The sequence below is a fragment of the Halorientalis persicus genome (assembly GCF_900110215.1).
GTDB lineage: Archaea > Halobacteriota > Halobacteria > Halobacteriales > Haloarculaceae > Halorientalis > Halorientalis persica.
In genome coordinates this window covers 1-57,671 of sequence record NZ_FOCX01000009.1, presented here as the reverse complement: position 1 = coordinate 57,671, position 57,671 = coordinate 1, and the positions used below count along the sequence as shown (strand labels likewise).

The 57,671-nt window shown below is 56.4% G+C and carries 48 protein-coding genes; 17 read left to right on the top strand and 31 right to left on the bottom strand.

All coding sequences use genetic code 11. The annotated features are described in order from the left end of the window. Positions 1 to 21: 21 nt before the first annotated feature. Positions 22 to 906: an IS1595 family transposase gene (locus BMX17_RS11210; protein WP_092660027.1), complete on the top strand. Its 885-nt coding sequence runs from the start codon at positions 22 to 24 to the stop codon at positions 904 to 906. Between the two features lie 34 nt (positions 907 to 940). On the opposite strand, the gene BMX17_RS11205 is transcribed toward BMX17_RS11210, so the two are convergent. Further along, positions 941 to 1,192 (bottom strand): winged helix-turn-helix domain-containing protein, encoded by a 252-nt coding sequence (locus BMX17_RS11205; RefSeq protein WP_092660200.1) that lies wholly within the window; start codon positions 1,190 to 1,192, stop codon positions 941 to 943. 147 nt (positions 1,193 to 1,339) lie between these two features. Between BMX17_RS11205 and BMX17_RS11200 the strand changes: the two genes are divergently transcribed. From BMX17_RS11200 to BMX17_RS26660, 3 genes are all read left to right on the top strand, one after another. Further along, positions 1,340 to 2,236, top strand: a complete 897-nt coding sequence (locus tag BMX17_RS11200; protein WP_092660025.1) for a hypothetical protein — start codon at positions 1,340 to 1,342, stop codon at positions 2,234 to 2,236. A gap of 248 nt (positions 2,237 to 2,484) precedes the next feature. After that, positions 2,485 to 3,006, top strand: coding sequence for a macro domain-containing protein (locus tag BMX17_RS11195; RefSeq protein WP_092660023.1), 522 nt, complete (start codon positions 2,485 to 2,487; stop codon positions 3,004 to 3,006). A 213-nt stretch (positions 3,007 to 3,219) separates the two neighbouring features. After that, entirely contained in the window at positions 3,220 to 3,852 is a 633-nt protein-coding gene (locus tag BMX17_RS26660) for a hypothetical protein (protein WP_211611326.1), read from the top strand. Positions 3,853 to 4,618: 766 nt separating this feature from the next. On the opposite strand, the gene BMX17_RS11190 is transcribed toward BMX17_RS26660, so the two are convergent. From BMX17_RS11190 to BMX17_RS11175, 4 genes are all read right to left on the bottom strand, one after another. Then, a complete protein-coding gene (locus BMX17_RS11190) occupies positions 4,619 to 5,032 on the bottom strand; it encodes a hypothetical protein (RefSeq protein ID WP_092660020.1) in 414 nt (137 codons plus the stop codon). Between the two features lie 85 nt (positions 5,033 to 5,117). Beyond that, a complete protein-coding gene (locus tag BMX17_RS11185) occupies positions 5,118 to 5,885 on the bottom strand; it encodes a hypothetical protein (protein WP_092660018.1) in 768 nt (255 codons plus the stop codon). Positions 5,886 to 5,965: 80 nt separating this feature from the next. Then, positions 5,966 to 6,964 (bottom strand): hypothetical protein, encoded by a 999-nt coding sequence (locus tag BMX17_RS11180; RefSeq protein ID WP_092660016.1) that lies wholly within the window; start codon positions 6,962 to 6,964, stop codon positions 5,966 to 5,968. A 439-nt stretch (positions 6,965 to 7,403) separates the two neighbouring features. Then, complete coding sequence (locus BMX17_RS11175) at positions 7,404 to 7,952, bottom strand: hypothetical protein (protein WP_139203484.1); 549 nt, start codon at positions 7,950 to 7,952, stop codon at positions 7,404 to 7,406. A gap of 480 nt (positions 7,953 to 8,432) precedes the next feature. Between BMX17_RS11175 and BMX17_RS11170 the strand changes: the two genes are divergently transcribed. The 6 genes from BMX17_RS11170 (at position 8,433) to BMX17_RS11150 (ending at position 12,960) form a co-directional block, all read left to right on the top strand. After that, positions 8,433 to 9,431, top strand: coding sequence for an IS110 family RNA-guided transposase (locus BMX17_RS11170; protein ID WP_092660012.1), 999 nt, complete (start codon positions 8,433 to 8,435; stop codon positions 9,429 to 9,431). Between the two features lie 610 nt (positions 9,432 to 10,041). Continuing rightward, positions 10,042 to 10,689 carry a hypothetical protein gene (locus tag BMX17_RS11165; protein WP_092660010.1) on the top strand — a complete coding sequence of 216 codons (648 nt, stop codon included), beginning with the start codon at positions 10,042 to 10,044 and terminating at the stop codon, positions 10,687 to 10,689. 664 nt (positions 10,690 to 11,353) lie between these two features. Further along, a complete protein-coding gene (locus BMX17_RS26075) occupies positions 11,354 to 11,500 on the top strand; it encodes a hypothetical protein (RefSeq protein ID WP_170845392.1) in 147 nt (48 codons plus the stop codon). Positions 11,501 to 11,514: 14 nt separating this feature from the next. Further along, complete coding sequence (locus BMX17_RS11160) at positions 11,515 to 12,207, top strand: hypothetical protein (RefSeq protein WP_092660008.1); 693 nt, start codon at positions 11,515 to 11,517, stop codon at positions 12,205 to 12,207. A gap of 53 nt (positions 12,208 to 12,260) precedes the next feature. After that, positions 12,261 to 12,509: a hypothetical protein gene (locus BMX17_RS11155; protein WP_092660006.1), complete on the top strand. Its 249-nt coding sequence runs from the start codon at positions 12,261 to 12,263 to the stop codon at positions 12,507 to 12,509. Beyond that, positions 12,499 to 12,960 carry a DUF6884 domain-containing protein gene (locus tag BMX17_RS11150; RefSeq protein WP_244514986.1) on the top strand — a complete coding sequence of 154 codons (462 nt, stop codon included), beginning with the start codon at positions 12,499 to 12,501 and terminating at the stop codon, positions 12,958 to 12,960. The genes BMX17_RS11155 and BMX17_RS11150 overlap by 11 nt, the downstream gene beginning before the upstream one ends. A gap of 337 nt (positions 12,961 to 13,297) precedes the next feature. On the opposite strand, the gene BMX17_RS25100 is transcribed toward BMX17_RS11150, so the two are convergent. The 3 genes from BMX17_RS25100 to BMX17_RS25090 form a co-directional block, all read right to left on the bottom strand. Continuing rightward, positions 13,298 to 14,002, bottom strand: a complete 705-nt coding sequence (locus tag BMX17_RS25100; RefSeq protein ID WP_139203483.1) for a hypothetical protein — start codon at positions 14,000 to 14,002, stop codon at positions 13,298 to 13,300. After that, on the bottom strand, positions 13,999 to 14,805 hold the full coding sequence (locus tag BMX17_RS25095) for a hypothetical protein (protein WP_139203482.1): 807 nt from the start codon (positions 14,803 to 14,805) through the stop codon (positions 13,999 to 14,001). Before BMX17_RS25095 ends, BMX17_RS25100 begins: the two co-directional genes overlap by 4 nt. 157 nt (positions 14,806 to 14,962) lie before the next feature. Further along, positions 14,963 to 15,454 (bottom strand): hypothetical protein, encoded by a 492-nt coding sequence (locus tag BMX17_RS25090; protein WP_139203481.1) that lies wholly within the window; start codon positions 15,452 to 15,454, stop codon positions 14,963 to 14,965. Between the two features lie 1,076 nt (positions 15,455 to 16,530). Here BMX17_RS25090 and BMX17_RS11140 point away from each other — a divergent pair. Genes BMX17_RS11140 through BMX17_RS25085 form a run of 3 tightly spaced genes read left to right on the top strand, consistent with a single transcriptional unit; the run spans position 16,531 to position 18,316 of the window. Continuing rightward, entirely contained in the window at positions 16,531 to 17,226 is a 696-nt protein-coding gene (locus tag BMX17_RS11140; RefSeq protein ID WP_394327904.1) for a hypothetical protein, read from the top strand. Beyond that, on the top strand, positions 17,223 to 17,840 hold the full coding sequence (locus tag BMX17_RS11135; RefSeq protein WP_092660002.1) for a hypothetical protein: 618 nt from the start codon (positions 17,223 to 17,225) through the stop codon (positions 17,838 to 17,840). Before BMX17_RS11140 ends, BMX17_RS11135 begins: the two co-directional genes overlap by 4 nt. A gap of 59 nt (positions 17,841 to 17,899) precedes the next feature. Further along, entirely contained in the window at positions 17,900 to 18,316 is a 417-nt protein-coding gene (locus tag BMX17_RS25085; protein WP_139203480.1) for a hypothetical protein, read from the top strand. 838 nt (positions 18,317 to 19,154) lie between these two features. Here the strand turns inward: BMX17_RS25085 and BMX17_RS11130 are convergent. The 3 genes from BMX17_RS11130 to BMX17_RS27290 form a co-directional block, all read right to left on the bottom strand. Beyond that, on the bottom strand, positions 19,155 to 19,496 hold the full coding sequence (locus tag BMX17_RS11130) for a hypothetical protein (RefSeq protein ID WP_092660000.1): 342 nt from the start codon (positions 19,494 to 19,496) through the stop codon (positions 19,155 to 19,157). Beyond that, entirely contained in the window at positions 19,493 to 19,816 is a 324-nt protein-coding gene (locus tag BMX17_RS11125; protein ID WP_092659998.1) for a helix-turn-helix transcriptional regulator, read from the bottom strand. The genes BMX17_RS11130 and BMX17_RS11125 overlap by 4 nt, the downstream gene beginning before the upstream one ends. 975 nt (positions 19,817 to 20,791) lie before the next feature. Next, positions 20,792 to 20,920, bottom strand: a complete 129-nt coding sequence (locus BMX17_RS27290) for a hypothetical protein (protein ID WP_280141383.1) — start codon at positions 20,918 to 20,920, stop codon at positions 20,792 to 20,794. A gap of 179 nt (positions 20,921 to 21,099) precedes the next feature. Between BMX17_RS27290 and BMX17_RS11120 the strand changes: the two genes are divergently transcribed. After that, the gene (locus tag BMX17_RS11120) at positions 21,100 to 22,344 is read left to right on the top strand and encodes an RNA-guided endonuclease InsQ/TnpB family protein (RefSeq protein ID WP_092659996.1); all 1,245 of its coding nucleotides are present in this window, start codon (positions 21,100 to 21,102) and stop codon (positions 22,342 to 22,344) included. A gap of 133 nt (positions 22,345 to 22,477) precedes the next feature. Here BMX17_RS11120 and BMX17_RS11115 read toward each other — a convergent pair whose 3' ends face one another. From BMX17_RS11115 to BMX17_RS25080, 16 genes are all read right to left on the bottom strand, one after another. Then, positions 22,478 to 22,666: a hypothetical protein gene (locus BMX17_RS11115; protein WP_092659994.1), complete on the bottom strand. Its 189-nt coding sequence runs from the start codon at positions 22,664 to 22,666 to the stop codon at positions 22,478 to 22,480. Beyond that, positions 22,663 to 23,319, bottom strand: a complete 657-nt coding sequence (locus BMX17_RS11110; protein WP_092659992.1) for a hypothetical protein — start codon at positions 23,317 to 23,319, stop codon at positions 22,663 to 22,665. The genes BMX17_RS11115 and BMX17_RS11110 overlap by 4 nt, the downstream gene beginning before the upstream one ends. Before the next feature lie 239 nt (positions 23,320 to 23,558). Beyond that, complete coding sequence (locus BMX17_RS11105) at positions 23,559 to 24,068, bottom strand: hypothetical protein (protein WP_092659989.1); 510 nt, start codon at positions 24,066 to 24,068, stop codon at positions 23,559 to 23,561. Between the two features lie 202 nt (positions 24,069 to 24,270). Then, entirely contained in the window at positions 24,271 to 24,426 is a 156-nt protein-coding gene (locus BMX17_RS26070; RefSeq protein ID WP_170845391.1) for a hypothetical protein, read from the bottom strand. A gap of 973 nt (positions 24,427 to 25,399) precedes the next feature. After that, entirely contained in the window at positions 25,400 to 26,839 is a 1,440-nt protein-coding gene (locus BMX17_RS11100) for a single stranded DNA-binding domain-containing protein (protein WP_092659987.1), read from the bottom strand. Between the two features lie 740 nt (positions 26,840 to 27,579). Further along, complete coding sequence (locus BMX17_RS11095) at positions 27,580 to 28,017, bottom strand: hypothetical protein (RefSeq protein ID WP_092659985.1); 438 nt, start codon at positions 28,015 to 28,017, stop codon at positions 27,580 to 27,582. Positions 28,018 to 31,800: 3,783 nt separating this feature from the next. Continuing rightward, a complete protein-coding gene (locus BMX17_RS11085) occupies positions 31,801 to 33,375 on the bottom strand; it encodes a primase-associated protein (protein WP_139203479.1) in 1,575 nt (524 codons plus the stop codon). 41 nt (positions 33,376 to 33,416) lie between these two features. Further along, positions 33,417 to 34,505, bottom strand: coding sequence for a DNA primase (locus tag BMX17_RS11080; protein ID WP_211611325.1), 1,089 nt, complete (start codon positions 34,503 to 34,505; stop codon positions 33,417 to 33,419). Continuing rightward, positions 34,502 to 40,687, bottom strand: a complete 6,186-nt coding sequence (locus tag BMX17_RS11075; protein ID WP_092659979.1) for a hypothetical protein — start codon at positions 40,685 to 40,687, stop codon at positions 34,502 to 34,504. The genes BMX17_RS11080 and BMX17_RS11075 overlap by 4 nt, the downstream gene beginning before the upstream one ends. Before the next feature lie 51 nt (positions 40,688 to 40,738). After that, positions 40,739 to 43,324 (bottom strand): VirB4 family type IV secretion system protein, encoded by a 2,586-nt coding sequence (locus BMX17_RS11070; RefSeq protein ID WP_092659977.1) that lies wholly within the window; start codon positions 43,322 to 43,324, stop codon positions 40,739 to 40,741. Further along, entirely contained in the window at positions 43,321 to 44,433 is a 1,113-nt protein-coding gene (locus BMX17_RS11065) for a TraC-like domain-containing protein (RefSeq protein ID WP_092659975.1), read from the bottom strand. Before BMX17_RS11065 ends, BMX17_RS11070 begins: the two co-directional genes overlap by 4 nt. Positions 44,434 to 44,552: 119 nt before the next feature. After that, on the bottom strand, positions 44,553 to 46,337 hold the full coding sequence (locus BMX17_RS11060; protein WP_092659973.1) for a TrbL/VirB6 family protein: 1,785 nt from the start codon (positions 46,335 to 46,337) through the stop codon (positions 44,553 to 44,555). Positions 46,338 to 46,342: 5 nt separating this feature from the next. Next, positions 46,343 to 47,254, bottom strand: coding sequence for a hypothetical protein (locus BMX17_RS11055; RefSeq protein ID WP_139203478.1), 912 nt, complete (start codon positions 47,252 to 47,254; stop codon positions 46,343 to 46,345). A gap of 107 nt (positions 47,255 to 47,361) precedes the next feature. Beyond that, positions 47,362 to 48,918: a DUF8186 domain-containing protein gene (locus BMX17_RS11050; protein WP_139203477.1), complete on the bottom strand. Its 1,557-nt coding sequence runs from the start codon at positions 48,916 to 48,918 to the stop codon at positions 47,362 to 47,364. A 403-nt stretch (positions 48,919 to 49,321) separates the two neighbouring features. Continuing rightward, positions 49,322 to 49,804, bottom strand: a complete 483-nt coding sequence (locus BMX17_RS11045; protein ID WP_139203476.1) for a DUF7985 family protein — start codon at positions 49,802 to 49,804, stop codon at positions 49,322 to 49,324. Next, the gene (locus BMX17_RS25080; protein ID WP_139203475.1) at positions 49,779 to 50,072 is read right to left on the bottom strand and encodes a hypothetical protein; all 294 of its coding nucleotides are present in this window, start codon (positions 50,070 to 50,072) and stop codon (positions 49,779 to 49,781) included. Before BMX17_RS25080 ends, BMX17_RS11045 begins: the two co-directional genes overlap by 26 nt. A 382-nt stretch (positions 50,073 to 50,454) precedes the next feature. Here BMX17_RS25080 and BMX17_RS11035 point away from each other — a divergent pair, with 382 nt between their 5' ends. The 3 genes from BMX17_RS11035 (at position 50,455) to BMX17_RS26945 (ending at position 53,581) form a co-directional block, all read left to right on the top strand. Further along, positions 50,455 to 52,149, top strand: a complete 1,695-nt coding sequence (locus BMX17_RS11035) for an ATP-binding protein (RefSeq protein ID WP_170845390.1) — start codon at positions 50,455 to 50,457, stop codon at positions 52,147 to 52,149. A 120-nt stretch (positions 52,150 to 52,269) separates the two neighbouring features. Next, complete coding sequence (locus BMX17_RS25075) at positions 52,270 to 53,142, top strand: hypothetical protein (protein WP_139203474.1); 873 nt, start codon at positions 52,270 to 52,272, stop codon at positions 53,140 to 53,142. Positions 53,143 to 53,296: 154 nt separating this feature from the next. Continuing rightward, positions 53,297 to 53,581 carry a winged helix-turn-helix domain-containing protein gene (locus tag BMX17_RS26945; protein ID WP_092660198.1) on the top strand — a complete coding sequence of 95 codons (285 nt, stop codon included), beginning with the start codon at positions 53,297 to 53,299 and terminating at the stop codon, positions 53,579 to 53,581. A 320-nt stretch (positions 53,582 to 53,901) separates the two neighbouring features. Here the strand turns inward: BMX17_RS26945 and BMX17_RS11015 are convergent, their stop codons facing one another. The 4 genes from BMX17_RS11015 to BMX17_RS11000 all read right to left on the bottom strand — a co-directional run bounded on the left by BMX17_RS11015 (position 53,902) and on the right by BMX17_RS11000 (position 57,533). After that, a complete protein-coding gene (locus tag BMX17_RS11015) occupies positions 53,902 to 54,693 on the bottom strand; it encodes a hypothetical protein (protein WP_139203473.1) in 792 nt (263 codons plus the stop codon). A gap of 78 nt (positions 54,694 to 54,771) precedes the next feature. Beyond that, positions 54,772 to 55,158, bottom strand: coding sequence for a hypothetical protein (locus tag BMX17_RS11010; protein WP_092659954.1), 387 nt, complete (start codon positions 55,156 to 55,158; stop codon positions 54,772 to 54,774). Positions 55,159 to 55,224: 66 nt separating this feature from the next. After that, positions 55,225 to 56,040, bottom strand: a complete 816-nt coding sequence (locus BMX17_RS11005) for a phosphoadenosine phosphosulfate reductase domain-containing protein (protein WP_092659952.1) — start codon at positions 56,038 to 56,040, stop codon at positions 55,225 to 55,227. A 152-nt stretch (positions 56,041 to 56,192) separates the two neighbouring features. Further along, on the bottom strand, positions 56,193 to 57,533 hold the full coding sequence (locus tag BMX17_RS11000) for a Cdc6/Cdc18 family protein (RefSeq protein ID WP_092660196.1): 1,341 nt from the start codon (positions 57,531 to 57,533) through the stop codon (positions 56,193 to 56,195). Positions 57,534 to 57,671: the final 138 nt, after the last annotated feature.

Here is a 57,671-nt window from a genome sequence, read left to right as displayed (position 1 = left end):
GACCGCGTCACCCGACGAACGATGTTCCCAATCAAGACGTTCGTCTCGGAGCGTCGAGCCGCGAACCTGTTACAGCAGGTTCGCTGGCGTAACGGCGTCTATTGCCCACGCTGCCGTGCCGAATCTGTGATTCGGTACGGCAGCTATCGCGTGTTTCAGCGGTATCTGTGTAAGGATTGCGACCGCACGTTCAATGATCAGACCGGCACCGTCTTCGAACACTCAGCGGTGGCACTCAGAAAATGGTTCCTCGCGGTCTACACCTATATCCGCTTCAACACGAGTCTTCGGCAGTTAGACGTAGAACTCGATGTTTCGTACAAGACGATCTACCGGCGCGTCCAGCGCTTCCTGCGAGCGCTGGACGCGCCTCAGTTCGATCTCGAAGGGCCGGTTGAGATCGACGAGTTCTACGTGAAGGCAGGACACAAAGGCCGCGAGCGCGACGGCCCGTCGCGCTCGCGTGCGCTGTCCACGCGTGGATGTGGAACGTACACCGAGGACAAGCCACCCGTGTTCATTCTCGCGGATCGTGGCAGCGGTGATCGGTACGTGATCCCGGCGAAAGCCGCTACCGAATCGACGATTCGACTCCTGCTGGCCGACCGCCAGCAGGAGTCGCTCACCGTCTATACCGACGGCTTTCGGGCGTATGAACCGCTAGACGAGGACGACGCATTCACTCGTGAATACGTCGTCCACGGCGACGGCGAGTACGCCGATGGAGACGTTCATGTGAACACCTGCGAGAGCCACGCGTCGCTGGCGCGACGGTGGCTCTCGCCGCATCGAGGCGTCTCCAAAGACAGACTCACACCGTATCTCCGAGCGTTTCAGCTTCACCGTGAAGTGCTTCGAAAACCGGGTGAAGAAGCGCTCAAAACCATCCTCGAAACTGCACTGTGACTCACCAACAATCTATGTCACAAGAGCGAGGAATCTATTCCGACCCAGTAGCATCCGACTCGGTGAGCCGATAGAGCCGCTGTCGCGCGTCTGCGAAGTAAATATCGTCCTCGACGACGCCGGCGGATTCGAGTTCGTTTAATGCATAGCGTACCGTCCGTGGAGACAAGAGGGATTTTTCTGCGATCTGTTTCTGGGTCAGTTCGCCGTTGTACTCGAGGACCTTGTAGACGAGCTTGGCACTCGGCGCCAGATCGGACACGCCCTCAGTATCGCATGTCGACATATCGAGCAGGTCCATTTGGCGTAGGATGCCTGTTTGAAAATAGTCTGCGATACGTGACCTCCCCTACGTGAGTTCGTTTTATTGGGAGGAGAGACTGATGGCTAAGAGAAGATTTTATCGCCTCCCCCAACGAGGGCTAATTGGATTGTGAGGGATTTAGACGAAGAGGAACTCTTCGCGCACATCGACTCGGGACAATTCATCGATCACTATGTCGACCGGTTCGTTCAGGATGTCGAGACGGACCGTATCTCTATATATGAGTTCGACAGGATGCTTCTCGCGGAGGGCGGCGAAGGGAACATTCCTGGAGAAGTGATCTGGGGAGCTATTCGTGATTTTTCGAAGCACATCGGGATGCTCTCTGATATCCCAGACGACGCCGAGGCAATACGAGACATTCAGCGATATCTCCAGCACCTCAATGCGAATCCGAATGAACAGGCGGTTAGTGCCTTCTTCACATATCTTCAGGAGAACTACAAGTCTATCACGACTATTTCCGAGAACGCGCTCATCGAAATCCCCGATCCGACCGCTCCGAAGATCGGTGACTACCCGGTTGTCGACGTGATTCTCTACGCGCATCCCGATGGAACAGTAATGAAAACGGTCGAAGCGACACTCTACAGCGCGAGTTTCTCCGTCGACGATCCGGACGCGGTGTTCGACCACGTCAGCCAAAAAACCCCGTCGAGAGACGTCGAGCAATACGCCGATGACGTCTATCAGGCGACCGTTGAGGAGTTCCGAACCCGACTGACGGCAAATCTGATCGATGATCTGGATGGAGAAACGCTCACCGAAGCAGGCTATACAGAACTAAAGGAAGAACCGATCCCCGAAGACGTGAATCGACTCCACGCGGGAAAGACTGCCAGCTACTGGCAGAAAGAGATTTGGAACGTCGGCGGAGTCGACGCTACAACGGGCTTTGCCCGAATATGGTTCCTCCCAGACGAAGAGGTCGGCGTCGTTGGCCCATCCGCGGGTGATTTCGACACAGACACTGCGATCTCTCGAATAAAAGCTGAATTGCAGTAGTGACATTCCTCAACCGACGGTCTATCAAGCGTAGAGAAACCAGATAATTTATAATGTATTTTATTTGCCTGGAGAAGCGAGGAAGAGTATGTCCGCCTCAGAGCTAATCGAGCGAATGAGCGAACACACCCCAGAGGGCGTGACTACCCACGATCAGCGGCAATTAGATGTCTTCGAGACGGACTCTTCGTGACGGAGAATCGAACGGAGCAGTCGCTAGCTCTCCGATCGATACACCCTGATCCAGAATGGACTTCTGCGTCCTCCAAGGCGACATTGCCCAACAAGAGGCGGACACACTGGTGAACGCTGCCGGGACCTCACTCAAGATGGGAAGTGGCGTTGCCGGCACGTTACTCGACGCAGCAAACGGGCCACTCGAGCGCGACGCAGTCGCTTGTGGACCAGTCGAACTGGGGACGGTTGTCACAGATGCGTACGATCTCGATGCCGACTACGTGATCCACGCAGCTGCGATGTCCCATTCAGGCCCGCACCCAATCGCAACTGCCAAGAGTCTCCGTGAGGCCACGCAAAATTCCCTCGAAACGGCCGATGAACTCGGCTGCGAATCGCTGGTACTGCCATTGCTTGGCTGTGGCTCCGGCGGGTTCCACACGAACGAAGGCGCATCCCTCATCTGCGACGAGATCTGGGCGTACGAACCGACGACACTCGAACACGTTCGTGTTATCGCCTACTCGAACCGAGAGCGAGACATAATACGGCAACTCGTGAGCGACCAGCAGCACCCCGAGACGGTCGACTGAGTGGAGTTCCAAACTCGTTCTTGTGGGTCCGCTACTCTAACGGAGGGAAGGTAGTATCAACAACTGACAGAAGGGGCATGACCGATATAGAGTGTATATGTTTTATTGTGAATGGCTTATTCATATTTTTGTGAATGAGCGTCAACCGTCGTGAACTTTTTATTAGCACTGTCAACTAGTGGAATGGTTGGGGTTGCTGGTTGTAGCGGAGATGTGTCTCAAGAAGATGATATTCAGGACTCGGATGGTGACGGGGTGATCGATAGTGAAGACTATGCTCCAAGCGACCCAGAAGTACAAAAAAAGTCTGATGTTCAATCCGGTGGAGGATCTTCGTCTCAAGAAGTGAACACACCTACGGAAGCAGATACACCTACGGAAGTAGATACACCTACAGAAAAGCCAAACAACACGCAACTTGCTGAACAAGCTGCTGCGGCTTATGAAAAGGGACTAAATGACAGTAATTCGGCAGATGAAACAGGTGATAGAGCAGTCAATTTCTTCGAGAGCGATGACTATATCGCGGCAGCAGAACAATATGAGGAAGCTGCTGACGTTGCTATGAACGCCAAAAATCATTTTTCTTCTGCAGCAGATTTCGCTGACGAAACATCAAATAAACAAGGCGCAGTGAATTTAGCAGAAGAGGCAAGCAGAAGGTCAGAGTTAGCAAGCCAAATTGCTTCTGAGTCTGCTAAATGGTCAAGAGATGCAAAAAAATATGGGGAAAATAGTGACGAGGTTGACGAGCATCGACAGAGAGTAGAAGATCTGCAAACAAGAGCGGAAAATTATGATATTGGAACGCTGAATGAATTTAAAATTGCATTAGGAATTACTTAGACGCGGGATTCCCTCTATACAAGATACGCGCGTTGTATCCATCACTTCGGTTCTGACAGATAGCAGTTCGTTCGAGTTCCATGAACTGGGCGAACAGCCTATCGAACTCATCAATCCACGATTGACGGACCACTCAACTATCGGGGAAGTTGTCTAGCTAGCTCTAGTGGTGTGGAGTGGGTAGCGGCAAAGTGGGTAGCGGCAAGGTGGGTAGCGGCAAAATGGGTAGCGGCAAAATGGGTCGCTGCGGAGTGGGTCGCTGTACGGTGGCTGGGGGACGGAGGACACACCACCGTGTCTGGAATTGGCAGCTGTCGGCTACACCCGTCCCCAGTGGCTACTCCCAACTTTCCACACTCACTATTCGGGCTCCATTCATTGGTACTGTCGTGGGGCCGTGCAGTGCGGTGTGGTCGCGGTGCTGTTGCGGTTGCGGTGCGGCCCCGGATCCCCCCGAACCTTGCTGTGCGGTTGGTTCGGGGGGATGGACCGCTCCCGGCGCGCGCCAGCGCGCCGTAGCGTACTTTTGCGGTGCGGGCCCTGTGCGGTCCAAACTCGGGGGGAAACGAAAACGGAGGTGCGTTTCCCCGAGTGGGTGATATCCGCGTGTGAGAGCGCCAGCGAACGCGCGTGCTGGTTGTTGGCGGCTGTTGCCGGATGCTGTGGCGGAGGCGCGCGCGAGGGGGCGAACTACCGCGCGCGCCGGCTGTTGCTGTCGCTGTGCGGGTGCCGTACTGCGGTCCTGTCCCCCTGCTGGGCTGGCTGCTCACTCGCCGCTCACCCGCGAGAAGCCGTATTTAGTCGGGTCCAGATCGGCTGGTTCATCGACGCCGGCGACGGCTGCCGCGACTCGATGGCGAACCAAGAGTGGCAGCTCGTCCCAGTCGCACATCCCGACTCGATCCCAGGTGCGGCTGGGGGCGAGTCGGTGGTCGTGCGTCGCGTGGGAGACGACAGGCGACCACTCGGCATCGCTGTGGACGACGCGAACGCGATAGCGGTCTTCGCGATCGTCACTACTGTCAGTGACGACGACGATCTGCTTGTCCAGCGTGATTGGGATGTCGCCGTCGGGTTCGCTTTCGTCGGTCTCGCTGTTCGCTGTAGTACTCTCTTCAGGGTGGTTGTCTGGCGATTCGACCAGGTGTCCCCACTTCGTCCTGCCTCGGTCTGCGCCCATGGTTCTGGTTCCTTCGCCACTCCACAATGTGTGGGCGGCCCGGCGAACCAGTCAGCAAAAAAAGACCGCGGGGGCGAGACCCAGATCAGGCTTCGGCAGCCTGTCCGGAGTCGTTGAAGGTGCCGCGAGCCTTCTGTTCGAGTTCGTGGTAGTCGCCCGACGCCTTGTACTCGGTCTCTTTGGAGACGTACATCCGGAGTTCGTTGATGTCCATCTCGGCGATCTCGTCCTGCTCCTCGTCGGCACTGTCTTCGACACTGGCTTCTTCGGTTTCGGCCTCACCGAAGACGCTCTCGACGGCCTGCTCGACGCCGTTGCGGATCTGCTCGTGGAGCTGTTCGATGTCCTCGTAGGTGGCCATGGCTTCCTCGCCGGCCTCACCGTCGTGAGGATCGAACGCTTCGAGACGATCGAGGCTTGCGTTGGCTGCTTCGAGGACCCACTGCTCACGCTCGGCTTTGGAGACTTCCTGAACGGTCTCGGGCTTGATGGAGACGTTCATCCCTCCGTTGTCGAGTTCGTACGCACTGGGCTTGCCGACCATCGCGACGTAGGCCGGAGCGTCGAGATCCTGCAGGGCCGACTGCGCCTCTTCCTGGTACTGCCCCGCGTAGGCGTAGAGGCTGTCGTCGCCCGTGTGGACTTTAGCCTGCAGGTAGCCGTCGTCGTTGATCTCTTGAACGTCAGTGAGCGTGCCGACGACGACGACGCGACCTGCGTACTTGCCTGAGACGAGCGTCTGCAGGCGGGGATCGTAGTCACCGTCACCGCGCTTTTCGACGAGGAACGATTCGTTCAGTTCGCTGGCGAACACGCGCTTGGAAACCTGCCGCTGCTGCTGGTTGTTCGTCATTGTTGGAATTGAATGTTGGAACCGCGACCGCACCGCGACTGCTTTGCGAACGATACCGTGGATGCCAGAACGCTCTCTGTTTAGGCGCTCAGTCTCTCTCGCGTCTCCGCAACGGCGCTGGCGTCGACCGATTCGATGGACATCCAGCTCTCGACGAGTTCGTAGTCTCCGAGCGAGGACGTCTCCACTTCGAGGTAGCGACCGACGACCTGGTCTTTGGCGTAGTCCTCGACAGCGCCGATGTCGAATGCGTCCGAAGCCATTTCGATGGCCTCATCGAGCGAGAGCCCGATGAGTTCGGCCGTCTGCTCGTCGTTGAACAGCAGTTCGACGGCTTCGTCGCCGTTGAGCGAGAGGATGGCCTTGAGTCGGAGCTCGAACTCACCGTTCACTTCGCCGTGTTCATTGCACCGGCCGTTCCGGACCTTGTGCGAGCAGTCCTCGCGGGGACAGCGCTTGATCAGGCCTTCCTGGACCCGCGTGACGATGCCCGACTGGACGGTCGTGTCGTCCACGTCGATGTTGGTGTCGGGCTGATGCGTGACCTCGGTGTAGGAGTTGAGCTTGACGCTGAACCGGTCAGCGGGCTCGTAGTAGTCAGCGGCGACGTTCTGGATCTCGTACACCTCACCTTTCTCCAGTTCCGGGACAGAGTCAGCGGCCTTCGCCCAGGTGGAGAACTTGATGACACCGCTTTCGTCCCCGATGAGCCCGGTCTGGGCGATGGCATCGGAGTTGGCGTCCCAGAGCTGGAGAACGACGCCTTCGATGTCGTGCCACTCGCCATTTTCGACATCGCGCCACTCGCCGGTGTTGATCTCGGCGATGGTATCGATCTCGACTTCGTCGGAACTACTACCGTCGCTTTCGCTGCCGGCGCTGGGACTGGGTGCCGAATCGTCCTGCTCGATGCCGAACTTGTCTTCGAGCGCTCCCACGACGCCGCGGATAACCTCGTCGGCGGGGAGTTTGAAGCCGTTGAACTCGTCGATCTTGTCCTGAATCGCCTCGTCGGTGAGGGCGTCCTGGTCGTTGTCACTGAACTGTTCGCGAACGTCGTCGATGGTAACTTCACTCATGGGTAGTTGAATCGATGGAACCGCGTGACTGCTGGTTTGCGAGCGATGCGACTTTCCGAGCCTGCCTACCGAATCCGACTGTATCTCTCGCTTCCATGGCAACCTCACAATCCGTGCGGTCGCGGGGAGTGCGACCGACGGCGCTGCGAGGACTGCCCGACATGATCGTCTGCTCCGTTCGCATCCCCACAACGGGGCTGCGGGCGCGGCCATGCTGACCGCTCGCGGAAGCGACGATTCCCGACATAGTCGTCTGGTTCTCCCGCATACCCCCAATGGGGCTGTGGCGCGGTCCTGCTGACCGCTCGCGGAAGCGACGATTCCCGACATGATCGTCTGGTTCCCTCGCATCCCCTCAACGGGGCTGCGGGCGCGGCCCTGCTGACCGCTCACGGAAGCGACGATTCCCGACATGATCGTCTGGTTCCCTCGCATCTCCTCAACGGGGCTGTGCGCTCCCACTAGACGATGGAGAAGACGGCCGACTGCTCGTTACCACGACGGCGATCCGATCGCCGTCGGCGAACCGATCCTGGGCCTCGTTGACGATAGCGAGTCCGCGCTCGTCGGGATTCTCTGGGACGACAAAGCCAGAACTGTTGGTGCAAAGACGCTTCGTAGTTGCGACCAACGCCAGTAGTTTGTCCGCCCGCTGCATCACCGCCCGTTGGCGTAGCCAGTGGGGCATCTCTCCACCGTGTTCTGTCGTGACCGAGACGTCGACGTTGTGGATGTCGCCCCAGTGGTGGGCGGCATTCTCCGGGCCAGAGCCACCGGGCACGAGGATCTCGTCGGGATTGAGCCGTACCAAGTGGCTGTCGACGGTCGCGAACAGCTTGTCGTAGTTCTTGCAGTCGGTCTCGGGACAGTCTCGAACCCCGAGCGTCGGCGGCTCGACCGACGCCAGCATCGTGTTGTTGATGTACTGCGAGCCGACGACGCCGACAGTGCAGCCAGTACTCCTAGATCGTGGGATGTGCGTTGTCATTCTGAATACCTCGGCCAGAACGGGAGCCTCAATCGGGCGAGAGACCGCGACAGTACCGCTACTAGATCACTAGCACTAGTCGAGTGTCTAAGTGTAGATTCAAGCGCAAAGCTATGGCCTCAAACCGATAGACGGACCCACTTCAGTACTCGCACGGTGAGGGTTGAACCACTACTAAGCAGTACTACAGGGTGTTATAGAACGGTTGCCACACTCATCTTCTGACTTCCCGAATCGTTCAGTACAGAGGCTGTACTGACTCGATGGAAATTCTGCTATCCCATGAGAGCGTGAAACAAGTATGGGGCGCAAGAGACCGACATTCGCTCCGTGCCTCAGAGCACGTTGTACTGACTGGTCCACGTGCGTAAGAAGCCGAGAACTGGGCGTGACAGCCCGGGTGCCGCGCGTCGCGGCACCCGGGAAAGCCCGTATAGGTGAGTCTCTGTTTCACGCACTGGCGTCCCGGAGCGACAATCCATGTTCCTTGGAATTGACGTTCACAAGCGGTACGCACAGGTGGCAGTAATGGATGAAGCTGGTGAGATCGTCGAAGAGGTTCGCGTCGAAAACGCGAACCTCGACGACCTCGCCCAGCGCTATGCTGGAGCCGAAGCTGCGATCGAGGCGACCAGCAATTACTACCACATCCACGATACGCTGTCGGAGCATTTGGATGTGACTGTTGCCAGTCCTGGCAAACTGAAGCTGATCGCTAATGCAGACACGAAGACTGATCGCGTTGACGCAAAAGAGTTAGCGCGGATGGTGCGGCTGAATTCAGTGCCGGAAAGCTACGTTCCGACTGATGAAATCAGGGAAGCCCGCGCACTCGTGCGCGGGCGACAAAAGCTGGTTCAGAGCCGCACCGAGTACGCGAACAAGATCCACGGGTTGCTGGCCGATCAGGGCCTCACGCGAAAGGTGAAGCCGCTGAGTGTTGAGGGACGAGAGTTCCTGCGGGAACTCTCGCTCCCGGCACCATGGGACGAATTGTTGGCTTCGTATCTCACGATGATCGAGACGCTGACCGAAGAGATTGACCGACTTGAAGCCGCGATCGAAGACCGCGCTGGGTCTCTGCCAGAGACCCAGCGCTTGATGACGATTCCCGGCGTGAGCTACTACTCAGCACTGATGATATACGCCGAATTAGGCGATATCAGCCGGTTTGATGGGGACAAAGCAGTGGTGAGTTACGCTGGGCTGAACCCGGTGATCCGCAAGTCTGGCGACTCGCGGTTCGAGGGTGGTATCTCGAAACAAGGGTCAGGACGGTTACGGTGGATTCTCGTTCAGTGTGCAAGAACAGCTGTCCATACCTGTGATGATGAGTACCTACGTCGGTTCTACGACCGGTTAGCAGGAAGGAAAAGTTCGAACGAGGCGATTGTCGCAACCGCGCGGAAGTTGCTGGTGTCAATCTACCATATGCTTGACCGAAAGGAGGTGTATGATCCCCCAGGTGTGAGCGCCTGAGCGCCGCCGAGCAGGCGGCGCTCATGGCTGGTTCGCGGACCGCACCAGCCACAGCTACCGCACACGATGTCTCCGCCTGTCAGCTGTTGAAAGTGGTGCCCGGTTACCGTCTGTCGGTTTTCTCGTTCAATAGGTCGGACGTCTATGAAGTCCAAAACACTATGCGACCAACGGTGGTTAGATCAGGTAGCAGAATTTCCATAGGTGAGCGATCCAACCACCCATGATCGGAAGGCAACTCCATGCGAGATCTGTTCCCTGTATTCAGCAGCATAATTTGAAAATCAATGTAGACTAGTACGACCTCTAGTAACAGACTGCTAGGCGAACGGTACACCGATAAACCCTGAGGCGAGGACTCAGCAGTCGTATTCTCGCACCCTCTCGGCAGACCCAGACGCCCGCAAAAAGGACACACGGCCAACTCTTGCGTGACTTCAGTGTCGAGTTCCACCAGTGCCAGGTTGATGTGTGCGCAGGCGGCTGACTCCAGCGCCAGCATGTATAACTGGGCCAGCTATGTCTCAATGATGTCGAGGTCGGTCCCGTCAGCCATCGGATGGTACCTAGGTGGAAGACTTGATGTGAATTCAATCATTAGTCAGGGGGTATGACCGACACTAACCAGCCCTCCCCTCGGATATACACTGCGGGGGCGATGCGTGAAGATGGTGAACATGCGGAATGGCGGCGTAGCGTACAGGGACAGTTCGACGACATTACATTCTACCATCCGGAAGGGTTCAGTCACGAGCATAGCGGGTTCCGAGTCGGTGGTGCGGTATCAGAAGATATAGCAGCAATTCGCGCCGCTGATGGCCTTGTGGCCTACATTACAGAGACACCGCAAGTCGGAACAACAACCGAAGTTCTCCACGCCGTCCATACTGGCACACCAACACTGGTCCTCTTCAATTACGATACGGACGAGTCGGGGTTAATTGATGGGAAAATCTCCTCAGACGATGACGATTACGAGTTTCAGGAGCTCAGATATCCGACTGAAGTGGACCCGATTCAGGTGAGAGGGCACGCCACTGACCACTGGTTCCTCGTGAACTACCTCGTGGGCGATAGCAAGCCCCAGAGTACACAACCAGGCGAAGTGGAGGGACATCTACCCGGCGAGATTCAGCGATGGCCTGGCGTTCGCGAAGCGACGGTGATGGCGATTCCCGATGAAGAGGACCTTCAGAGAGCGGTGTATAACTGGATCGAATCGGAATTTGGCGTTGACGCTGCCTCCTCACTAAATTAAATCCGGAGTGACATAACATCTCTGTGTATCGAATCTCAACGCCAGACCGGTAGTAAAAGATCTGTATCGACCGATTCTAGCAGCACGGATTCCACCCCTACGTGCCGGAATCGTGCCCTGTATTCACCTATGGAAACGCTGCTACCTACACAAACCACCGTTTGAAATAAAATAGTTCTGCCGTCCCGGGATCTGCTTCTTTCCCAGCCGATAGGCGGCCCAAATCGTCATGCGGTGCGGTTGCTGTCTGGCAATAGCAGCTGCTAACGGTGGGCCTCGGCCGGCCACTGAGGGTCGCCCGGTCGGCGACCCTCAGTTCCCTCGTCTCTGCGATCACTCAACGGTCATCACTGCCGGGGGAGACGATCTTGTGACTCGGGACGCCAGCACGTGAAGCAGAGCTTCACCTATTCGGGCTTTCTCGGATGCCGCGCCGCGCGGCATCCGAGCTGTAGCGCCCATGACTCGGCTTCTTTCGCGCATGGACCAGTCAGCACGACGTGCTCTATGGCACGGAATACAGGTCGGTCTCTTGCGTCCCATGCTTACTTCACGTTCTCCAGGGATAGCAGCGTTTCCATCGAGTCAGCACAGGGCACAAATTCCCGGCTGAGCCCCAGAACAGCCTGAGTTTGTCTCCCCTGCTGGCTGGAGGCTGATCACCATGAGTACCGACGAGCAACGCGGCGACCCATCGCCAAAACGTTCTGACTACCCAGATAATGACATTAAATGTGAACATCGAAACGCCCAACAGTCCGGCGCGATTTTCGCCGGACAGCAGTGGCTCGAAACCCGCCCAGTCATGTAGGAGGGGGAACAGCGATGACCGCTGCCGAGACAACGTTCAGGGCCGAGAAGCAGGCAGATCTCGCCCGTCGCGCCGCCCGTGAGTTCGATTCGATCCCCCTTCGGAAGCAGGTCCGGGACGACATCCAGGACGACCCCCAGCTGGGCCATCTGTTGGACGCCGTCGCTCACCTGCGGTGTGCTGTCCACGAGCGTGAGCAGGAGACCGGCACCGAGTCAATGCTGTACCGTGAACTGGAGACCGCCCAGAACGGAGTTACCGGCTACGCCGAAGACTCCCGGATCAGCGAGATCATCGCGCAAGCCTGCGCGACCGTGATCGAAGACGGCGCCGAGTGGGGCCGGAGCGATTCGCTCGATCAAGAGCATATCGACGAGGCCGTCACCGAGGCCCGCCAGTGGCTCAGCCAGCACACCGACATCGCCGGGCGGTTGGACCTGCTCGATCTGGTTCCAGATCCGCCAGAGTGTGACGGGTCCAGCCGGGTACGCGTGACCTTCATCCCACAGACCTGGCACAAGGGCCGTCTCGTTCCGGCCGAGAAGCGCGAACATTTCGTCGTCCCAGCCGAGGATGCGACTGACGAAAGCGGAAGTCTGTACGACGACGGGTCCTGCAAAGCCAAACAGCTCTGGGCACACGACAACGCGCCCGAGCAGGCCAGAGACTGGGAGGGGCCGTTCACTGTCACACTCGATTGGGTCTGACAATTCTGCCGCCATCTGTTTGTTCTCCCCCGGTTGGGTGGAGGATTTCGTTCATGGCCACCGACTCAGCAGAGGCGACCGACGAACAGATCGAGATCAATCCAGTTGAGTGTGAGTTCTACCGGGCCTGTACGGAACCGGCCCAGTACGAGTTCGAGGCACTCGTTTTCGAAGTCGGCGTCACGCAGGTCCGGGCGTGTCCCGGCTGTACTGCAGAGTTCCTCGCTCCCGAGCGGAATCGCCACGTCGCCGAGGTTCGAAAGCTCGACCCCGCCGAGCGGTGGGAAGCCGATGGCGCGTGAGCGTACGCGTGGCCGGTTCGTCCTCGTGGGCTGTGGCGATGCGAAAACTGACGAGCCTGCTGAAGCTCGCGACCTGTATACATCGTCATACTTTGTACTCAAACGTCGCTACGCCGAGGCTGCCGTCCCGTGGTCCAGAACAGCCGACAGGCGGGCGAACACCTGGGCTGTTCTCTCCGCCGAACACGGGATTTTGCCCGCCCGGATGGAGACAGCACCGTACGACACGACGATCGACGACCTTCGCGACGTGCCCATCGACGGCGAGCCGCGAATCGAATTACCATCAGGCGATGCCATCACGACGAAACTGGATCGGTGGGCCCGCCGGGTCCACTCTGGGTTGGCCGACTGGCTTCGTCGACCGTTCCGTGCCGATCAAGAAGAGTCGCCCTGCCGGGAGCGGGTCGTCCTCGCTGGGGGCGACTACGTCGACGCGCGTCTCTTGTAGTTATCCTCGGTTACTATATTCGTGACAATAGCAAAAAAATAGTGCTCCCAATCGGGCAAATGCAAACTTTTCCGGCCGTATAAAGCGCGTCTCGTTGGACTGATCAAAGTCTGTATCGGCTTTATCTGTCACTATCACAATCAAGCATCGGCTGGCTGCAATACCGTACAAAATATGATTCAGAGATCAGTAGTTTGTGCGGACCAAGATGCTCATCGTTTCCTTCTTTACTACTTATAAGACCAATGTTGACGAAAAAGGCTAAATATAATCAGAAACCTATACAGTTACGAAAATATAAATTGATTACACTTCAGGCCAGCAATCTTGTTAACGGCTAATGGTTATTATTTTCGTGCTCTTTTGATAGTTGGAGAGCATCATAGGTGCAATCAGTAATCTTTTTAGAATAGTCACTATGATGTTCAAAATGATTACAATCGCCATGTTCTGCTGTATCTTGTCCGTAAGTACCCAACATCGGTGACGGAGCACCTTCAATTACCCCTCTACTCCAAACTTTTCCAAGGGCGTGATCCTTGGAATTGCCGTCGTGGCCCGAATTATTTAGAATTTGAGATTGTATCTCGTCGCATACGTCTGCTGATAAATAGCCATGCAGGGCCTCATGAACTGCGTTGTGGCCGAACCCGTAACTCGCATCAGAGTAACGGAAGTTATCTTCAGATATAAACGCGTTAGCTCTATCGGTCCATGCGCTCCCCGTTGAATAGGCAACCCAGTCTGAACAGCTCAGGACCCACAGATATTGTTCGTGCCCGTATATGGTTTCTTCATCAATTGTTTCGTTGGCGTCTTCTTCCTTATTATTACAGGAGATGTTTGTGTTTGAGTCAATTTTCCAAACTCCGGTCGATATACCAGTGTTTTGGTATACTTTTTCTAGAGCATCACGGACAGCATTATATGCTGCGTCCCATCTTTCCTTGTCGGTCCCGTTCTCCTTCATGACGTTGACAACTAAATCTGCAGGACCAATTCCGTCTTGGAACCTTTCGTACGTGACATAATCCCAACTCATTGTGATACCTCCATTCTATTAGCTGCTTTGTGAGCGGTAACCTGACCATGATTTCTTATAATGATCCTCGGTGTGACTGTTGCCTCAACCGACTCATAATTATATACGACAGGTTTCTTGTCAGTATTTTCTGGTACCTTTTCTGGAGGGATAGAAAGTTCCTTCCGTAGCTCTTCGACATTTGCATCGGTTTTTTCCTTTTGGCGAACTGATATTTCCACAGTCAGGGGATTAAGTTCCACTTCGATCTTATCTCCTTCTGGTGGTTCCTGGGCTAGCTCTTTCATGATATCACCATGATTAATATTTCCGAAATCAGCCTGTCCCAACTTCACCCCCTGTCTTGGGTGTAGAGAATTCCCTAAGGTGGTAGGGAGAAACTCAGCATTGGACACTACGCTTCGATTCTTGATTCCGGAGAACATCTTTTCATGTAGTTCATGACTAGGAACCCATCCGTTGGCCATCTGGAGATCACCTAGCGATTTATCTTGTACCCGGTCAGAATACAGAATTACCCTGTCTTCATTGACCTCATATTTCGGTGGGGTACACTCATTGATGATTTTGGGCTCACCGTCCGCCGAATTAATAGTAAAATCCACTCCGAAATCCTGAAATTTTCCTCTCCCGGTTTCCTGTTGATTCTTAATGGCTTCTTTTGCCGGAGCTGCTGAACCAGCACCGGACATCAAAACAGCTCCCGTACCGAGACAGGAAGCATCCTTTAGTATTTGCCTGCGAGACCGCGATGAATTATTGTCATCTGCTCCCCCTTTTCTTTTAGTATTTCTGCTTGGCATACAGGTAATTCAAAATGCGGGTCCCTAATAAACATTGCTACTCCCCCACATATCTGTGGTTTGATCAGATTAATACAATGAATGAATTATTTGAGTGATTGTCCGCAAGGTTAGATTACCATGTTATCCTAATCTATCAGATTCGGTAGCACCTGTTCTAATTATATTTGGAAAAGTCAACCTTCATATCTGCCTGAACCAACTCACCATTCTCCTTAATACACGGCAGATCCTTATTTTGATCAAATTTATAGTTTTGATTCGAATCTCTGAACGCTACCACCCGAATATTATACTCCGAATTTAATTCTTTATCTAGTTTAATCTTCAAACCATCTTGGTTAATTTCCTCGTTACCAGAGCTATTCTGTATCCCAACACCAAGAATCGATCCGTTGATCATGGCGACAAATAGTGTTGAGTTGGAACTATTTGCCACATACCCAACTAATATTTCGTCATTATCCCATGCATTTGCTGATTCAGGTCTAACAAACGAAACACCTTCCACCCCACACCTAATACCGTCAGAAGTATTCACACTATAGTTTCCGTCAAATTGCTTACTTGATTGGCCATCGTTTGCTGGCAGAAAAATACACCCTGAAATGATGACAAGGGTGATTAACGAAAGTTCTAACTTTCCCATGGTTGTCTTTTCTATTATTAATGTTAAAAATTTTGTGCTAGCATTTTCCCTCTAATAAAGTTTCCAAGAAGGATGAATTTCTTCATCTACCCATTGGTTGTGAGATCTCACCTAAAAAGGTATAAATTGAGAGATACCGTTGGGAGTTAGAATGACCACAGAGCATTAGCCTCAGGCGTCCCCCTCCAGTCTAAGGCAATAGTCGCTTCTTCTCCTTCGAACCCAGTAGGTACATATCTCTCAAGCCAAGCACCACGCGTTTTTCTTGGAGGACTTTCGGGGGAGTAATCTGGTTTAACGCGGTCAGGGTACTGGACTGCAGAGTCTCCATACCCCCGTCATCGTAGGACTCGCCCGAAATTTAGATTCGCCAATCGTTGTTAGTGAGATATCGCTCGTACGTCGTAGTGTTCGTCGCAGTAAAGAGGATTGCCACAAAAGGTCGGGTCTCCGGAAGGTACTCAGCATCCGGATGGCGCTTGACCTTTGTTGGAGAAATATCGAACTTCAATAAGGAGACAGTAGCTTCGAGTTCAAGCGGGAAATCCTATGATTCAGTTATCTGATCCTGTTCACCGGTATCATCCGCTGAAGGATCTGAGTCTTGATTCGTGGAATCATCAGACCCAAAGTTACCAATACAGCCAACCGTTAGCATTGGCAATATAGCATGAATAGTTCGACGGCGCCTACTTCTGTGTTTTTTAGAAGGGCAAAAACGGTATTGGACTTTTCATCCCTGAAGAACGCGCCTCGAGCTTGGGGCTCGGTCAATGATCTGAGTTAGCTAATCGCAGGTGAGAATAATGCCAGACACAGAAACGTCCATCCCGAACTCGGGGCCAGACTACTCCGGGCCGGAACACGATCCGCTTCCGTGTGAAACGAGGACTGTTCATCGAGGGTGCCGGTACTGGTAGCCTCTTGCTCACGTAGAAAGCGACAACTTCTATCAGCGGAGACACCCGGTCGTTTGTCTCTTCCCAGTCGGGCGAGGGATGACCCACCAGACACGCTCGGTTCCGGCACAGACAGCATCGTTCCAGCACTGACATCGTCCCACCTGCGGGTGCCCAATCCACGCTGACGGCGAGCCCTTCACTGCCCCCCTCGGCCTCCGGTTCGCCGAGCACGTCACTGTCGATCCGGTTCCTCGCGAGACGGCTGCGGCGATCTACAAGGCACACCACTCCTACATGGATTCGTTGCCGTCGGTGAATATCGTTCACCACAGCGTCCGCTTCCAGGGGAATCTCGTCGGGGCAATCACCTACCGATACCCCCTGATCTCGAAAAAGCGGATTCGCTACCGGACTGGCGGCCAGCTGGCACCCCAACCTGTGACCATCGAGGAGGACCTCCCTCGGGAACTCCGACCGACTGCCCGGCGGATCCTCGACGAGATCGACCCCAACCAGATCGTCGACGACGAGGTCGTCGCCGGCGACACGCTCGTCGAGGCCGCCCGGATCTGTCTCGGTGTTCGGATGCCCAACCTCGCCTCGGCGGCGCTCGCGCGGTCCCAGGAACGGTTCGTCGCTGACACCGCTGACCGGGAGGGGACGCGGTTCCTTCTGACGTGGGTACGTGCCGACTACGACGGCGCCATGATCCGAGCCCTCCGAGACAAGGGCTGGACCTGTACTGGGTTCGCCGAACCGAGCGAGGCCAGCAACCGCGAGGACAAGGCGATAAGGAAGCGCTGGAAGTGGCGGTTTCTCTGTCCCATCGAACAGGTGAAAGAGCAATCCACGCTCGACTCCTGGACATGACCCAACAGACCGACCTAACTGCCTTCTCGACCGAGGCAGAATCCAACGACAGCATCCGTGCAGTCGCAGATTATCGCGTCGACGACGCCCACGCCTACGATGCGGATCCTGATACGTCAGCGACCCTGTGTGGCTCGCCGATTCCGTCCGGACGCTTCCACGTCGTCCTCGATCCAAGCCACTACGACAAGAGCTGCCCTCGCGAAGAGCCGCTCACACCGGGCGTGTACCTCTGGTACAATGCCAACGCCGAGTTCCAAGACGCCCCGAGCGAAGTCGCCGCCTCGGATGCACAGCTCCGCGAAGCGGTGGAAGCGGCCTGGGACGCGATCACAACGGTATGCGACGACATAGAGCCCGTCGTCGGCTTCCACTCTGGTGTTCGCTGGTCGTCGCTGAACATCCACATGGCTGATCGAGAGCGGGGCGACAAGCGGCGCGTCCACTGTGGTTACGACGGTGTGGCTTGTCCCGACCGCGACCGGGAGACGACCCTCCAGCACGGCTTTGCGTCGATTCGTCTGTTCGGAACACCTGTGGATTCGCTGATTTGTACGCCAGATCCCCGTCTCGGCTTGGATAGAATTGACTCTATTTTAACATCAATCGGCTGATAGGAGTGGTCTGCTAAATACAGACAAAGCACTTACCGGAACCGCCGGAGATCTTAATCATGAAGCGGCGGCAGTTCCTTCGTATTACTGCGGGTGGGGGAATCGGCATTCTGGCGGGCTGTTCCTCTACGGACAGTAAGGAGTATGCGACAATGCAGGAATTCAGCTTCGTAAACACAGAATCTACAGAGGTCACAGTAGAATTACGAATAGAACGCACTGATACCGATGAAGTAGTCCATACGGAGACCCGCGAATTGACGGTTGACCCTGATTGGATTATGGTCGATTGTGTCTGGCCAGATGCACCAGTAACAGTAATGGCCCGTCATGAAGATGGGGAGTGGAATAGTTTCAATACAGAAGATAAAGACGGCTGTGTAAGTGTCATAGCTGAAGTAGGGGACCAGGAAACATCATTTTACGCGCATAACGCTGAGTGTCCGATTGATAGCTCGAGTTGCCATACTGATTAGTCCGCATACGCACTGAGCGGTTAGAGATCGCGTGTGGTTACTGCTTGACAGTCGGTCAGTGCAGAGACTGCGCTTCACAGATGTTGAGCGCCTCTCACAAGAGACACTCGATAATCCGTGGGTCACTCCACCACGTATTTCGCGAGTGTTGTCTCTAGGGTTGTGTCGTCCCGGCTATTTAGGCAGTAAACTGGTAGTGGTTCCTCAGAGCCACGCCATACGATACGTAAAATATCTCCCTCAGTGAGCGGACGATCTGCAACGGTAACATCACTGACTGTAAACTCATCGCTAGGTGTGACCGGGAACGCACCAGCGGTAGTTGCGAGCGGATATGTTTCGGTAGTATCACCAGTGTCTGCTGAAGCGAGTAGCATAAGAGAATCTGTCCATTTCGTGGTTAGAGTATCTCCCTCGATGTAGTGCACTGATGCCGACTCCGTTGTCTCATTATATGTGGTGTTGAATTCGGCGACGGGGCCGTTCTATGATAAACCGTCACTACACGGTCCTGGAAAGGCACCAGTAGTGACTGACGCGGTGACGACCAGAACCAGACAGGCACCCATTCCTACGAGTATTTTCGCCCCACTAAGTCTCGTCCGTAGTGCTGGCCAATCTACCATTTATTGGTAACTATAACTTTGTATATGTATATATTTGGCCGCTACTGGTTCTCCTCTCTGCACACTGAAGGTAAATATGCATCTACACTGAGCAGGCTATTCATTCCAGCAGTCTTGAAATGAACTACTCTAGAGACTGTTCTCTCACGCCCTTAACTGCAGTGTAAACATCCAAACACTACTGCGGAACACTACTAGCGTAGTGCTGAGTCTCAATCCAGTGCGCCGAGATGGGTTGCTGCCTCACGTGCAATCTTGTCAACGGTATCGGCCGCAAGATGCCCTTCTTTCTCTTGGATATCGGCGTGTTTGATTGTAACGAGGACCCACGGGTTGACGTAACTGGCACGGGGGAGCCCACCACTCGTGAAATCTGCAGATCCGAGTGGGATTGCATCAGACCGACGTGTCGTCGTTACAACTGCATAGACGGCTTCTTCCTCACGAAATGGGGGATCAGAGGTGCTCAGGCAGACATACGGGCGATAGTCGTGTGGGCCCAGAAGATCTGGCCCCTTTACGACAGTCCCTCTGGCATACGACTGGTCGGTCATCCGTCGGTCTCACCGTAATAATCATCCGTCGTTGACGTGGAACTCGCAGCCCCCTGTGCCGCGTATGAGGCAAGTCGGTCGTCTGCTGCGATTGCCCAGTAGCGCCCTCGATGTCGCACCAGTCCGCGTTCTTCTAACCGAGACAGAACAACACCGACGCTTCCCCGGGGGATATCCGTTGCGTCGTGTATTTCGGTCTGGGTAAACGCCTGATCGTCATTGGTCGCCAAAAAGGTGAGAATCGTGTGGGGCTGTGTTCCCTCTTGGATATCAAGGGCATCTCCGGCCCCGTTCTCAAATCGATCAATGTTGATTGGCATGTGTAATAGACTGTTGTAAGATGTAATAAGTCGTTTGGTGAGTGGCCATTCTGCACGCTTGTTGGCTGGCAAATCCAATTACACCACCTCAACTAGGTAGGGAGGTTGTCTGGGCCTAATGGTACAGAGTAGGTCGCAGCACACTGGGTCGCCGCAAGTTGGGTAGCGGCAAATTGGGTAGCGGCAGATTGGGTCGCTGTACCGCGGTTGGAGGACAGAGGACCCACCACCGTGTCCGGAGTTGGCACTGCGGGACTGCAGTGGCTCCTTACCGGCCACTCACAACTCCCAGAGACAACACACTCAGACTCCTATCGGTGCTGTCGTGGGGCCGTGCGGGGCTGTGTGGTGCGGTTGCGGTGCTGTTGCGGTGCGGTCACGGATCCCCCCGAACCCGGCTGTGCCGTTGGTGAGGGGGGATGGACCGCGTCCGGCGCGCGCCAGCGCGCCGTAGCGTACTTTGCGGTGCGGTCGCGTTGCAGTGCCCTCGCCTGCGCTCCTGGCGTGTTCCGGCCACCGAACGGCTGGATGGCTGTCTAGCGAAGGGTACGGAAAGTGGGTGAGGGACGCGGCAGGCCCAGTGAAGCGCCCACAGGCGGCGGTTGCCCCGCCGGGCTGTGAGCGAGAACCTCCACGTAGCCGTCGCGTCAGGCGTTCGGTGTGGCGGACTGTCCGGCGCAGACAGGCGTTGGCATCGCTTCGCTCTCCAGATCGGAGAGGTGTGAGTGCTAGCGAAGGCGACATCGGGAGAGGAAAGCTCCCGACGCGGCCGGTGCCAGCGGGATCGGAAGATCGAGACGAGGACTGTCGGTGAGTCAGTCGGGCAGCTGACTGCGACATCTCCTCTCGATCCTCCACTTCCCCCGCAGCTCCCCAACTCGAATCGCGTTTGGCACGAGGGAACATGGAGTGCATGGAAACAGGACCGAGTTGTCTACGCGTTTGAGGGGGAGTAGCTACGAGCGAAGTGCCTGCTCACCGGAGCTTTGCATCGGGCGTCGCGTAGCCAGCGTCGTCGTGGGCCGTGTCGAGCGCGAGATCGTCGCGTTGCTCGGCGTCGACGGCACGGTCGTCGAGGTGGTTGTCGCGCGAGTCGTTCAGCATAAAACAGCGCGGAGCCCCCTTCCTCAACGAGCAGCGCAGAGAGACCGCAGTCTCTCAAGCAGCGCAGTAGGGAGGGGAGGAGCGCGTCACATCCCTCGACAATCACAGTTCTCTGCACTCGGCCAACTCCCCACTACGTAATAAAAGAATTTAATTACATAGAAATCGTTGAAACGAGTATGGAGGTGCGTCGCACACTGCCGGTCAAACTCGACGTGGCCGACAGCGACAGAGACGCACTTCTCGACACGATCTCCCAATACAAACACATCGCCAACGAGACCAGCGACCACTGCTGGAACGAGAACGATTACAAGCAAACAGCGAAGTACGCTGTCAAAGACGAGCTGTACCACGACCTGAAAGCAGACCACGACCTTACCGCGAATCTCGTCCAGCAAGCCATCTTCCAGGCCGTCGAAGCCATCAAGTCTGGTGTCGAACGCCTCAAAAAGAACGAGGACACCAGCCAACCCGAGTTCACTGCCGACACTGCGCGGTACGACAAACGCGCCGCCACCTTCCACGACGACCACGTCTCCCTGTCCACCGTGGATGGACGCATCGAGGCTGACTACGTGCTGCCTGAAGACGGGACAGATACGCCGTTCGAGGAGTACCTCAACGGTGACGACTGGGAGTTTCGTACCAGTACACTTCACTATAAGCCGTTCGAGGGCGAGTTCTGGCTCCACATCGGCTTCAAGCGAATCGAAGACGACAGCGACAGCGAGCAAGCCAACGCTGATGTCCCCGAGAACAGAACAGTCCTCGGGATCGACCTCGGCGTCGAAACTCTCGCTGTCGCGTCAACAGGGCGGTTCTGGACGGGTGACGAACTCGACCACTGGCACCGCGAATTCCAACAGCGCCGGGCTGATCTCCAGCAAACTGGCACGCAGGAAGCCCACCGCACGCTCCAGCGCGTCAGCAGGAAAGAAACGGCGTACTACAAGCAGTATCTCCACATCGTCGCCAACGAGATCGTCGAGGAGGCGGTCGAACACGACTGTTCGGTGATCGCCTTCGAGGACTTGACGGATATCCGTAAGCGGGCAAAAGGAGCAACGTGGCACCACCGCTGGAGGTTCAACCGTCTCTACGAGTACGTTGAGTACAAGGCCAGCGCCTACGGAATCGGGGTTGAAGAACTAGAGCGCAGTCCGCAGGCGACGACGGTGCCAGCCTACTACACCTCACAACGATGCAGCAGTTGTGGGTTCACCCACAAGGATAACCGCCCTACGCAAGAACACTTCGAGTGCCAGAAGTGTGGCTACGAGAATCACGCCGACTACAACGCTGCGAAGAACGTGGCAGTGCGCTGCTGCCGGCGGCTACTCCGTCGTAACCAGACTGGCGGCGACGGAGGCGCATCTGTAAACATAGCGCTGAATGGCGGGACGATGACCGTGAACGTGTAAGCACCGAAAGCCCCTTCGACGGGGAGACGGGCCTCTCCGTGCCACCCCTCGGTGGCCTGAACGGGAGTCCACGTCAAAGCCCCACCCTCCACGAGCGAACCCCCTGCGGGTGAGCGAAGTAGGGTGGGGTAGTTTACACGTGCAAGTAGCCGCAGGCCTCGCACTGGGCGGCCGTCGTCGGCCGGCCGTTCACGTCGGTTTCGGCCTCTTCGACCGGGCCGCCACACACTTCGCATTCGGTGACGCCGTCGACTGCGCCCGACCCGTCGGCTCGAAGCGGGTGGTCGAAGCGGCCGACAGTCTGCGGTGCGCGGTCGCTCATCGCTGCCCCCCGTCTTCGAGAGCCTGCAGGCCAGCCGAGACGGCGTCCAGCACCTCGCGTTCGGAGAGGGTCCCCTCGTGGACCGTCTCCATCACCGTCCGTTTCACGCGCCGCTGAGCGGCGTCTGTCTGGGCCGCAGAATCAGCCGCCATCTGGCTTCGCAGTTCGTCCAGCGCGATTGCAGCGAACGGCACGACCACCCTACGGACGGACTCACGGTCCGTCGGGTCGATATCGTGCGTTTCCGGGTTGATCGACTCGCCGAAGTAGCGGTCACGAATCTCCGAACTGCACAGCGTGTGTTCGGAGATGTCCGCTTCGCCCGGCGTGATGGCCGCGTGAGCGGACTCGAAGTTGCCGAACCACGTCGGGAACTTCATCCGGAGGTCGTGGATCAGCGCGTCCACTGCCTCCAACTCCGACATGCTCTCGGTGCGCTCGGTACCGTCGTCGTCGTACGCTCTGTTCATCAGCGCCGCCGCGAGGTAGTCCACGACGCGAGCGGGCCGGACCTCCTTCCCGCGGTGGGTGAACGTTCCGAGGTCCACGAGTGCGCCCACTGGAACGTCGTCGAGTCGGTCCGGAGCGCGCTGCAGTGCGTCTCGGTAGTCAGCGGTGCGATGCTGTCCGTCGGGAGTCTGCGTGCCAGACATGTCCGTATTGCCTCACTCCCCTCGCCGCGCCACAACGCGCTTGAGAGGGGCCCCTCTTCCGGGAAGCGCAGACGATTGGCGAGCCGACGCGGTCTGGGACTGCCCGAGCGACAGCGAGGGCAGTGGAGCGCAGCCCGCGCTCGACCGAGCGAACTCGTGAGCGAGGGACGTAGCGCGTGGCTGCCACCGTTCCAGTCGGTGCCGAGGATCAGAGCGAAAAAAGCGAGCGGCGGTAGTCGCTACCGACTCGGATCGGGATCGTCTGTGATCGGCGATCCGAGTTCGTCACGGGTGCCGATTTCCAGCCAGTCGAACGTCCCGTCGTAGGAGACTGGCGTTGTGTTCATCGGCGTCCAGCTGGTCAGCCGATCGGTGAGTTCCTGGACCAGCTCGTGCCGGTGGAGTTGCCGGCGAGTCCACGAGCTATGGCCAGAAGCGAGTCGGGAAAAGCGGACGTACTGGGTTCCTGGCGGCACTTCGTCGCTGAACAGCGTGATATCGAGATACTGGATGAGTACGTTGCCGTTGGCTCTGGGCGACGTGTACTGGATGACGACGTCGTCGCGAGCGGTCATCTCGACCAACCACGCGTCCACGAGCTGTTCGACCGCTGCCGTGTCTTTGTTGTTCGGGACGGGAACCGGGCCGAGTTGTCCGAGGGGATCTAGGTGTGGGCCCTCGGTAGTCCGGTCGATCTCCGCGATGCGTTCTTCGACTGCTGGGTCAAGCTGCTGCTGATGTCTGGACATTGCTATGAGTGAGTCTTGGCTGGTGGTCACCGAGCGAACGAGACGTTTCACGGGGGGCGATGACGAGAACAGTGGCTCAGGCTCGTCCCCAAGCGCGGCTGCAGGGCGCACCGCAGTCGACACAGCGCCGATCGGGCGGACAGCCGTCGCCGTTGTCGTAGTCGCGACGGACGTGCCCGTTGCTGCACTCGTACTTCGCCATCTAGATCCCCTCCAGGTCGATGTCTGCGACCGCCAGTTCAACCTGCCGCTGAGACTGCTGGACGTACCGCTGCTGGGCGACGCGGTCGGCCGTGTCGGTGGTGGTGCTGTCGGTACTGTCGGCACTGCTAACGGAGATGGAACGATCGCCAGTCATGTCCGGATTGCCTCACTCCCTTCGCGGAGCCTCAACGCGCTTGGCGAGAGCAGACTCGCAGGATAGCACAAAGCGCTAACATGGTGGCGGTGGTCTGGGACTCCCCGGAGCGCCTGTGGCGCGGAGGGGAGTGGAGCGCAGCCCGCGCTCGACCGAGCGAACTCGTGAGCGAGGGACGAAGCGCGTGGCTGCCACCGCTCCAGCCGATGGCGAGGATCAGGGCGAAAAAAGACACACCGGCCCGGGACGTTAGTTGCTGCCTGAAGAGGAGATTCCGAGGGAGAGCCGATCTTGGATCGTAGCGACCAGCGAGTGCCACAGCCGGACACTCGAAGGCTTGGTGGACACGTCCGAGTCGTCTGGCCGACAGTACGGCGGTTTGGGGCCAGTTCGCTCGGCTAGGAGTGCTTGTGTCGGCACGTTACGTTCCCGTTGCGAAGGCGTGTACTCGATCTCATCCGGTTGTTCGTCTTCCGTTTCCAGACAACTCGCCAACGTGTCGAACATGGCTCACCCCCATCGCAGTACCGCAACTGGCTGCGAGTCCCTTCCCTCGGAGTGAGCGATGGCGACAGCTCCGTGAGGCGGGATCGCGCGCAGCGACCGGGGGGAGCGAGCACGATGGACCGCTCGCGAACGAACGTGAGCGCAGCGCTCCGGTCACGCCCCAGTGGCGAACGATTGTGATAGCGAGAGAGCGGACAGCCGACTTGGACTGAGGGAAAGCTCGCTCGCTTGCGGGCTGAGCGAGCGAGCAGGCCGAAGTGGAGCGTGCCCCAGAGCCCCGGGACTGTCAGGGGTGAGCGGATCTTAGATCCGCGAAGGGGGGAAGGGGAGCGCTGCTGCGCTCCCCCGAAGCCCCCTTGGGGGGTGACCCCCCGGCGGGACCGTTACGGAACATGGCACTCCATCGCTGTCGCCCAGTGCCTTCCGAGTGTAGCATAAAAAAAGACCGCCGGGAGTGCCGGCGTCGTCAGTCAGCCGTTCCGGGCGATGGCGACTCCGCCTTCGGTGCGGCCGTCTCGTCCGTGTCACCGTCGCGTTCGCGCACTTCGACCTCGTCCTGTTCGAGGAACCAGTCCGGGCACGACGCCGCGTCGAACCGGTAGGTCTCAGGCCCGCTGTGTTCGCCACCGCTGAAGTCACCGATTTCGTCCGGGTCTGCCTCGATGCCGATGAACTCCTGGGGCGCGTTGTGGTAGCCACGTTCGCGCTTTTCGACCTGCGCCTTCAGGGCGTCCTCGTCGGTGACGGCACAGCCGTCAGCCGGCCCGTTGCTGGCCTCCACGTCCGGCGTGTTCGTCACCAGTTCACCGTCACCCTGTTCGAGGATGTGCATCCGGCTTTCCGTCCAGAGGTCCTGGTTCTTGATGAACCCGAGTGCGACCTTCCCACCGCCGAAGGCGTTCACCCGAGCGTCCTCGACGATGACCTCCGCGCCGACCCGCGGCGGCGTGTACTCGGGGTCGTCCTGCCGGTGGTTGCGCCCGTGGACGGCCTGCTTCCAGACCGTGCACTTGATCGTCTGCGTGCCGTCGTCGATTTTCAGGACCTGGTACTGATTGTTCTGGAAGGGTTCGTACGCGTCCACGACCTCGCCCTGGACCGTGACGGCCATCGTGTCGTACCGGGCCATCCACGGTTCGATCGAGTCGATGGGGCGAATGCCGTACTCGCCTTCCCGGTAGCGCCCGACGACGATCTCGATGGCGGTGGTGATGTGATGGCCACGCTGGAACGCCCGAGCGACCGCGCGACCGACCGTCTTCTTGTCAGCCGCCATGCCGATGTCGTCGCACGCTTTCTCGATGGCCTCGTTGACCTGCGCGAGTTCCTCCTGAGAGAGCGTCCGGCGCGGGTCCGAGTCAGCCTCTTGGCCGTCCCGGTCGTGGAGACCAGAGTACTCGAAGGAGCCACCAGCCTTCGCTCGCCCCTCGAAGTCCTCCTGCCAGGCATCCGCGTAGGCGCTCATCGCTTCCCGGTTCTGCTCGGCGCGATTGCCCTGCCGGTCCTCGAAGTCGCGAGCCCGTTCGCGCTCCTCGGGGAGTTCCGACTCCTGGCCGACCGTGGACTGGACACCGTTGACCCGCGCTTCCCACTGCTCGCGCGTCTCGCCGGGGCGACGACCGAACGCATCGACTTCGCTGGGTGAGGTGGCTCGGAAGTCATCGTCGGCTTTGGCCTCCTGCAGCCACGTCGCCACGAAGACTTCACCGTCGTCTTCAGCGCCCTCGATCATGTTGTCCATGTGGAGTTCGCCCAGCACCGACATGCTGCCCGGAGACTCGTGCATGACCTGGATCGGTGCGTAGTTAAGTTCCTCGTAGATTTCCCGATCCGTGATCGCATTCGGGTTGGTATCCGTAACTTTCTGCGTCTTGCCGTCTGGGCCGGTAAGCTGTTTGCGGTTCATAGTAGTCAACTCTGGAATTCCGTCACTCCAATCGCCTCAACCTCAACTACGCGCTTCATCTCTGGACAGAATTCCATTTTAGCCTGTAGGATGGACTATGACGGGCGAGAGAAGCCGCCAGCCGGCCTGATCCGGCAGGGCCGACTCCCGAATGGCGATCCGCGCCGCGGCACAGGGTTGGGTCGTGAGCGCTGGATGGCTGTCCCAGCGTCAGATCATGCTAACGGTTCAGTGTCCCACTATGGGATGCTTTGGGACAGCCGACGTGTGCAACAAATGGGGTTCCTGTGGGGCAGGCCGACGGCCTCGGGGAGTCTCGTGTGGCGAGGGAGAGAGACGCAGGGAACGGCCAGCTTCGCGCCAGAGGCATCCACCGCAGGGCGGGGCGGAGCGGGGCGGCGCGCGGCGCGCCAGCGCCGCGCAACTCCAGGCCCGTCGCATCGCGAGACCATCCGCTCCCGGGAGATCAGGCTCATGGGCCTATGCCCCCGCGCCCCGTCCGCCATCGGGCCAGTCAGCCGTCGCGGTCCACGTGTCCGAGACGCGTCTGGCTGGGGGCCCTGCTGTAGCCGGCCAAGACAGAGAGGGGATCGCGCGCAACGACCGGAGGGAGTGAGCACGATGGAGCGCAGTCCGCGCTCGACCGAGCGAACCTGAGAGCGAGGGACGAAGCGCGTGGCTGCCACCGCTCCAGTCGATGGCTGGCCTCCCAGCAAAAAAGAGACGAGGTGGCGAGAGGGCTACGCTTCGGCGAGTTGGGAGGGATGGACGCATCGGATCCCGCCCAGGTCTGCCTGCTCGGCATCCGCCGTTCCGACCCACTCGCAGTCCGTGCACTCCAGCTCGGGGGAGTGGCCATCGTCCGGCGCGTCTGCCTTCGACGTCTGTTCCAGCGTCCCGACTGCCCGACAGGAGGGACACCGTTCCCGACCAGTCACTGTCACTGGCTGGAGATCGAGGTGACGAACGATCGTCGGATCCTCTGGTTGGTACCGCAGGTAGTCTTTCTCGTCGGCGAAGATTGGGAACCGCTCGTCGTTGCTGCAGGTCTCGTCCTTGTGTGCTTCCGAACAGAATCCCAGTTCGCCATCGACCGCCGAGCCTTCGAAGTCGGCGGGACAGACGACGGTGAATTTCGCGCTCTTCTCGCAACCTTCCGTTTCGCAGGGTTCGTTCATGTTAGTCGAGGATTTGACCGCAGTTCATGCATTCCCGGCACGTGTCTCGAGTTTTGGCGTCGGGAAGTTTGAACCGGCGCTTGGGCAACTCCACGATATCTGGATTGTCACAGCAAGTCTTGTTTTCGTTCATGGGTCTACGCACCTCGCCCGGACTCAATTTGGCTGACGGCTGATTCGATTTCCTGCTCTTTCGCCCGCCGCTTCCGTTGGTGGGCGAGTTGGCGAGCCACCGCATCCGCCGTGTCGGTCGTCGCTTCCGTTTCACTGTCAGTACTCGGAACGCTAACCTGTCTGTCTCCGTTCATAGTTCACACCTGTAGGCGCGTCGCCTCGCGCCGCACCGAGCCCCCTTGGGGGCGAGGTGACGCGCCGTCGGGATGGGTCCCAACCAGAGCGCGCGCCAAACGACGCCGGCGCCGAGCGACCATCGGGATAAGCCCGCTCGTGTCCGGCCCGGACTGGCGGCCCGTGTCCAGTGCGACTGTCGGTGAGGCAAACGCGCGTCAGCGCGGCACACTCGCCGGCACCAAGCACTGGAACGCGAAAGCCGCCGAGGGGCGCAACCGACGGGCTTACCCGATGGCGCACCGGGAGGGTGCGAGCGACGGCGCCAAGGAGGACGCGAGCGCTCGGGCCGTGGAGAGCGAGAGCCGATCGGGTGCCGAAGCCGGGGGCCACTCGAACGGCGCGTTTCTCTCACATCTCAGAGGGTTTCAACTGGCCGAACAGTCCACTGTTGGCGGTCCCGTGTTGCGGGATGTCGCGACTGGCTGGTCCCCACTCGGAAGCGTAGGCGGGGACCACCCGTTTGTTTCGGCTGGCCAAGACTATCACCTGGTGGACACACGGGCGAGCGCCGAGGGCGTTGCCCCGGCGACGAAAGCACCGCGGAGCTGGCGAGGGAGCCTGCGACCGAGTCCAGACCGCGGCGCGCAGCGAGCCGCGGCGACCCGTCGGCGCGAGGGCGTGGGCGGTCTCCATCACCACCGCCCTCGACGCGGTCGTCGAACTCGGAGTGATACCGAAGCCTGTCCCCCTGGGGGCCGCCCCGATCGTAGTGTCGGTCCCAGTGTTGCTCCTACCACTGGGGAGTCTCGTCGTGATCGTCCTGGCGGTCCGTCCCAGTGTAGTCCCATCTCCATGCCCAGCGTCTCGGTCCGACCGCGCCTGTGAGTGATCCGCTGCTGTTTGTCTCCACACTCTGTCCCGCACACACGAGTCCCCGTTTTTTCTCACGTTTCTGAGACTGGCTCTGTCCCCAGTGCCACCACCCATCCTCGAGCCAGTCTGCTGTCGCGCCCGGCCTGGGTCCCCACCCTACCGAGCGATGGGTGACCACCCTCGACGACCTCCTGCAACCCCTGCCTGTCTGAGCGTGCTGGCTGCCACGCGCCTGTGTCAGCATCCTGAGTATCCACCAGTACGATCTCCCCCTCACACCCCCCGCTCTTCTCGGCCGGTTGCACACCCGCCTGTCACCGCCTGTCTTGTCACCCCCTCCTTCTACCCGCATCCGGACCCTTTCTTTCGGACGCAAATCGGGGGGTGTTTGAGAGTTTAACCGGACCTAAAACCGTTAGCTTTCCTTAGACGCAATCTAAGACTGTTATTTGCGTCTGGAGGTAATATTATCCTGTTTTCTCAAAACGCAAAATTGCGTTTTTCTTGGATCTTGCCGGTGTAATATACCCGTTTTCGCCCCGAAGTCAGATTATTATAATAATATATCTGTCTGTTCCGGGGTGAAATACCACTAATATGGCTGTTTTCGGGAACGTAAGCGTGCTGAAAGTGGTGATTTGGGGAACTGTCGTGTAATTTCACTCGTAATTCGGCTGTTTTCGGGAACGTAAGCGTGCTGAAAGTGGCGATTTGGGGGACTGTCGTGTAATCCCACTCGTAATTCGGCTGTTTTCGGGAACGTAAGCGTGCTGAGCGTGGAGAACTGTGTTAGTATTTGGATTTGAACACCTGCACTGCGTGTTTTTGCGTGTCTGGGCGGCACAAACAAAGATATTTCTACCTGCCACAAGTGAAATAATGGTGAAAATGGATTCTATAGCCGACATGGACCGTCTGTATCAATATTTCACCTCCACACCGATGGATTCATTACCTACACTTCCTACAAGAGCATTTTTGAGAGGAAATATGTTTTTTACAGTTCTGAAACGGGTGTTTATCCGGTCTCCGGCTAAAGAGAGTCGGTCTCAGATTCGGGTTTCAGATTTTCGAGATATTCTGACGACGCTGGGTCTAACATTCTGTGTCAGTGGATGTGAGATCTGGGTCTTGTGACGATCGGGTGGCTGGAACTCCCTCGTAGCAGTATGTCTGTTATAGCTGTGACCGAATGGGAGGGTGAAGTGAGAGTTAGGAATCCTCTGTGTTATAATCACATTTTCGACAGAATCTGTGGTAGTTGTTCCGTACTCGTAGAAGGGTTATTTCCACCTATAATCTGTTGTTAGAACACATAATATACTGCCTGTTCTGATTAGATGAAAGCCGTTGGTTTGATTTAACCAAGAGTTTAGTCACGTCGAGACAACTTCGGAACATAAGATCGTCGCCAGCAGATATCTCAGTTCCATTCGGTTCTGGAGCTAAACTGGATAATCGAATGGAGAGATACGCCCATACTGTTCTCTGAATGCGGGCATAATAGAAGCGCACAAAAGACGAAAAATTAGGACGGTCCATAGAATCATTGTTCTAATTAAAGACATAATGTGAACTATGGCGACAGCGTTAATATAAAATCGTTATACTAGAATAATAGTCGGTAATTGAGTCTGAATTGGCGCTCAGTGCGACGCCATACCACCGGGCCTGACCACACTGGCTCTTTGAGCGCGACGGTGAAAGCATAGTAAGAGAGTTGATATAAGATCAGTTTCCGGTAGCATGGCGATATCTGCCCTGCTCAAATAAGTATAAAATAAATAAAGATCATTTCTAACATTAACAAATTGGCAGTAAGACAAATTAATATCTTGATTCGGGCGATCCCTGCACCACTCTCTTCAGCTGTGTCTGCCTACCACACTGTTGATATGAGGTGCAGACTATATTCATTACAATTTCTAATTGTTCTTAGTTGGTATCGGTAATATGGATATCATCAGCTAAAGTAGAATTTAGGGAGTAGGCAGTATGAATAAGCGGTTGTGTGCGAGAACCGCCGCTGAGAAATTAATCCCGAGATCTACACACGTTCTGATGGGGTGTGCGAGCAACTGTGCAAACCCGGTGAAATAGTCCACCACTATTCTGCCTATATCTTATACTATAACTCAATACATTGAATTGCGTATTCGCAGTGTAATCGACTTGTATAGTAGAATCATTTTGCTATTTCTTTTGTGTATGTATCTATGAACCTGACCGGCGTGAGAGCGGATAGGAGTCTGATTTGTGAGCATGATCGACAGTTGGACTTGTCTGATTGTGCTGGGACGAACGCTGAGAGACCCACCGCCGTGAATGGCTGAGTGGCCCATGTATCTGATAATCTATGTTTGTGCCACGGGTGCTTTCTCTATTTGATACGCTAGTTCCAACTATTCACTCAGACAATATCGATTATAATATTTTTACTTCTCTGTCAGAGATATATGGATAAATTATCGATGATCCAGCTATGATCGTACCCACTCCGCGTGGCTAAGTTTGTTACTGATTGCGTGGGTTGTGGTGATTATTGGCGGAAGACAGGGGCTATTTTTACCGGGAAACCCAATGGAGAAGGTGCGCTATTCCGGGAAAATTAACGCCGGACTACGACGAATTTCGCTCGTCAATCTCTTGGTACAGTTCTTTATCGAAGTCGATAGAACTGTAGATATTGTAGTCACACGTCTCTTGGCCGATGCAAAATAGCTGCATCGTGTCGTTGTCACAGTGCATTGGGAGCGGGGTGTTGCCGGCGATCGTGTTGGAGAGTTCGTACCGAGTTTGGTATTCTGTCGTGGCTTCGTCGTACCACGGGAACTGTGAGAAGATGTCTTTGATGTCTTGGACGAGCTTCTCGTCATCGGCGTCGTAATATTGTGGTAGCCAGCTGCAAAGACGGACGAAACTGAACAGCCACTTGCGGACTGGAGGCTGCTGGTGAAGTTTGTCTCGCAGGTTCTGAAAGCAGGGAAGTTCAAAGAGATCGCTGATTTCGTCGACGTGGACCTCTTTGTACTGACTGGATGTCTCGTCGATGTAGTAGGCGTCTGTCTCGGTGCCTGTCGTGACCCGTTCCCAGGTCGGCATAGACTCAATCACAGCGTCAAGGCTCTCATGGAGTGCTTCAGGGCTTGTTATCCGGCGGAGCCGTTTCTTCTCCCAGTCACGTTCAGGCTCGTACTCTGAAAGGATCTCGTACAGCGCGGAGAGGGTGAAGGTTTGCCCGGTCTGATAGCTGTCAGCGTCTCCGATTGCGTTTTCAATGGTGCGCGCGAACTGCGTGTCGGGGTCCCAGTCGTTGTAGATCCGCTGGTTTTGTCCGGTCCGGACCCACTTTTCAAGTTCCTTGACCATCCCGTACTCGCCATTGAGGAACCATTCTTGTTGTTCGTCGCCGAGCGTGTCTTCTATCGAGAACAACAGGGCAAAGAAGTCGTCTTTGAGCCGTTCGCGAAGCTTGTATTCTGCGTGTACCGCCGGGACGTACAGGTGGTTATCTTTGGTGTGGGTCAGCAGATCGCCTTCTTTCTCTCCTGTGTCGGCGTTGTATCGGGCCCCGACACTGCCATCACTTCGGTAGACGAGACACTGTGGGGAGGCAGAGGCCACGGGTATTTCGAGGTATAATCGGCCTCCAAACTCATCCATTTCCCGTACGTCCGTGCAAATCCGACTTGGGATCGGTCCGTCTTCTGGCTCTGGTTTACTGTAGAGAACCTCTGCGAGTTCCTGTAGAATGATGTCCTGGTCGTTGTGTTCCCGGATCATCCGCGTCAGGCGTGTGATGTAGTAATCACGAATATCCGTGAGCAGTTTGCTGTTCTTCTCCGGGACGCCCTTGTACTTCTCCTGGTTCGTGATGATATAGCTCGCGAGTGTGGCTGTAGTGGCGAGGACGGCAGGATCCCGGAATGGGGGCTCTCCCGTTACTTTCCGATCAAGCCCGCGATCAATCGCAATCGTCCCAAACCGATCAATCAGCCCATGCAGGTCCAATGAGGCCCCATCAGAATCACCACTGCCGGATTCTGATTGAGGTTGATCGATTTGAGAGATACTGTGACGCTCTTGTAGAACGTCAAGCCCTCGATCATAGAGCGTCCGATGGGCAGATCCCGTGTATTCGACTGGGAGAGCAGCCGTTCGGTATGCAGCTAATAGGCTCTCCGTTGCGTCCATCGTATATTTCTCTCCGACGTCGTGTTTGGATTGCTCCGAGCTCATGAGTTCGTAGTCGTGTTGTCTTTGGTGTGAGCGGTGCTGCTACTATCGCTCCCCCCGCTATTGGACTCCTGAAGTACCTCATCAGCCCCGTCTGGTGTCATTGCACCCGACCCGTCCGCGTCGGGGTCTGCCCCATCGCTTTCTGTGGACTTGGTGCTGTCACCCCCACCACCGTGTCCACCCCGATGAGTTGTGTCCAGGAACTCTGGAGTCGCCTCTTCCCGGAAGTCAAAATCCGGTGATGAAATGGGAGTTACAATCCGCGATACCTCCGAATGGAGGGAGTAAGGCAGCCGCATGACACGCGAACGATCTGGCGTCACTTCCGCGTCAATCGGGATCCCGAACTCTTCTTCGATGAGCGTCGCGATCACAGTGCGGGCTTTTGTGTCGTATTGGTGGGCGCTATCTGCATCGAGACCGACGACGTGACACCCCTGCCCAGAGTACCGCACTTCCACGACACTGGCGTTGAATTGAGTCTCAAGGATGCCTTTGACCGTGAATCCATACTCTAGCGACTGGCGAATATCCTGAAACGCGTAGTGCTTGCCGGCGGGTGGTTCGTCGACGATACCCGCCTTCCGACGAAGCTCATCATCGCGAAGGCTGGTAGCCTTCTCGCCGTATGCGTCCGCTGCACGCTCGGCTGCGACATCTTTGGCGTCGATATCGATGAACAACTGCCACGGCCCCTCGTGGAGTGTCGCGCTGTAGTAGACTGCCGCTGAAACAGGGTCACTATCAATACCCGGGACAGCGGGATCAACCAGCTGCGCGTCGGCATCTATCCGTTGAAGCGGATCATATCTGGCCGGGTACTGGATGAAATTCAGTAGCTCGGAGAACAACGGGAAATGTTTATGCTGGAGTGAGCCGTCCTCATCTGTGGCCCAGGTACTCCGGCGGATGAAGTCCCGATCGGGCATTCCACTCCCCGAGACTGGATGTTCGTCTCTGAACGCAATCGCGTATTCAGTCGGTGTGTGTGGTCCAATGTAATTGGGCAGTTTTTCGCGATATTCCGGGAACTCGTCGATATAATATGACCGGATGTCAGCAGGGTCGCTCGACTCCCACGTCATTCGTAGTCCTCCAGGTCGAAGCCCTTGAACGCGTTTGATTTGAGAGACTTGATATCAGTGATTCCAGCAGCGTGAATCCGATTCTCGTCGTCGTCGAAAAGCGCCCAATCGCGAATTTGATAAATATGGTCAACCGACTCCAATTCGCCGTAGTCTTTCTCTCTGAACTCTGGAACCTTGGATTTGAGCGCTCGGAGGACTGTCTCTGCTGCATCTTTGTCAGGAACGGCCCACAGGGCGGGCACGTTCTGTGTAACCATTGTATTCCAGTCGTCACGGATCGATTGATAATCGTTTGAATCCGTTTCCACCTCAGCCACGTGTTTGACGTTCCCGTTCTCACCGTATCCAACGACGTCAATGACCTCGTCGGCCCCTTCTGGCTGATGGTATGTTTCCACAGACTCAACAGCATCTTTCTCCTCCAAGAGGTAGTATTTCACACGCTTAACGCCGACTCGGTGGGCAACGTTCTCTCCAACGTCACCTTCTGTATTTGTGGGCTTTGTTACCGACTCGACTCTCTGCCACCCATCGTCAGTGAGATCGTAGTACTTTGCACGGTAGGTATCATCTTCACGCAGATACCCCATCTTCTTGAAGGCCTCAATCTGTGGGTTAGTGAACCTCTGTACGAGATTGTTCATACTGTCAAGGAGATGGTATCCCTCTAGTTTCGGATGGTCTTTATCTGCTAACGCATGGGCAACCGCTTCGAGAAACTCCCTATCGTCTTCGTTCAATCCTTTCGCAGCTTCTGCTTCTTTGATCCTCTCTCTTGTGTACTCTTCAAACACCGACTCTGTGTCGGTGAAAGAGACAGATTCGCTCTGCCCATCGTCACTGTCGGTCTCGGCAGCCCCAGTGTCTCTTTCGTAATCGAGCCCCTCACCTATCTCGCGGTCTTCGTCTTCGCTCAACTCATGCTCTTCGTCGGCAGTCTCGGCGCTACTTTCGTCTTCGGTGGTTCCATATCCATCCTGGGGTTCAACAGGCATATCGTCGGGATCAACCGACGCGGTTTCCCACCACGGACCGGCATTGATACCCGTGGGTTTTGGTGCGCGTTGAAGCTCTGACAGTGGGATATCACTCGCTGCTGTGGTGAGTTGGCGTGTGATTTCTGCCCATTGTTCACTGGGGATTTCCCTGACTGATTTGACGTCGTGTTCGTAGAAGATGCCGCTCAGGATCGTCTGGGCTTCTTCTACGTCTTCGATATCGCAGCAACCGAATGCACGCTTCCAGCGCCCTGCTGTGTGGTAGGAATGGCAGATTTCACACCGATACTCTCCGGGCTCGTGGTATGTGACCCGGTTCGGGAGCTCATCGACGTTGTGGTCCTGGTGGTCGGGGAAATCATCTTCAGCGACGAATTCCTCTTCAATCGGATCGAGGCCGATCCGTCGCCGTTGGTCGTTCAACTTCTGGACGTGTTGAGCAAACTCGTATTTATCGTCGTACTTGGCGTTGATGTACCCGCCGACGTGGATTGCCGCCATCTGCGAGTCGAACTGGCAACACTGGGCTGCTAATGTTGGTTTGCTTGGAGCGAACCGCGATCCACAGATCGTACACTCATAGAATTCGTCGTCGGTGAGTGTGATGTGGGCCGGGAGATCGGTGACTGAATTTAATCCCTGCTCATCAGCCTGCTCTTCGTCCGCATCGGTGTCGTTCTTGCCGGATTCGATCTCTGATTCCTGTGCGGGTTCTTCCGGGTCTGGTTCTGACCCTTCGGCAGCGCCCTCCGCGGCTGCTTTTGCTTCGTGTTGGGATTCTGCGTCAGAGTTTGACTCGTTGGGAGGGTCTACAGTGGCTGCTCCGGAGGCACCCGTTGGCTGTGACGCTCCATTTTCGGTAAGATCGGTCTTAGACCCGTTTCCGTCGTTGGGAGGTTTTTCATCCTCACCCGTGTCTGTTTCCGACTCTGTGGCGAGACCGACACTGCCAGGAATGGTTTTTGCACCGTTGTCGGAGTTGCTGTCGTCTTGCGTTCCTTCAGTAGTTGGACCTGCCGCCACTGGGCCTGTGTTTTGATCGTCTTCTGCGTCGGACTTGCTGTCGTTAAAGACACTGTCTCCAACGCTTTCGGTCGTATTGTGGCTGCCTCGATCAGAGAAGCTTTCAAGATCGTCAATATGTCCGTTGAGGTTGTCGCTATCCTCTGTGCCCTGCTGTTGGGCTCCCGATGCTCGGCTCTCTCCGTCTACAGACGCACCGGTATCCTCCTGCTGTGAACCGTCTTGTTTGGACTGATATCGAACTTCGCCGTCGTAGTAGGCGGTGTCGACGACTTCCGGGCGGTCAACGGCGTGTTGTTTGAGCGTTGCCTCGTATCGGTTGTCGTAGTCGTCCTCGAAGCGGTCGCGTTCTCGTTCCGTGAGCGGCGCAGACGATTCGGGATGCCCGCTCGGAATATCAAGCGCCCGGACACTGAACGGCGTGGGCACTTGCCCGTGGAACTTCGAGGCCGGCAGGGATGCAATCCATTCACCCGGCGGCAGTTGTTGGAGTTTGTTCTGCATCTCCTCGGGCGGTTTTGTGTCCGTCGCGAGGATCTCGGAGACGTTGATCTCCTTCTCGATGTTGCCGAAAATCTTGGTGTGGATGTCGTTGAACAGTTCCTCGTAGGCCCGTTCGGATTCTTCTTTGACCTGTCCCGGATACTGCATCACGAACTCGAGGCTCATCCCGAACGACCGGGATTCGGGGATCAAGTCTTCCCGGACCAGCCGGGTTGCTGTGATAGGCGCAGCCTCTTCGATGATGAGGTTGACAATCTTGTCGTACTCGTTTTGCTGTTCCATGTTCCGCTTCTGGACGGCATCCCAGAGAACAGATAGCAGGAGCGACGAGAAGGCGTGCTTGCCTTCTTCGAGCCGCCCGAGGTCGAACAGCACCACGGCGTCGTCGTCCTCGATGACTTTCCTGAAATCGAAGATAGCAGCGTCATCTGCGTAATCGCCTTTGTCGTGGTCCCACTCGGCGACGTGGTTCATCGCCCGCCAGAGCTGGGGGTCCTGCATGACCTTCTCGAATCGATTCAACACCGCCGACATGGAGTTCTGGAAGGACTGGTCGGTCTTGGCAAACTGGCGAGTGAGCACCTTTTCGATGTCACGGTCGCTGTTGGGGGCTTTAGGAACCTCCTTGTGTTCGGTCATCCGCTTGGCTACCAGGTACAATTCTTTGAGTGTGAACGCGTCGTCGGTCGGATCCGGCATCGGGTTGCCCTCCTCGTCCTCGCCGTTCAGATTATTGTCCTTGTCGAACAGCGCGGTGATCAGGAAGGCAATGATGTCTTTCGCTGCGTAGGCCGCTTCGTACTCCTCGCGACCCATGACCATCGCCATTACTTCGTGGAACTGCCGGACCTTGCTCTGGATTGCGTCCTCGCGAGCGCGCCCGGCCGCCAGCTGTGGCCGAATATCGAAGAAGGAGATTGCCGGAATCAGATCGGGCGCTTTGAAGTGGTACACCGAGTCCAGGTTCTCGTGTTTCTTGTAGTAGGCCTGGAGGAACTCGCCGGCGAGACCGTCGCCTTTGGGGTCGATCAAGATCGTCGGCCCAGCCACGTTTTCGTCGAGGTGGAGCATATCGTTCTCCACGGCAATCGACTTCCCGGCCCCCGTCCGGGCAAACCGGGCGATGTGCTGGGTGAGTTTTCCGGGGGGAAGGCGAGCGGTCTCTTCTTCGGGGTATCCCTGCTGGTCGATCGGATAGCCGACCGGGAGGCCCTCGCGATACTCGTCCAACAGCTGTGGGTTCGGCCGTGGAAGCGGGTTTTCCGATTTCTGCCGCTCGATTGTGTTGCGGTAGACTTCCGCTGCAAGTGATTCTTCTGGTGGGATTGTGAACAGCGGCAGGAGTTCTGCCGGGCCAACCACAAAGTGGGGATAGTATCGCTTCCCGGTGATGAGCTTCTTGACCATCCCCTCCTCACCGCGGCCAGTGTTCACTCTCCGTTCTAGAAGGCTCTTGTACTCGGTAATCGAGTCCGTGTTGTTCCGACCCCACGATGAATCCGGGGTCAGCACTTCTGAATCGAGCCGGTAGAATGCACCGCTCAGATCGTTGAGGGCTCGACTGATCGTCTGGAGTGTTTCTTCGGCGTACTTCTGGGTCCGCTTTTCTTCATCGGTCGTGTTGTCAGCGGATGCGATATCGGATTTCCCGCTGATTACACCCGGCGCGGCCGTCGTGAGCGGCATCACCGCCCGAATGTTTGCCTCCCACGTTTCCTTGGGCGTCTTGGCTTCCATCAGCTCCAGCCGGCGCTGCTCGTTCGGTTTGAGTTCACGATCTTCTGCGGACTTTGAGTCGCCCTGATGGACGACCATGTTCCAGAACTTGTTGAGCCACGCTTCGGTGTTGTCCTCGACGTCGACCTTCCGCTTGTGCATTTGGGACTTCCAGTCCTCTTTGCGGTTGATCGTCACCTGGAAGGCCAGCGGCTCTTTGGATTTCGAGAGTTCGTTGAGGATCGGCCCCAGCATCGAATCGGGATCGGGCAGGTTGAAGTCGCTGTCAGCGGTTTCCTGCCCCATCATCGTGCCACGGTTGGCCTTCGACGCCGGGGACCGGGTGTCGGACCCGAGCGTGGTCATCCAGTCGTTGCGCCATTCGGCCTCGCCACGCCAGCGCGCTGCGACGGAGGACGTTCCCTCTGGGGCAGGCCGCACTAGCACGAGATCGTCGTCAACTGCAACAGGCCCCGGAGCGGTAACTTTTGATTCGTTCTCATCAGGCGCGATGGACTCGTCGTGCAGGAGAACGACATCCCCGTTCTGGAGCGGAATCGTGTTGTCGATGTGGCGGAGCGGCGTGCCGTCCTCCGTGTATTCGATTTCGTCACCGAGCCATTCGATCTCGCGAACGTCCTCGCCGTGGAGTTCGTCGTCCTGTTTGCTGCCGTCCGTCCTGTCTTCGGAGTCGTTGGATCCAGTGTGGGATTTGGGCCGGATTTTCCCGCCGTCGCTCCGGACATCTGGATCGTCGTCTGCGTCAGAATCCGTGTCGTCGGTAGAGGCGGTGTCGTCTGTGCTGTCGTCGCCGTCCTCGTCGTCACCACTCACAGGATAGGTACCACCAGTGGCGTCTTCACTAGAGGGTGTCTCTTCTTCGGCAAGTTCCTCTTTATCTCCGAAGATCCCCAACATCGGGTTCGGATCGTCGGGGTCATTGGAGTCTTTTTCAACGGACTCTGAGGGATTTGGCTCAGTATCCTCGCTTTCACTGTCGTCCTCTGGTGGTTCAGACCCGTTTTTGGCTGTCTGTTCGGCTCTGTCACTGCTCTCCGCTGTGCCCTCGGTCGGAGGTTCTGCGGGTTCGCTAGTGCTATCCCCGTCTGTTTCTACAGGTTTGGCGTGGTCTCCATTCGTCTTAGCAGATGCTTCTTCAGATGAGTTGGCTGATGTGTCTGTAGATTCGTCTTCAGGCTGGGTTTTAGACTCGGGTGCGGGTTGGGCTTCAGATTGGTCAGCGTCTGTTTTGACTTGGACATCCGTCTCATCTGGCTCGACCTCACCGTCTTCACCGACCGTATAGTCGACGTGATAGTGTTCCGATGCCTCGGCGTGAACGTCAGCGACGAATGAGTCCCCTGTCGTTGCAGAGCCCAGGTCGTCGGGGTCAGCTGGCCCTCCACCAGCGGCCGATCGCTCGTCGGTGAATTGCTTGTCAACGTCGTCTGCTGCCACAGGCAGATCCGTCTTCCCGGTCGAAACCGTGATATCGTCGTAGTCGGGCCGAAGGTTCCCTGCCTTCAGGTGTTCGACGAATTTCGGGACCGGGAGATACACCTGCTTGCTCAGTTTGCGCTCGACGTCGATGTTCACCCGCTCGATCTCGAAGGAGTTCGGGTAAATCTCTTCCAGCCGGTCTTTGAGGGCTGCGATACCGGCATCCGCACCGTAGTAGATCTCGATTGGACGCCCTTCGCCTTCCGTGAGTGCCAGGAATTCAATCGTCGGATCATCCGAGTCGGACGATAGCTTGGGGAGGTGCCACGACCCTGATCCGGACTTCATGTCCAACAGGGCCCGCAGGTGCGTGATTGCGTTCCCCTCGTCAAATTCCTCAGTTGAGGGAGTGACGCGAATGAATTCCTTCGTCCGGAAACCGATATCTGCGCCGCTGTTGTGGGGCTCGAATTTGATCGTGTTTGGATTTGAGGCCATGTGTGCTGTGTCGTAGTGTGGGAGAGGGTCGAGATTGAGTGCCGTTGCTCGTCAGTCGTCGTTGTAGGCGTTTGCCGGTGCGTTGTCCGGGTCCGGCGTCCCGAGGCTCTTGTCGAGACCGTCGCGAAGCCGGCGAACGGCTTCGTCGGGGAGTGAGTCTGCAATCGCGGTGATCTTCTGCTGGGAGTGGTGATAGACTGCTTCCTGTATGTCGGTGCCTTGGTCGATCTCTTCGAGGATTTCGATCATCTCTTCGGTACTCATCATCTCCATCAACAGAGCGAGTTCGTCCGAATCCTCGAACTCATCGTGCATGATGTCCGCAGTACTCAAGTCGATGTTCTGCTCGAAGTCGTTGTACTTGCGCTTGAGCAACCGCCGTCGGATGTTCCGCACGAGGTCCGACTCCGCTGCGGAGTCTCTCCCGGGCAGGTCTGCGATTTCGTCTTCGGCCTTGTCGAAGTCGACAACCGCGTGTTCGGCCGGGTCCGAGAGGATGTTCATCGGGTACGGCTCGCCGTTGACCAGCGCCAGTGCCTGCGAGTAGTCGTGATTCTTCCCCGTGTTCGCGTTGTCGATGAAGTCAATCATCTGGGGATTCAGGTTGAACTGATCGGCGTGGTCGCGGATTTCGTCCAGCCGGAGGAACACCTTGATGAACGTGTTGTTGAGGATCGGCTGTTCCTCGTGGTCCTCGCCAAAGAAGTCCGCCACTTCCTGCGTGAGGTATCGCAGTGACGTGTCGTAGTGCCGGGCGTGGCGGTTCCTGGTCTTCAGGAACTCTAGGCTCTCGGCGTCGGACATCAGGTAGTGTGCCTCGTCGATCAGGAAGATGACGTTCTTGGGCGTCTCCTTCGCGCGCTCGTACACGAGCGAGAACACGAGCTTCATCATCAGGCCGCCACCGCTGTTCTGGCTGCCCTCGATGTTCTTCAGGTCCAGGTAGATGACGTCGTTGTCGAAGTTGAAGTCCGTCTCCTCGGTCAAGTTCTCGTACTGACCCTTCCGGAACGGGCGAAGCAGGTTGAGCAGGTCTTCCGCTGCTCGCTTGATCTTGTCTGTGTTGCCCGTCTCCCCGATAAGGAAGTCCTCGGGCGACTGCTGCATATCCTTCAGGACCTCGATCACCGTGTTGACCGTCGGGGAATCGTTGTGGTGGGTCTCGATAGAGTGGCTAATCCCTTTCCGGGAGTAGGACTCGACGACCGCGTCGTTGAGGAACGGACGGAGTTTGCCGAGTGACTGCCCTTGCGTCTGGGCGAAACTCTCGAAGAACTCCATCACCTCCTTGATCTTTGTCGACAGCGGGTCGTCACCCTCGGTCTGCTCGGCGGCAACCCGCCCGGATGGCGGCTTGATTTCGAGGGGGTTCAGACCACGCGACCCGCCGATCTCGATCCGCTCTGCGTTGAGGGCTTCGGCCAGCCCGTCGAACCCGGACATGGGATCCAGAATTACGACCCGCGTGTCCTGTTGGGCCAGCTTCGACCGGAGCGCCCACAGTTTGTTCGAGTAGGACTTCCCGGACCCGGAGTCGCCAATCACGACCCAGTTGTAGTTGGTCTCGGACTCGAATGGGTCTTTGATGATCGGCGAGCCGTTGAACGTGTGATACCCCATCTCGATGCCGCTGTCTTCGATCAGCACTGACTGGTTGGCAGACGAGAGTGCTGCCCCAACGCCCTGCCCAAGCCAGATCTTGTATGGGTCGTATGCAGAGGAATCGCGGTACTTGTCGTATGAGAGGGGCGCGACCGACTCCATCGCCCGGACCTGTTGTCCGTAACAGGTGCGGAGGTTCAGATTTGCCGGTTTGTCTTCGAGCGAGTGGCGGAGTTGCTGTTCCTGCTCTTCGACCTCGTCGAGCGTGTCCCCGATAATCGAGAAGTAGGTCGTCACTCGGAAGGGGCGCTCGCCGGCGTTGATCTGTTCCCGGAACGACCCCAGCCGTTCGGCTTCGGACATATCGTCAGATGCGCCGAACTGGTCGCCACCCTCGCTGTTGAGGATCGCGTCGGTCTGGAGGCTCTCGGCCCGCCTTTCAGCGTCTTTGGCTGCTCGCTTTTTCGACACCGGGTTGAAGTGCATCGCCATGTCGAACTGCAGATCCGGACGCTTGAGGACCGGATCGAACGCACCGTCGGCAATCACGTCCGGCGTGTTGTACCCGTGGAGCGTCTTTCGGACGTTGTTCCCCACGATGACGTGGTCGGTCTTCCGCTGGATCGGCGGCGGGACGATCGTCGTCTTGTGGAGTTCTTCAGTGTCTTCGAGGATCCTGACGCCACTGTCGGGATCAAACTCCGCATCGGCATCGTCAAATGGATCATCCGGCTCCTCCACTTCGGCGTCGTCGTCTGCTTCCCCGTCGCTGTCTTCATCATCGTCGTCCGGATCCGGGTCTCTGGTGAGGTCGGAGAGATCGTCCGGGCCAGTCACATCGGTCGTTCGTCGTGACCACAGCACGAATCCGATAATGACGACTCCTGCAAGGAGGACCGCGTAGACAATCGCGCCGGTTATCGGGATAGCACACGACCCGCTACTACAGCTGCCACTCGTCGCTGGAATCCAGCCAAACAGGATGTTCCAGACCTTTGCGGGGACCCCGACCGGGAGGGTTTGGAGCAGTGTCATGCTACTTCCTCCATGTCAGGGTCAAGTTCACCCTCTTCATGCGGTCGGGCTTCGACGTGGGCCTGCTCCGAGATGTGATCCGAAACATCCGCGTACTGGGGCTCCTGTCCCGTCCAGAAACGGTGCTGTAGTTCGACCCATTCCTCGACTTCTAACGGCTCGCCACTCCAAGACGGAACTTGGTCGATCAACTGCGTGTCGATGGTTTCGAGGCGTTCCCGTAGTGTTTGCATCATCTTTCGGTCGCGTTCGAGCGTGTCAGAAACCTCCTTCTGGTGGGCGATTCCCTGGAAGAAGATGCCGATGAAGGGGACCTCAGTGAGCTTTTCCAGCGGGGTCTTCTCCCCGGTCTGGGACTTGATAATGTCGGACGTGTCGACGTGGGTGATGAGATAGTACTCTCGCATCCCCTGTCCGGTCTCGTTCAGCCCACGGGGGCGGTTCTCGATTTCAGACTGCAGGACTGCTTGCTGGACAGGGGCGTTTTCGAGGTCTTCGCTCTGGAGCCGGTCTTTGAGGTTTTCGCCGTAGTCCTCGACCGGGTAGGAGGTCGAAGTCACGTACAGCTGGAAGGGGAACCGGCCGTTGTTGTTGGCCCATTCCGCAATCGTTTGTCGGATTCGGGCGCGCTTGCGGGGAGAGACAAAGCCCATGTTGCCGGGCTCGAGTTTGTACCCGCCGACGAGCGCGCCGTCAGTCCGCTTGATGACGTGGAAGTCGGGATACCACCGCTCGATATTGGTGAACTCCTGGGTATCCTCGTCAGTGACGAAATAGCCCATGAGCCCGTCGTTGGCTTCGACGGCGGCTTCTTCCTCTGAGTCAACCTGCTCCGGTTGGGTCTTGTAATACCAGAGAGTCTTGACCCACTGGAAGCCGTTCATCTGATCGGGGCTGGCCCAGACGATCGTCCCGCCGATGAACATCCCGACAAAGGCGAGGAGGAACCCACCGACACCGAGTCCCAGCATCGTCCCCAGTAACAGCAGGGCAAATGCTGGACCGCCGACGATGTACCCGTCTTGGCGATCGACGTTGATGTACGCGAGCGTGTCTGGGCGTTCGAGCGTCTCGACGACAAATCGTGAGTGGGGGCTATTCGCGGGCATTAGTTGTAGTGGGTGGGTGGATCACTTGTCGAGTTGAGACTGCGATAGACGCCGACACCCGCTGAAACGGGGGCACCGGCCGATTCTGGTGACGGGAAACTGGGTGACTGTGCATCGATTCAGGATCCCTCGTTGTCGGTGGAGTCGTTCGGATCAGCGATGTCCGTGAGCCACTCTGTGCCGCCGCCGTCGCCGTCGTTGGAACTGGACCCGTCCTTCGACGGCGGGCTGGAGTTGTTGGGTGAGAAGTCCTGGAGCGGGTGGCTGCCCCCCGACGTGTCCGGTGACCCATCTGCAGTGTTGGGACTGCCGGTGTCGGAATCTTTCATCGCTCCTCCGCCACCCGGCGGTGGTCCATCCGGATCGTCGCCGTCGTCTAATCGGGCAGGACCATCCCTGCCCATGTCGTCGGGCTGGCGGATCTCGTTCTCCGTGGCCTGGTATTCGCCAGTGTCAAGAGTTTCGTCGGGCGTCGACCGGCCTGCGTCGGGAACGTCGTGCGTGCCAGTCCGACTAAGCGTGTCTTGTGCGTTGCCTTTGGTGATCCGATCGCGAACGCTCGCTTCGTTCCATTCTGGCCCATCCGACGCGGGGTAATCGGCACTGGGCAGTTGTTTTCTACCTTCACCTTCGGGGAGACTGTTCTCCGGAGGAACGCTCTCGAACGGGTCATTATCGATCGCTTCTTCACCGTATGATTTTCCCCTACTGGCGAGACTCTTGTATTGGCTGCCTGTCTCTTTGATGCTCCCTGCTTTCTGACTCGCCTTCCAGTGGGCCTTATCTGCTACATCTGTGGCTTTGCCTTTGACAGCGCCGCCGACGTCGACGTTGTCCATCCGTTCTTTGGCGGCGTCGAAGTTGTCTTCGGGCCGGGCGGCGACGTTGGCTGACTTCCCAACGGCTCCTTTTGCGGCGCTCCCAGCGCCCACTGCCGTGCCTTTTGCTTTCGACGCGGCCGCGCCTTTCGCTGCAGAGGCTTTCGCAGCTACCCGGTTATGTTGCGGGTCAGACACCGTTGAAGCAGCCTGATTCAATGCGCCGATACTGGCGATTGAAGAGATACTACTCATCATGAAGATAGGGACAACAAACCCAACTAGAAGGGGGAGCGTGAGTACCATTGGCTCAACGATTGTCGAAGTCACAGCTGATTCACCAATGCTATAACTATCACTGCTGAGAAACGTGGCAGTAAGAGAAACTCCTAGAGCGGTTGGGATCGGAATTGTAGCAAAAATAAAGAGATACTTGAAGGCTTTCTTTGAGATCCCCTTTGCGACCGGAACCCCACCGAAATAGCACGCAACAAGGATTGGCAGGGCATACATCAGGAAGTAGACCCCGAAGATTCGAAGAACATGGAGTATGACAACAAGCAATAGGAGACCAACGCCGACAACTCCAACAATCAATCCAGCAAACGCGCTCCCGCTGACTACTTGCCCAAAGTTGTTACTAAATAGATTAGACCACTCGGCAGAACTTATGAGCAAATAAGATGTTATTTCGCTACTGAAATGGAGCAAATAACCAAATGCCCACCAGCTTGCCCACATAGCGATGACTCCAGTGATAAGCCCATTTGCAGCTTTCTTCTTGTCGTAATTACTGAATAGACCCCATGGTTCGCCAGCTTTCCGCGCGTACCATGAGCCCACTAGAATCAGCAGACCTAGTGGAATCAGGTGGGGATCTTGCCCCCACCGTGACTGATAGATGACTTGCCAGACACCGTTTGTAGGTTCGCCAATGACATACCCATTATCGACTTGAGGCTTGGGGACGTAGGTGACAAAATCAATTACAGTGCTAATCGCATTACCAAGGACTGTACCTATGCCATTGACTATCGCTTCAATGGCCCCAGTGATACCCTTAGTAACGACGTCTAGCAGCCCCATCCAAATCACTCACTGGTCACGGGATCAATTTCTTCAAGCGAACCTGGGCACTCTTTGTACCTTTCAGCGATATCTTCATCCTGCCAATCGCCCGCCTCTGCACTTCGGGTATACTCGGTTTCCACCGAAAGATCGGGGAGTTCTTTCGACATTACCGTAATTTCGACAGTTCCACTAGTGTTAATACAAGTCTCAAATCCGTAGGGGTCTCCATTAGAGAGCGCGTTGAAAGTCCCCCCTGGATTAATAGTAGTCTCATCGTCTGCTGTCACATCATTATGCATGTGCGACATTAGGTTAGAAGAACTCCTGTCTGCGGGGGCGTCTACTTGAAAATCATCTCTAACTTCACTGCCAATAAAGGTCATATTTGTAACTGTCACTGCAGTATTTCCGGTATTCTCGATTGTCACCCAGATCTGACGGTTGTTTTCGATAGCCGCATCTTTCTTGGACTCTGGAATACGTTTGAATTCGGACGGATCAGGCGAGTCCTGGCTAATTGCGCCAACTTCTGTAATCGTGAGCTCGGGGTAGAAGGTAATCGTCTCCTCATCGATGACGTTCCCACCGCTCACCGCCAGGACTGAATATTCGCCGGGCTCGTAGCCTTCGTATGAGAGAGACACTTGCCCGACGCCAGCACCAACGCTGGTACTCGATAGTTCCGAGTCCTCCTGGTCAACCAACCGTACTCGGTTGGTTTCTGCACTGGTGTTGAGCGAGACAACGAGATCGTACCCGTTGGTTTCGAGGGTGTTGATGGCGTTTCCGTCCACCAGTCCGTTGGATCCGTTGTCTCCGGTACTGTTCCCACCCGGGCCAGTGTCGCTACAGCCGGCGAGAGCAGTCGTTGCACCAGCGGCGATCGTGAGCAGAGCGTTACGTCGGGTCAGCATCGACTGTTCTTCGGTCATGGATTCGCTGTGGTTGCTCGTCCGCAATTCCGCTGTCGTCTGTGATGCCGTCTTCTCGTCCGTTTCAGCGCCGTTCTGCGATGGGGGGTTGGTATCGTGCATGGTTGCTATCGTTTGAGGATTTCACGGGGTGGCCAGGTGCTGATCCCCGGCACTTTGTCCATCAGCCAAAACGTCAGGAGGAACGGGATGGCTAGCATGATCACCCGTGAGATAATGCCAGCAATTCCGTCAGCTGTGCTAATCGATGACCGTGCCGGTGCGTCGGTACTGGCTGAGAGTTGTGGATCGTCGGTCGCCCACCAGTCAGCGGGGACGTACGTGATTCGGGGGTTTGTCGAACTCGGGGTTCGGATTACCGCCTGCCCGCTCGCGTTGGTGTCGTACTGCTCGCCCATGTACTCGAGATAGGCGTCCGTCCCAGCTGTCCGAATGGGATCGCCACTCGCGTCCGTCACTGTCACCGCAAACAGTGCGTGGGAATTGTTGAACTCCAGTAGTTCTGTCTCTATCTCGGGGCGTGTCACGTTCGCTTTCCGCTCAACCGGCAGGTCGTCGTTTGAGAGGTTTATCCCGTGGACGAGTCCGAGTGCCCGGATTTCACTCGGATCGTAGCTGTTGACACGGGCGACGACAGTCTGGGGCTGTGTGTAGTTGGTGTCCTTCGGGACCGGCGAGACACTCACGTTCTCCGGGATTGCCGGGCTCGGAGACTGGTACTCTGCCCGCCCGATCGTGTCTATGATGGAGACGTTGATCGGGCTTGGATCAACGTCTGGTCCGCCCTTGTAGGGGAATGCGTAGGTTCGGGCGGGGTGCAGGCTCGAATTGATGATGTTCTCGTTGCCCTGCCCCTTGATCCGAAGCGTGTCCCATGTGTCGTCCCGTGCGGTGTAGAACCGATACAGGGTGTTGATTCGGGTTTCACCCGGCAGATCGATACCTGCCCACGGCATTTGGGCAGCGAAGCTGACGCCCATCTTCTGCCGTTGGGATGGAAATTCAAACGCATACGCGGTTGCTCGTGGCGTGTTGTAGACCGTCACTTCTTCAGTATCAGACACGACTTTCTCTGAATCGATGTGGTTCTCCTGAACGGTCTCCCAGAAGCCGGGACCATTCTCTTGCTCCTGCCACTCTTGGATCTCCTTCAGCATCGTCACTCGAACCTCAGCGGCGAATGAAATCCGCTGCTGGGATCCCGCTCGCCCTGACGCGCTGAAGTTGATCGTGGGCGTGTGCGACCCGTCGCCCGTTCCGATGACGTACTCACTGGAACAGATATCTTCACGGTCTGGGTCACCGCCCTGTACGACACAGGTGGATTCGATCTCGTGGCGCTGGAGTTTGAAGATGGCCCGGCGGTCTGATCCAAGACTGTCGGGACCGGGCACGCGCACCCGGTAATCGACCGTTCCGAGGACTTCGCCTTCGGGATCGATATACTGGACCGTTTCATCTGGCCCCTTCAGCAGGTGCGTCGAGGGTTGGAGTGCGAACATCGTGGCGTGGGCGTCCTGGATCCATCCACGGTCGCCTTCCTCGAACTCCGAACCCGGGATTCCGACAGATCGGTCCTTCTCTTTCGCATTGAGAAGCGGGACGTTCTTGACTGCAGTTATATCCGCTTCCTCGGGCAGAGGGTGCCAGTATGAGGTCGTCAAGTTTGCCGGGAAATCATGGTGATCGTGTCGATTCCACGTGATCGGGGTTCGTGGGGGCAGTTGGTGAATGTAATCTGTCCCGTTCCAGAGTGCCTGTTCTAATGTTCGATTGCTACCTCCGTCTGAAATGTTGTTCAGCGTGCTTTCCGAGACGAATTGGTCACTGTCTAGCGACCACAGTCGGGCGGTTTCGTTGTCGGTAAGCCCGTTACCCTCTTCCTCGTGGTCGTCCGGATCGGGGTGTCCAACCACGGGCCCAACCACGATGAGAGAGATGCAACTCACGAACAGCAGCAACCTACTGGCGTCTCGGAGGGCTCTCTCGTTCATGGAGGGCGGAGGGGCACTGTGGGGTGTGGTGGAACTGGAGTGAAGACCGATTAGATTGTTTTGGGGGTCAGCCTCAGCTGAACGGGACCGGGTTAATGCAGCCGAGGATGTTTAGCTGGTTGATCCCAACCGAAATGGCAATCGCACCGATGAAGAGCATCCCAAAGCTGCCGAATGCTTTCTTCCGTGCGCGCTTGAGGTTCTCTTCCTGATCCTGTGAGAGGAACGAGAACGACATCCCCAACGTCGTGCCGAAGAATGTCACCGCCACGCCGAGGGCGCCGATTGAAAACGCGAGTTGGAAGAACGTATTCATGAGTCCCGCTAGTGCTTGCCCACCACCACTGTTCTCAGCGCCACTACACAGTGGCCCACCACCACTCTGGGCAAGAGCGGGGCCTGCATAGAGGTGCACCAGCAGGATCCCAGCTATGATCTTCTCACCGAACGCCACAGTTAGCCGATCGGCCTTTGCGCGGAGGATCGCCATTAGCGAGCGAAGGCGGAAAGGTGATTCAGGGGCGATACGCTCAATCGCTTGGTTGTGCATTTTCATGGGTGATTTGAGAGTTGACGAATTCGCGGTAATCGTTGATGCCCATCAGCTCCTCGTTGACAACATCTAGAGAAATGTTATCGAACGGGGCGGGCGGATCTTGGAAGGCAGTGCGTGCGCGTTTGGGATTGATCCCATCACGCCGCATCTCGCGTCGAATCATCTCAGTTAACAATCCAGCAATCGTTAGCCGTTCACAACTGTGGACATACACCCACAGATGTGTCGGGATCTGCGAGCGAATGTTTCGTCGCTCTATTGTTGCCATTGATAATCGAACCGGCCTCTTGGAGTTGAGAATCGTTCATTACTGAAGAGGTCTGCTGTATGGCGATTCTTCGACATCCGACAACCAGCCGGTCCAACTAATCCCTATTAAATGTTGTCCTTGATTATCAGAGTTTACATTCAGTCGGTATAGTATTTGCCGGTAAAAGATTATGAGCTGTCACAGGCCGATTGAATTCACATTTGTAGATCCATAATACCACGAAAGTTACTAGACAAATAACGGAAACCGGCAAATGTAATACTAGTATCTTGTGGCCGAATCTCGCGCGCGGTTTGCCATGGTTTGGCATATTTTGTAGCATACGGTTCTTGATATGCCGGACAGTTTAAATAGGACCTTCTGCCGAAGTATTCGCACAATGTCGGATTCAGATTCGAGCGATCATGAGCGCAGAGTCCTCACCGGCCACCCACAGCACCCGGTCTTTGACACTGCTCTCTCGTGCGTTCATCACTTCCTTATCCGGGTGCGAGTTGCTCTTTTGTCTGCAATTGCGTTTGCCGTGTTCTCCGTTGGGCTCGTCTGGGGGGCACGGGTCGCCCCAGGGATGATGGGTGTTCCCTACCCCGGTATTGCGTATATCGGATCTCTGGTTGTGGGGATGGTGCTGTCGCTGACTTGGTTGGGAGTGATGTACGCGCGCAAACCCTGGTATTGGGCTACGGGAGATGCGAGGTCTGGCTACCGTTTCAGGGCTGGCGTCCTACTGGGCGGGCTCGTTCTGATGCCGTGGTTTGTCCAGCCGCTGCTCTCGGTCCCAAGCGTGTTAACTCAGTTCATGTTTGCCCCGATTGAGTCGCGAGCGACCGACCCACTGGCAGGTCTGTTGCTACTCGGCGTTCCCATGCTGAAGGCATGGCGAGAAGATCCCATGGCTGTCAGCGGGTCGTCGTTTTTCGAGAGGTTCAATTACAATTCTGTGTGGGACCTCCACATCGCGGACGGAAACCGCGTCAAAGAGAGTCGACTTCGGCGGGCGAGGGGCGGCAATTCGTCACAAGATGATGCAGGCTCCCATAAGGACCCGAGCGAGGGGGGGCGGCGGAGAGACCGCAACTCAGACGATGAGAACGATGGTAGTGAAGAAGACCTGATCGATCAGGTTCCAGAGTCAGTTAAGGAGGAAATCCTCGAGCAAGCCCAGGAAGGAGAAGAGAGTTCTCGCTCCTCTGATGACGATACTGATGCTGATGCTGGTTCTGCTGACGAGAGTGATAACTCGGCATCGGATCAGGGGGGCGTCTGGAGCCAGTTGGAGTTCCAGTGGCGGGCGGGGAACAATGTTGATGTCACGTTTGATGACATTGGTGGGATGGAGAGCAAGATTGAGGAACTGGAGCGGCAGCTAATCCGACCGGCAGAGAGTGACCGTGAACGGTACGAGAAACTGGGCGTGACGTTACCGAATATACTGCTTTACGGCCCGCCTGGAACTGGGAAGTCCTACCTCGCTGAAGCAGTCATTGGAGAGTTGGAAACGCCGTATCTGCTCACCTCTGGCGGTGATATCACTAGTAGGTGGGTCAACGCATCCTCCTCGCGTGTTTCGTCACTGTTTAACGAGGCTGAATTGCTCGCTAAAGAATACGGCATGGCAGTTGTGTTCATCGATGAGATTGACGCCGTTTTGCCCGATCGTCGGAACACGCAGGGGGGCAATCAACACCAGGAGGACAAGAAGGTCGTCGACGAGTTCCTAAAGCACCTCGATGATTGCACGGACAAGAACATCGTCGTGATCGGAACGACGAACTACCGGGATGATCTCGACGATGCGGCGATACGGTCTGGTCGGATGGACCTGCAGCTGGAAGTGCCCCTCCCCGAGAAGGAAGCTCGAACGAAGGTGCTTCGGGCTCAGTTAGAGAGTCGGGCGTATGCAGATATCCCGGCGAAGGAACTGGCGACGATGGCTGAGTACCTCGATGGCGCGACAGCAGCAGACCTGACGAGAATTGTGGAGGATGCCGCGCTTTCCGCTGCCAACAACGGCTATGAGCAGATCGAGGCGAAGCATCTCTGGGCTGCCATCGACGACACTGTTAACGATTGAGCGTGTCTGCCTGTCTTGGTTGTGGCTCTCCGAGAACTGTAAATTGCTGGTTTCAAGGCCCAGTAGCGGTGAATTCTCCATTGCGTTTTTGTATCCCCGTTTCAAAATGCGGCCAGTACGATGGACAGACGGCATTTCCTCGTTACTCTCGGGACGGTCGCTATTGCTGGTTGTTCCTCATCAAGCGGTTCTGACCAGACGCCGAATCAAGACCCGACGCAAACAGCAACACCGACATTCGCCGCACCGACAGAAGAAGGGACTGCTAAATCTCCTAGCCAGATTGATCCATTCGCGCTCGACACGATCTCGGCTGTACTTGGTCCGTTGGACGGGGACGAGACCGTGCGGTCGTATGCTGTCGGGGGGTTCGGCGTCGGCGGTCCCGTGTATGTTGGCGTCTCTGGAACGGTCCCAGATCGTGATGATGGACTCCTCGCACGCACACGCGTAGAGCTTTCCCGGAATGGATCCCAAGTGGGGAGTGCAAAAGTCCGGGAGATTTCATCAGCAGCTTCGTCTAAGAATACGTCACAGAATGGATCCGTCCCCGTCCAAACTGCGGTCCGGTTCCCCAATACTGGCTCTTGGAAACGGGGGACTTACAGCGCTGATGTGGTCTTCGAGAAAGGGAAAACCGGAGAGATGCGCCAAGCGACGACGTCTTTCAATATGGTCGCCCCGCTGGAAGGGGATGACGCAACGCTTGTGAATGCCGATATTCCGGACTCAGTGAAACCCCAAGAGCAGTTTGACTACTCACTCACCCTTCGAAACACATCTGACCGGTCGAGTTCGGTCCTTTCGACTCTCGATGTCCGGCAAGCAGGTGGCGACTGGATACAGTTGAACGATTTCTTGTTGCGGCTTAATATCCCTGCACAGACCGAACGAACAGCCCATTTCAACGACGTATCCTACCAAGTTGGTGGCGACCTGGAGTTCCGGCTGAACGCCATTGACGAAACCTACACGATTCCACTTTCCGAGTGAGTCACAGCATCTTCCACAAGTTAGCGCATAGTGCCAATATGAGAAGGTATCTCAAATCAGATATCGCAACCAGTCGGGACATACTTTTTTCCGGTTTTCCGTGGATTTGTGCCCTGTTCCTGGGCGATATCCCCTGTACATGGAGCGTGAAACAATGCCAGTTGATTGGGACGACGTCAGCTACGTTATCAGTTCGCAGTATCGAATCGGTGCGTTAGAACGGCTGTCGGAGGGACCAACGACACCGTCTCGGATAGCGGCTGATACGGACAAAGGGATCGCCCATATCTCCCGAGCCCTCCAGGGGCTCCGTGAGCGGGGACTAGTCGAATTATTAGTTTCAGAGGATCGACGGAAGGGGCGCGTTTACGGAATCACAGAACAGGGTGAACAGGTTTGGGAAGAGATTGAGTCCGAGGAACTGGCCACAACCGGTTAGTTTTCGTGTTCGTCGCAATTTTGACCTACATCTCCCCAATTGAGAGAACCTTCGTAGTCCTCGCCGTCGGCTATTACTGCTTCCTGCTGGGCCAGTAGTGGGAATCGAGCCTTGTCGTGGCTGACGGTCTGGAACACACACCGCTTCTGGAGGTACGGCGCGATGTCTGTGAGGAATTGTTCTGGGTCGGCGTAATCCTGCGACGGAATACCATCAACTCTCCGGCAGGCCCTCAACTGGCAGAACAGGGGCTTGGATTCGATTTGAGAAAGATACCTAAGCAGACTATCGAGTTTTCTGGACGGGGCCGGCGAGTGGGACTAGAGATACTCTTCTACGAGGCTGTCGAGACGGTCTCGAAGCGCGCCGTCCCCACTGACCGTCCCGTCCTCTTGGATCCGGTACGATGTCCCCAGCTTTTCGACTGCCAAAACTGGACCGGCTTGAGTGTGTTCGACCTCGACAGTTGCCGATTCTGCCAGCCGATCCCGGAGTGCTTTAAACCCATTTGTCAGATCCCACTTCTGAGGTTCCTTTTCAGCTATGTCCTCTGCATCCCCCTTCACCGTGTCTTCTCCGTTGTCTTGACTTTCCCCGTTGGTATTTTCTCTGTTGGCACTGCCCCTGCCGCCACTTTCGGTCGATTCGCCCTTGCTTGATACCGGTTCAACGTCTACGTGGTCGGGTGTTTCGACGATTTTGAGGCGATTCGGCGGGAAACTGTAGTGGTTAATGTCCAGTGACTTAAGTTGAACTGGGCTTTCGACCGGGCGGATATTGGTATCGCTTTCCTCGATTGCAGGAAGAAATGCGACAACTACAACCGGTGATTCAGGGTCGTAGTCAGGGTTGTCTTCGGCGATCGATACCCACCTGTCGTTGTCTTCGTCGTAGTATGCGTTCCATTCTTCGCACGTTGCCGGCGGCGAGTTGATGACGACAGCTGTATCTGGGTCCTGGCTATTGTCTTCTCGATCAACTACTTTCACTCCTGGTTCGCGGAGTATCTCGACCCGGTCAACACCATCAGGGAGGTCTTCGGGCTCAGACTGTGTTTCTTCCGTAGGCCCACCATCTACTGCAGTTGGCTTCCCATCTTTAGAAGATCTCATGATATCTAACAGATACACTGTGCTATTATACCTTTTTGCCAGAGTCCATTACACTCCAACTTGGAGCCATCTTCTCTCTCAATCCGAGATTGAGGACAGTGTGAGCTGAGTTTTGTCTTCGGCCAACGGTTCTGGAGCCTCTTGACCCGCTTCTGAAGTGATGCTGTCCTCTGCTTGGGAATCATGGCTCTGGTCTTCGAATGAGGGGACAGTTGGTTCGTCGCCGTCTCCGAGATGGAATGCTCCACAGTGGTCGCATTGCTTGACGCCGGCGACGTCGACGGCGCCTGCATCCCAGTCGTGGCCGTCTCCTACCGAACAGAACTCGGTCTCCTTCGGATCGCCTTCGGTGATCCACGTGCCGCGGAACTGGGACTCAAGCATATCGAGTTCCCGGTAGTCGCGACGGGTCCCTTGGGCGGTCGCCGGACACTCTTCGCGGTGGGCGACCGGATCGTCGATCATCGAGTGGCAGTGCGTGCAGAACTGCGCCGGCGAACAGTCGTTGTTTTGGCTTTGCTTCAGATCCGCTTAGGCATCGGTGAGGCTCGTGCCTTCTAGATTGTGGGACCGCTCGCAGGACTGCTCACAGTTCGCGCAGAGATTGAACCCGGTCTGCTCGTCGTCGAGCCGGGCTTCGTAGCCGGCGGTGCCGCTATTCCCGTGTCCCCAGAGGGCGTACTCTTTGGGGAACCGGCCACGGCGGGCGGCCTCGACCGTGTGGGATTCGAGCCACTCGAAGTAGCGGAATACCTCGGGGAAGAACAGCTTGATCTCACGGAGTTCTTCGCGAGAACGCGAGAAGGCCCCACAGAGACAATCGCCGCTGACGTGGAGTTTCTCGTTGACCGGATTCGTCGGAATCTCGTGTTCGTCCTGGTACTCGGCGACCTCGGCGTCGGTGAACGAGACGATTGGGGATATCCAGATCCCGAGGTCGTCTTCCTGGATTCCCTTCCCGTCGATGTTCTCCATCCGGCGCTGACTTTCGTGTTCGCGAACGCCGGAGATCAGGAGCGGATCGCCGTCGACGATATCCGAAAGGAACCGCTGGAGGGGTTTCGATTTGAGATTCCGGAACATCTGGTTGTGAACAGCTGGACCCGGCATTCCGAAATTGTAGACCAGGTTGTGGTACTCTTCCTTTTTGAGGCGATACTGGCTGCCGACGACATGGCACGGCAGGCCGATCTCGTTGGCCCAGTTTCGGACCCATTGCCGACTTTGAGGGATACCAATACCCGTATCGATATCAGATCCACCGGAGACGAGTGCGAAGACTTGGTCATACGATTGCGATGATGCCTTCTTAAAGACAGATTTTGGAGAGTGGTATTGCGGTTGCATTCCTACCACGGCTGCTGGTCCTCAACACATCCGGAATCCAGGGTTCACATCCACCACTTTCTGAAAAACGACCGATCTGGGGGGTTGGTACTGGTTACCAGAAATCTTTGATTGGTGTCGTGAACTCTGTTACTCCACCCCAGCTCTTATTTTCAGATACGCTTCGCGGCCATCGACCGGACATCATCTGGCTGGATCTCATCAAACGAGCTATCTTCTTCAATGGTCTCAAGTACGGCTTCAACTGGTTCGTTAAACTGGAATAGAAGATGGACGCCGGACTTGTAGCCGCTGCTGGTTCGTTCACTTTCCAAGACACCATAGGTAGCTGCTTTGTTGATGTGACTATTGACTGTTTCTTGAGTGTAGATTTCTCGATCGGACATCTTACAGATTCTCTTGTATGCACGATATACTACGGGACTCGGTGCAGTCCCCTCGTTCACATCTGCTACTAGCGCAGCTGCGTACAGTGCTAGTTTCTTTTGCAGGGACATTCCCCCAACGATCTCAAGGACTCGGTTTTTCACAACTGAGTCATTTGCAGCCTGGACGTGTTCTTCCCGAACCTCTGTATCACCGTTTCGGTTCGCAATTTCTCCAGCGTCTCGTAGTAGGTCAATTGCGCGTCGTGCGTCCCCTTCATTTTGAGCCCCATATGCAGCGACGAGTTCTATGACCCCATCACTCAGGCTATCCTCCTTGAATGCGTCTCGACGCCGATCAAGAATTTCGACTAACTCGTTCGCATCGTAATCTGAGAAGTGAACCCCATTTGGATTGTACGAACTGTCCGTTCGACTGCCCAGATTCTCCCGAAACTTGGGGTAGTTTGTGACGATTACAGTAGAAATCAATGTGTCAACGTGCTGCTCAGCCATGGCTCGACTGAGACTATATAAGAGCCGCGAGTACGCCGGTTCATCTTCTCTTTTGTTACCAGTCAGAGCGTCAATCTCGTCGAGGATAAACACAAGCGAGTCGAAGTGTTGGTCAACAATCTCGTAAAGACGAACGTATTTAGCGTCTGTTGAGACACCCTTTCGGGGGATGTCCCACACGACACCTGCTTTCTGTGCAGTCTGGTAGCCAAGTTTCCAGACAGCACGATCGAGCGTGTGCGATTCCATCGTCTTGAAATTGACCGCGACAAAGTCGAAGTTGATGCCCTTCTGCTTTGCGCGTTCTTTGACTTTGTTCGCGACGGCTTTCACGGTCAGCGTTTTCCCAGTTCCACTGGGTCCATAGAGTAGAAGATCAGGCGGACGCTCTCCATCAAGTGTATCGCGAAAGGCACGGGCTTCTGCGGCTAGCTGTTCGTCTCGACCGTAGATCCGATCCTGATCAACGATAGTATTTGGATCAATGAGATCCTTGTTCTTGAAGACAGTCTTAGCATCACCATCTAGAATGTTGTCGACGACTGAGGAATCTGCTTCAGTTGATCCGGTATCATCCTCTTGGGCATGAGATGACTCGGAACTGTTATCCATTATATCCAACCTTGTGTACCATTCCCTAATAACCTTTGTCGAAATGAAAGGGGGTGAATCTAAATGAAGGGGGGTGTGTAGAAATGAGAACACCACCATCGAAATGAATTGCTCTCCTGCTAGTATCACTCTCAACCA

Coding starts and splice junctions, on each gene's coding strand:
- BMX17_RS11210 (WP_092660027.1), top strand. CDS start 22: ATGTTCCCAATCAAGACGTTCGTCTCGGAGCGTCGAGCCGCGAACCTG.
- BMX17_RS11205 (WP_092660200.1), bottom strand. CDS start 1,192: ATGTCGACATGCGATACTGAGGGCGTGTCCGATCTGGCGCCGAGTGCC.
- BMX17_RS11195 (WP_092660023.1), top strand. CDS start 2,485: ATGGACTTCTGCGTCCTCCAAGGCGACATTGCCCAACAAGAGGCGGAC.
- BMX17_RS11190 (WP_092660020.1), bottom strand. CDS start 5,032: ATGGGCGCAGACCGAGGCAGGACGAAGTGGGGACACCTGGTCGAATCG.
- BMX17_RS11185 (WP_092660018.1), bottom strand. CDS start 5,885: ATGACGAACAACCAGCAGCAGCGGCAGGTTTCCAAGCGCGTGTTCGCC.
- BMX17_RS11180 (WP_092660016.1), bottom strand. CDS start 6,964: ATGAGTGAAGTTACCATCGACGACGTTCGCGAACAGTTCAGTGACAAC.
- BMX17_RS11175 (WP_139203484.1), bottom strand. CDS start 7,952: ATGACAACGCACATCCCACGATCTAGGAGTACTGGCTGCACTGTCGGC.
- BMX17_RS11170 (WP_092660012.1), top strand. CDS start 8,433: ATGTTCCTTGGAATTGACGTTCACAAGCGGTACGCACAGGTGGCAGTA.
- BMX17_RS11165 (WP_092660010.1), top strand. CDS start 10,042: ATGACCGACACTAACCAGCCCTCCCCTCGGATATACACTGCGGGGGCG.
- BMX17_RS26075 (WP_170845392.1), top strand. CDS start 11,354: ATGAGTACCGACGAGCAACGCGGCGACCCATCGCCAAAACGTTCTGAC.
- BMX17_RS11160 (WP_092660008.1), top strand. CDS start 11,515: ATGACCGCTGCCGAGACAACGTTCAGGGCCGAGAAGCAGGCAGATCTC.
- BMX17_RS11155 (WP_092660006.1), top strand. CDS start 12,261: ATGGCCACCGACTCAGCAGAGGCGACCGACGAACAGATCGAGATCAAT.
- BMX17_RS11150 (WP_244514986.1), top strand. CDS start 12,499: ATGGCGCGTGAGCGTACGCGTGGCCGGTTCGTCCTCGTGGGCTGTGGC.
- BMX17_RS25100 (WP_139203483.1), bottom strand. CDS start 14,002: ATGAGTTGGGATTATGTCACGTACGAAAGGTTCCAAGACGGAATTGGT.
- BMX17_RS25095 (WP_139203482.1), bottom strand. CDS start 14,805: ATGCCAAGCAGAAATACTAAAAGAAAAGGGGGAGCAGATGACAATAAT.
- BMX17_RS25090 (WP_139203481.1), bottom strand. CDS start 15,454: ATGGGAAAGTTAGAACTTTCGTTAATCACCCTTGTCATCATTTCAGGG.
- BMX17_RS11135 (WP_092660002.1), top strand. CDS start 17,223: ATGACCCAACAGACCGACCTAACTGCCTTCTCGACCGAGGCAGAATCC.
- BMX17_RS25085 (WP_139203480.1), top strand. CDS start 17,900: ATGAAGCGGCGGCAGTTCCTTCGTATTACTGCGGGTGGGGGAATCGGC.
- BMX17_RS11130 (WP_092660000.1), bottom strand. CDS start 19,496: ATGACCGACCAGTCGTATGCCAGAGGGACTGTCGTAAAGGGGCCAGAT.
- BMX17_RS11125 (WP_092659998.1), bottom strand. CDS start 19,816: ATGCCAATCAACATTGATCGATTTGAGAACGGGGCCGGAGATGCCCTT.
- BMX17_RS27290 (WP_280141383.1), bottom strand. CDS start 20,920: ATGCTGAACGACTCGCGCGACAACCACCTCGACGACCGTGCCGTCGAC.
- BMX17_RS11120 (WP_092659996.1), top strand. CDS start 21,100: ATGGAGGTGCGTCGCACACTGCCGGTCAAACTCGACGTGGCCGACAGC.
- BMX17_RS11115 (WP_092659994.1), bottom strand. CDS start 22,666: ATGAGCGACCGCGCACCGCAGACTGTCGGCCGCTTCGACCACCCGCTT.
- BMX17_RS11110 (WP_092659992.1), bottom strand. CDS start 23,319: ATGTCTGGCACGCAGACTCCCGACGGACAGCATCGCACCGCTGACTAC.
- BMX17_RS11105 (WP_092659989.1), bottom strand. CDS start 24,068: ATGTCCAGACATCAGCAGCAGCTTGACCCAGCAGTCGAAGAACGCATC.
- BMX17_RS26070 (WP_170845391.1), bottom strand. CDS start 24,426: ATGACTGGCGATCGTTCCATCTCCGTTAGCAGTGCCGACAGTACCGAC.
- BMX17_RS11100 (WP_092659987.1), bottom strand. CDS start 26,839: ATGAACCGCAAACAGCTTACCGGCCCAGACGGCAAGACGCAGAAAGTT.
- BMX17_RS11095 (WP_092659985.1), bottom strand. CDS start 28,017: ATGAACGAACCCTGCGAAACGGAAGGTTGCGAGAAGAGCGCGAAATTC.
- BMX17_RS11085 (WP_139203479.1), bottom strand. CDS start 33,375: ATGGACGCAACGGAGAGCCTATTAGCTGCATACCGAACGGCTGCTCTC.
- BMX17_RS11080 (WP_211611325.1), bottom strand. CDS start 34,505: ATGACGTGGGAGTCGAGCGACCCTGCTGACATCCGGTCATATTATATC.
- BMX17_RS11075 (WP_092659979.1), bottom strand. CDS start 40,687: ATGGCCTCAAATCCAAACACGATCAAATTCGAGCCCCACAACAGCGGC.
- BMX17_RS11070 (WP_092659977.1), bottom strand. CDS start 43,324: ATGACACTGCTCCAAACCCTCCCGGTCGGGGTCCCCGCAAAGGTCTGG.
- BMX17_RS11065 (WP_092659975.1), bottom strand. CDS start 44,433: ATGCCCGCGAATAGCCCCCACTCACGATTTGTCGTCGAGACGCTCGAA.
- BMX17_RS11060 (WP_092659973.1), bottom strand. CDS start 46,337: ATGGGGCTGCTAGACGTCGTTACTAAGGGTATCACTGGGGCCATTGAA.
- BMX17_RS11055 (WP_139203478.1), bottom strand. CDS start 47,254: ATGACCGAAGAACAGTCGATGCTGACCCGACGTAACGCTCTGCTCACG.
- BMX17_RS11045 (WP_139203476.1), bottom strand. CDS start 49,804: ATGAAAATGCACAACCAAGCGATTGAGCGTATCGCCCCTGAATCACCT.
- BMX17_RS25080 (WP_139203475.1), bottom strand. CDS start 50,072: ATGGCAACAATAGAGCGACGAAACATTCGCTCGCAGATCCCGACACAT.
- BMX17_RS11035 (WP_170845390.1), top strand. CDS start 50,455: ATGTCGGATTCAGATTCGAGCGATCATGAGCGCAGAGTCCTCACCGGC.
- BMX17_RS25075 (WP_139203474.1), top strand. CDS start 52,270: ATGGACAGACGGCATTTCCTCGTTACTCTCGGGACGGTCGCTATTGCT.
- BMX17_RS26945 (WP_092660198.1), top strand. CDS start 53,297: ATGCCAGTTGATTGGGACGACGTCAGCTACGTTATCAGTTCGCAGTAT.
- BMX17_RS11015 (WP_139203473.1), bottom strand. CDS start 54,693: ATGAGATCTTCTAAAGATGGGAAGCCAACTGCAGTAGATGGTGGGCCT.
- BMX17_RS11010 (WP_092659954.1), bottom strand. CDS start 55,158: ATGATCGACGATCCGGTCGCCCACCGCGAAGAGTGTCCGGCGACCGCC.
- BMX17_RS11005 (WP_092659952.1), bottom strand. CDS start 56,040: ATGCAACCGCAATACCACTCTCCAAAATCTGTCTTTAAGAAGGCATCA.
- BMX17_RS11000 (WP_092660196.1), bottom strand. CDS start 57,533: ATGGATAACAGTTCCGAGTCATCTCATGCCCAAGAGGATGATACCGGA.